This window comes from Vibrio sp. RM-41-2B (assembly GCF_024744415.1).
Classification (GTDB): Bacteria; Pseudomonadota; Gammaproteobacteria; order Enterobacterales; family Vibrionaceae; genus Vibrio; species Vibrio diabolicus.
This window is the reverse complement of record NZ_JAMQWD010000047.1, coordinates 173,015-230,685: the sequence shown is the minus strand read 5'-3', so window position 1 is coordinate 230,685 and position 57,671 is coordinate 173,015. Positions and strand designations below refer to the sequence as shown.

Below are 57,671 nucleotides of genomic sequence, written 5' to 3'. Positions count from 1 at the left end.
CGAGCAGCACCCACTTGATACTGAGCGGCGGCTAAGTTGCGGTCTTGGCGATTGCCAGTGAACAGGGGAATGTCCATTGTTAGATACGCGCTCACCAAATCCGATGCAGGTTCGCCTTTCATATTGTTGGCTTGACGATAGGCGTACATCACTTCCACACCGAATTGAGGCGTGTAAGCTTGCTCTGCGATGTCCACTTGAGTTTCATTGGCAGAAATACTTACGTCTGCCATTTTCACCATCGGGTGCTCACTCAACTGTTGGTAGTGCTTGGTCGTTTCGTTATTTGCAGACAACTTTTGGTTTAATGACGCCCAAGTCAGTGTGTTGCTGGCTTGAAGTGTTGAGCGTCCGTTTTGGGTATAGGTATTGAGCCAGTCCGAGCCCAACCATTCTGAGAGTTGCGAGACCAAACGGCGCTGCATTTGTGCGTTGGCTTGCAGCTTTTCATCCAACTTACTCACTTGAAGCTGTGCATTCAGTAAATCTTGCGCTTCGCTTTTGCCGATTGAGTAATTGGTTTGAATGAAGTTTTCCATTTCCGTCATGAGCCGACGGTTTTCTAGCAAAATTTGCTCTGCTTTCTGCTGATAGCCCAGCTCCAACCAAAGCTGAGTCATGCTGTTTGCCACTTCAAGCTCCCGTGCGTGAACTTGCAACGACAAACCATCGGCTTGTTGATTGGCTTTCTTTTGTTGAAGATTGAGCGTCGAGCCACGTTCGAACTGTTGCATCAAACCGACGGAGATATTGGTCATCGGATCCTCGTCAAATTTGAAGCTATCGACAGGCAAACCACCAAAACCGACTTTCAATTTCGGGTCCATCAAGGTTGCGCTGGCTACGCCTGTTTCACGCATTGCTTCCGATTGAGCATAGAACTGCTTACGGTTGCCATCGTTACTCAACGCAACGCTAATGAGGTTTGCTAGCTCATTGGTTGACTGAGCTTGGATTGATTGAGCTTGCGCTTCTTGTTGTGCTTTCGTATTGGCTGGCGATTGTGCCACCACATTGAAAGCAGGTAGGGCAACCAGAGCCAGTGAGCATACTGGTGCCACTAAGCGATTTGGGTTGAATTCCATAATTTACATCCAAATTGATACCAAGCTCTTTTGCGTTTCGGGATCGATTGAACCGAGCGGGAGAGCGTTGGTATTTGCCAAACGGATGACGCACTTTTTTATCGCTAAATAGCAGGTAACAAATGGAGTTACGAGCGAATAGCTGAGGTGAGCACGCTATCAGTTGGGCGCAAAGAAACTGCCTGCAAAGCGATGCAGGGTCGAATGCTTTGTATGGATTAAACTATCGGAGGCCGATACAAATCATGGGTGACTTGTACCACTGGTGCGGTAATTTCTGAGGCAATGGATGCGCGACAAGCCAATGGGGAGAGCTGGTTGTCAGTGGCTGGTAATGGGACAAAAACGAATGAGCAAGATGCTGTACAGCAATTGTGGATCATACCGGAGCCATCAACACAGCTCATGGTCATCTCTGCAGAGTCGGAGCTCAACGATGAGGCCATCTCCATGCTCATACTCGGGGAGCCGCAGTGATCGTTCTCGCTTGCCATTTCCGCCATGTGAACAGACATCATGGCATCACTCGACATCATTTTTAGGCTCATTAAAGGCGCACTATTTACCACGCTAGATACCAGCAGTATCAGCGTTGTACATAACGTTAGCCAAATTGTATGCAATGATTTCAGACGCATACGGTTTCCAGTCAAAATGAGCTTATATATCAAGTAACCACTAAATAATAAAGGTTACCCTAGGGGTAAAGTCAAGGATTATACCGACCCCCTTCGAGATAATGAGTTCTACATCTTAAAGTCAATTGGACATATTAATCGCTAAGAAATATCTCGCTAGTGAGTTTTTTGTCACACGAACTTTCCATGGTAGGGTTTATCCTTATAGAATGTAAGGTTTAGTGTGCCTGCTTCGGGGGTTGTATGATAGAAATTGTCATCGATGGAAAATATAGAATTGTAGAAGAGGGGCTAACCCTTCTGGAAGCAGCCAAAGTGTGCGGGGTCGAAATCCCTTCACTGTGCGGAATGAACAAAAGTAACGAGAAAATTCCGTGTGATTTGTGTGTGGTCGAAGTGGAAAGTGGCGGAACTAAGCGCGCCTGTGATCTCAAAGTGTACCGCGGTCTCAATGTCGTCACACAATCAGAACAACTTAGTGAGCACCGCAGAAAAGCGCTCAACCGAATCATGACGGACCACTACGCCGACTGTGAAGCTCCATGCAAAACAGCGTGTCCTGCTGGGGTAGACATCCAATCTTATCTCTACCATATCTCGCAAAACGATCATCAAAAAGCGATTGAAGTTATTAAACGCACACTGCCAATGCCGTTGTCGATTGGGCGCGTGTGTCCGGCATTCTGCGAAAGTGAGTGTCGCCGTTCTTTGGTGGATGAGCCGATTGCCATTCGCCAACTCAAACGTCATGCCGCAGACGCAGATTTAGCGGCGCATGAAGCGTATGTCCCAGAGAAAAAACCAGCGAAGCATCGCAAGATCGCCGTTGTTGGTAGTGGCCCCGGGGGCTTAACGGCAGGTTATTACTTGTCGAATGAAGGTTATGACGTCACCGTATTTGAGTCCATGTCCAAAGCAGGCGGTTGGCTACGCTACGGCATTCCTGAATATCGCCTACCTAAAGACATTCTAGACAAAGAAATCGAACTGATGTGCCGCAACGGCATGCAAGTTGAAACCAACAAAAAGCTTGGTGTTGATTTCATCCTGTCTCAATTGAGTGAAGACTACGATGCTGTCTGTTTGGCAGTGGGGGCGTCTCAAGCGGTAGAAATGAATTACCCTGGTAGCGAGTTGGACGGTTGCTACCTCGGTGTTGATTACCTGAAAGATTACGTTACAGAACAAAACTACGTTACGGGCAAAAAAGTTGCCGTGATTGGTGGTGGTAACACTGCGATCGACTGTGCGCGTACGGCGCGTCGTGCGGGTGCCGATACCACTTTGATCTATCGTCGAACTCGCGACGAAATGCCAGCCGAAGACTACGAAATCGTCGAAGCTGAACATGAGGGCGTGAAGTTCCATTTCTTAACGAATCCGGCGGAAAACATCGCGGATGAAAACGGCCGCGTGAAGGCAATTCGATTAGAACGAATGGCGTTAGGTGAGCCAGATGCGTCTGGTCGTCGTAGTCCGAAACCAACGGGTGAGTTCTTTACTGAAGCATTTGATACCGTGATTGCAGCGGTATCGCAAAAGCCGGATCTCAGCTTCTTAGAAAACGATGATTTGTCTATTCCACTAACGCGTTGGAACACATCTGAGTCCGACTCGCAAACCATGCACACGGGTACGGGCAATATCTTCAGTATCGGTGATTTTCGTCGTGGTCCTGCGACAGCGGTTGAAGCAGTGGGAGATGGGCGAGTTGCGGCAAAAGCGATTGATCTGTTCCTCAATGGCGATATGGCGGATATGCCGAAACCTGCGTTCAACTCTCGTAAAGAGAAAAAACTGGCGCAGGTTGACCCACTTCATTTCGAAAATATCCAAAAAGTTGCTCGTTCAATCATGCCGGAGTTGACTCCAGCGCAGCGTGAGCAGAGTTTTGATGAAGTGGAGCTGGGCTTTGATAACGAAGAAGCCATGAAAGAAGCGGCGCGCTGCTTAGAGTGTGGTTGCCAAGCGAATACCGACTGTGCCTTGCGAGATTACTCAACGGAATATCATGCCGAGCAACATTTCGATGTTTCCGTGGACGTTTCCTCTGCTAGCGTGATTGGTCATCAAGATTGGCTCGATTTGCGAGCGAAAGATCTTCGTCACAAATACGAAGTAGACCGCAGTTCTGAGTTCATTGAATTTGATGCTAACCGCTGCATTAGTTGTGGTCAGTGTATTCAAGCATGCCGTGAGCAAGCGGTACATGGTGTGTTGAGTTTTGTGTCCGATAAAAATGGCCGACCAGCTTTACGACCAGATGATCGTCCACGATTCCGCTCCGATGAAAAAGGCGCAAGTTGCAACGGTTTGACGCTCATGGGCGATTCAAAATGCGTGCAATGTGGGGCGTGTGTTCAGGCATGTCCAACGGGCGCGATGGTGGACAGCCGTGACCGCTCTCAAGGCAGAACCGAACATCTAAAAGCCGTCGATACCATTTGTACCTACTGCGGTGTGGGTTGTAAGTTGACCATGTTTGTCGATGAGCAACAAAACAAAATCCGCTATGTAAAAGGGGCGGATTCGCCGGTTAACCAAGGTATGCTGTGCGTAAAAGGTCGTTTTGGTTTTGATTTCATTAGCAGCGAAGAGCGTTTAACGACACCACTGATTCGTAGAGATGGTTGGTTTCAGCCAGCGAGTTGGGATGAAGCGATTCAGCTAGTGGCTTCGAAGCTTTCGACCATCAAGCAAGATTTTGGTAGCAACGCATTGGCCGGATTCTCTTCAGCGAAAACCACTAACGAAGATAACTACGCGTTTCAAAAATTCATCCGTCGTGAACTTGGTACGAACAACGTTGATCACTGCGCACGTTTGTGTCACGCATCAAGTGTGACAGGGCTTGAAGCATCGTTGGGGAGTGGTGCGATGACCAACGACATTCCGAGCATTAAGCATTCCGATGTGATCTTTATTATCGGTTCTGACACCACATCTGCGCACCCGATCATCGCTTCGCACATCAAACAGGCGATTCGTCATCACGGGGCGCGCTTGATTGTGGCAGACCCGAAACGAGTGGACATGGCTGAACATGCAGAGCTGTACTTAGCGCATCGACCGGGTACGGATGTTATGTTGCTCAATGGCGTGATGCAGCAAATCATCAAAAATGGTTGGTACGATCAAGAATACATCGAAGAGCGCGTCGACGGCTTTGATACCTTGCTTCAAGAGGTGATGTCGCCAGCGTACAATCTCGACAACGTTGAGTTAGTGACGGGCGTAAAAGCGGACGATATTTTCGCGATGGCGCGAATGATTGGTACGGCAAAACGCACTGCGGTGTATTACTCAATGGGTATTACCCAGCATACAACAGGGCACGACAACGTTCGTTCGATTGCAAACCTGCAATTGTTGTGTGGCAACATCGGTATTGAGGGTGGTGGTATTAACCCACTGCGCGGTCAATCAAACGTACAAGGTGCGTGTGATATGGGCGCTTTGCCGAACTGTTATCCGGGATATCAAAAAGTGTATAACCCGATTGTTCGTCAGAAATTCGCGATTGAGTGGGATGCGCCGAACTTACCTTCTGAGCAAGGGCTTACCCTAACGGAAATCATCGATGCGGCGTGCAAACGAGAAGTTCGCGGGATGTACATCATGGGCGAAAACCCAGTACTGAGCGATCCAAACCAAGCACACGTGATTGAAGGGTTAGAAGCACTCGACTTCTTGGTCGTGCAAGACATCTTCCTCACCGAGACGGCGCAGTACGCCGATGTGGTATTGCCTTCTTGTTCATTTGCGGAAAAATCCGGTCACTTCACCAATACTGAGCGACGCGTGCAGCGCGTTAATGCGGCAGTGAAAGCGCCGGGTGAGGCGAAAGAAGATTGGTGGATCATTCAAGCGATCGCAAACGCGATGGGCAGCGATTGGCATTACCAGTGTGTTTCTGAAATCACTAGCGAAATCGCGCGTGTAACGCCGCAATATGCAGGGTTGCGTTGGGACGCGATCACGCCGAACGGTGTTCAATGGCCAAGTAACAAGAACAATCCAAACGGTACTCGTATTATGCACCAAACCCAATTTACCCGAGGGAAAGGGCAAATGGTGGGCGTGCCGTTCCGCTATGCAGCTGAGTTGCCTGATGAAGAGTATCCTTTGGTGCTTACAACAGGGCGTGTGCTAGAACAGTTCCACACCGGTACGATGACGCGCAAAACGAAAGGGTTGGATAACCTTGCTGGGCCAAGAGCGATGATCAGTGTTGAAGATGCTGAAGCAATTGGTATCCATAATGGTCAGCGCCTAAAAGTGTCGACTCGTCGTGGCAGCATCGAAATTGATGCGTTTGTGACCAAGCGAATGCAAAAAGGCGTCGTGTTTATTCCTTTCCATTTCGTTGAGTCGCCAGTCAACCGCTTGACGACTACGGCAACGGACCCGCATGCGAAAATTCCTGAATTCAAAGTCGCAGCGGTTAAGATTGAAATCAGTGAAACGGCCGCTCAACCAGAGCCTGTCGAGGAGGCGGTACACCACGTCTAACATCAACGCTTCACGCACTGGCGAGTTGAGAAATTGCATTTAAGCTTATGATATGTAATAGCGAAACGAGCAGTGCGTGTGTCGAGCGTTTTTAAGTGGATCATATTGCTTCTACCCGCTCTTATTTGGCTGGCGGTCAGGCAAATTGAACATATTTGGTGGGCGGAGAATCTTACCTCGATTCCCGCCCTCATTGTGTTCACTTACGTTATTTTAGCCTCGGCGTTTTTTATCGCTCGCAGATGGTTGCAAAGTGCATTTTCTGCCTTTGTCGCTATTTTGTTTGTCTCGTTACTTGTTCCGCCGCAGCGCAGCCATGTGGCATCTTGCTCGCAGTCTTTGAGCGTCATTCAATTCAATCTTTTTTACGAAAACTCAGACATCAATCAGTTCATCAACTATCTGTTGAGGCATCCTGCTGATCTGGTTGTAATGCAAGAACTGACGCCGCGTGTTGGCAGCCTTTTGCACATGTTGGATGATGTCTATCCGCATTATTATGGTGGCCAACGTGACGTGGGATACCCTTCAAATTTGATGATTCTTAGCCGATACCCCATCACGGAAGTTTCGGTTTATCGTGCGCCAAATGGACAAGAAGTCATCAGAGCGGTTTGGTTGCCTAAAGGTCAAGCACCGATCACTTTGTTTGCGGCTCATCCACCGTCACCAAGAACCAGCGAGCTTTGGCATCAAAGAAATACGCTGGTGCGAACCATAGAAATGCTGACCGCGCTTTATCCCGAGCCAGAGGTGTTGGTTGTGGGGGATTTCAATCTCTCCTCGGTTAGCCCTCGTTTTTCTGCGCTGTTCCCGAGTTTCCAAACCGCGCCAGTGACGAGCTGGCCAACTAACATCAAAGGCATCAACGTGCCAGAGCCGATGATGATAGGTATTGATCATTTGTGGCTAAAATCTGAGCAAGGACAGCGAATCATCTGCGCTCGTGAATCCTCTGCTTTTCCTCAAGGCTCAGATCACCGCATGGTGACAACCCAGATCGGTGTGTATATCCCATAGTTCAAGCCCTTAGAATTTATCGTGTTTCATAAGTAAAACCGGTACTGAGCTTGTCATAGAATTGACTGTCTCTGACGATCCTCTGTTATTTGAGCAAGTTCTATAACCTAAACTTTGCTCGCTTCCTATACTGAATTAACGAAGCAGAGTTTTTATAACAACAAGAGGCAGCTTGCATGACAAGAACAACCTCATTTGCACTCGTTCTATTACTGATGTGCTCATACTTTGGTTACAACCGTTATTACGTGTATCCGCAGCAGTTGGAAACACAGGCCAAATCCATGTTGATACAAATGGCAAATCGCGAAGAGTGGATGGATGTGTTTGAGATGATGAATCGCGTAGAGGCGCACAAAGGGCATTTAGAGCTCGTGGCCGATGTTACGTCTTCTGATGGCAAACGTGCTTACAGTGAAGGCTTTATTACCTATACTGATCGTGAAGGTGTCGTCTGTAAACAGGTGGTGTTTAACTTTAAAATCAACTCTTTGAAAAACTACAGTATTTCAGACTTACGAGACTGCTCGTACGGCGAATATTATTAACGTGAGTTGCTTAGTTAAGCCCGGTAAAACTACATTTGAATATCCAAACAAAAATAGCCTCATTGTCGAGGCTATTTTTGTTTCTGCAGAAGAGAAAAAATTGGCAAGTTTAATCGAGTGATTTCTTAAACCTCAGTGACGCGACGACCAATCCAAATACGGTAAACCCGAGCAACCAAAGGGTATCTCGCCATAAGTCCATTAGATCTGCGCCTCGCAACACTATGCCTCGAATCATGCGCATAAAGTGAGTGGCGGGCAGGGCTTCTGAAATCCACTGTGCTGCGACAGGCATGCCCTCGTAAGGGAACATAAACCCAGATAGCAGAATCGAAGGCAGAAGAATGAACACCGTCATTTGCATCGCTTGAAGCTGTGTTGTGGCGATAGTGGATATGACCAATCCTAAGGTTAGGCTAGCGGCGATAAACAACAAGGTTCCAAACAGAATTTGGCTGATTGCACCGTTAATCGGTACGCCGAAAATCCAATGTCCCAACCCTAGAATGATGAAAACCTGAATTAAGCCGACAAAGATATACGGCACGATTTTCGCCACCATTAGCTCTATCGAGTGGATGGGCGTGGTGATCAATAGCTCCAAATTTCCCCGTTCACGTTCTCGTACAATCGCGGCACTGGTGAACAAAATCATCGTCATTGTGAGAATCACACCGAGTAAGCCGGGTACGATGTTGACCGCAGAACGCCGACTTGGGTTGTAGTAGAGTGCGACTTCGAATGTTTTGCTTGGCGCTGGGTGAATCTCGAAATCAAAATCGGTCAATGGCATGGTTTGCAACGACAATATTGCCGAGCTGATCATGGTATCTGATCCATCCACAATCCATTGCCCAAGCTCTCGACCTTGCATCATGCGTTGTGTGAGATCGCTTGGCAAAATCAGCACGGCGCGCACAATACCATCTTGAATCGCTTGTTCAGCCTCTTGCGCGGTGGCATAGGTTTCTTTGATATCCACCACTTGAGTGACTTTGACGGACTGGGTAATGATCCGCCCGGCGGTGCTGCCACTTTGGTCGACAACACCTACCGGAATGTTGCGAATGTCCGTATTGATTGCAAAGCCGAACAACAAAAGCTGGATAAGCGGGATCATCACCACCATGCCAAATGTGATTCGGTCACGGGAAAGTTGGCGAATCTCTTTGATCATGACGGCTTTCATGCGAGCGATAGGTTTCATCATTGGCGGCCTTTCCCTGTCACGCTGACAAAAACATCTTCTAAGCTTGGGCGAGCGTGGTTCATTTCAGCGTTTTGAAGTTCGGGAAACATCTGCTTTAACCATTCAATCGGCTGCTCGACATGCTGGTGGATAAGGATGCGTAAACGAATCCCCAACTGCGCCGCAGAGCGAACTTCGTCACGTTGAATCAGCTTTTCTTTGAGTTCACGAAGTTTGTCGGCTTTCACCTCAATGATATTAACGCCCATCTGTTCCATTAACTGTTCGGGCTCGCCATCGGCACGAATTTCGCCTGATTCCATGATCGCCAGACGGTGGCAGCGTTCCGCTTCGTCCATGTAATGCGTGGTGACCAAAATCGTCGTACCTTGATCGCACAAGTCGAACAACTGCTCCCAAAAATCGCGTCGATTTTCGGGGTCAACAGCGGATGTTGGCTCATCCAAAAATAGTAGTTCGGGTTTGTGCATGGTCGCCGCGGCGAGTGAAAGGCGCTGCTTTTGACCGCCACTCATGCCGCTTACGCGCTGTTTGCGCAATTGATCCAACCCGTAAGTGGTGAGCTGCTCTTCTATCCGCTCTTTCAGCGACTTGCTGCTTAAACCAAAAATTTGCCCAATAAATTCAAGGTTCTCTTGAACGGATAGGTCGTCGTACAACGAGAACTTTTGTGTCATGTAGCCAATTTTGAGCCGCAGTTGTTCGGATTGTTTTGGGATGTCTAACCCAAGCACATCCACACTGCCTTCGCTTGGGCTGAGAAGGCCGGTGAGCACACGAATGGTGGTCGACTTACCGCAACCATTTGGCCCCAAAAATCCGTAAATGCTGCCTTTGGGCACGTTGAGAGTGATGTTATTGATAGCAGTAAAGTCGCCGAACTTTTTGACCACATTTTGAGCTTGAATTGCATACTCGGTCATTGGCTTACTCCACCAAATCTACTTGGGCAGGCACACCGGACGGCAACGTTTTTGCAGACTCAGGTAAATCAACTTCTGCTAGATACATCAATCGTGAACGTTCTTCTTCGGTTAGTGCGAAGTAGGGCGTGAATGACGGCTCACTAGCCACCCAACGAACGGTGCCTTGTAATGGACTCTCAAGGCCATCGACATTTACCGTCACGGTTTTCCCAGGAATAAACCCGATTCGATAATCGGCAGGAACATACACTCGCGCATACGGCACGCGGTTGGCTTGAATCACGGCAACCACACCGTTCACTGGTACGCGTTCGCCAAGATTGTAAGGCAAATTATCGAGCGTACCGTCACGCGTGGCCGTGATGGTGAGTTCTGCCAGTTTTTGCTCTTGCAACGCCACTTCGGCTTTTGCCGCCATTAAAGCGGCTTTAGCTTGTTCGATGTCTTCGAGGCGAGAACCTGCGGTGAGCTTACTGAACTCTTCTTTTGCTGAGTCTAATTCGGCTCTCGCCGAGTCCCTTGCCGCAAGAGCGGAATCTTTTTCGGATTGGCTGATGAGTTTTTTACGCACCAGTTCTGCTTTGCGTTGATAGTTTTTCTGCGCTTCGGTGAGCTGCGCTTCCGCTCGGGCTACGCGAGCCGATGCAGCAGCAATGTCTTCTGGGCGTTCACCATTGGTCAATTTAAGCAAATACGCTCCCGCTTTGGCTTGCTCTGCAACGGCGTGTGCAAGAACTGCTTGTTGATTCTTAGTATCGAGCTGAACCAACACTTCCCCCTCATTGACCAAGCTGCCTTCTTTGACAGGAAGGGCTCTAATTATCTCATTAGATGTGGCGGTAAACGTTACGCGGTCACGCTCTAAGGTGCCAAGCGCTTGGTGCGTGTTATCTTTTGAACAGGCGCTTAAAAGGGCAATAATCAATGTGCCAAAAATGATTCGCTTCATAGTGCGGTGCTTCCTTTGAAGAAGTAATGCATGAATAGATAACTTGCGAACGGGAGCGTGTTGATTGAGCCCGCCAACCCGTCGCTAACCGCCATCCATAACGATTTCTTTTTAGAGCTTAGCATTTTATCTACAAGCGATTCTTTTTAAATAGAGAGGCTTAGCGTTGGAAGAGGGCTATGAAGGTCTCAATTTAAAGAACCTTGACCAAGCTCCGGTTTTTATCGGCAAATGACATTAAAAAAGCCCAGCGATCATCGCTGGGCTTGAATAGATAAGAATGACGTGAGTGACTATGCAGTTTTGAATTGGCCGACGATCTCTTGTAGACCTACCGCCAGCTCACTTAAATCGCGACATGCAATTGCGGTTTGGCGTGAACCTGTCGCCACTTCGCTAGAGAACTGGTTGATGTGTTCCACGTTACGATGCAGCTCTTCTGTTACCGAGCTTTGCTCGCTGCAAGCACTCGCAATTTGAATGCTCATTTCAGCAATGTTATCTGCGCCTTTTTCGATTTGGTCGATGGTTGCACCGGCTTTTTGTGCTTGCTCAACGCACTCTTGAATCAAATCGCTGCTGTTGTTCGTTGCTGAAACGGCACTCTTCGAACAATTTTGCAGTTTAGAGATGATTGTGATGATCTCTTCGGTTGAAGCTTGAGTGCGGCTTGCTAGCGTTCTCACTTCATCCGCTACGACGGCAAAACCACGGCCTTGTTCACCAGCGCGCGCAGCTTCAATGGCAGCGTTAAGCGCAAGCAAGTTGGTTTGTTCCGCGATGTCTTGGATAACGTCAACCACAACGCTAATGTTAGATGCGTCTTGTTCCAGTTCTGTCACCATGTTGCCAACAGATTGAATCGCCAATGACGCTTCGTGGATTTGGTTAATACATTCTTGAACGACACCGCGGCCTTCTTTCGCATCGTGAGAAGCACTGTTTGCCGTTTCTGACGCTGCTTCGGTGTTGCTGGCGACTTCATTTACTGTCGCTTGCATCTCGTTCATTGCTGTTGCGATAAGGTTTAGCTGAACTTGTTGTTCATCCATGCCGGTTGAAGTCTGTTCGGAAATCGCGCTCACTTCTTCAATGGCGGTGCCTACTTGAGCTGTGGTTGACGAGATACTGTCGACCAAAGTAAGCAACTTCGCTTGCATATCAACGCAGGCATCTGCCAAGGTGCCAAGCTCATCATGACCAATTTTGTTACGTGGAAGCTGGTAAGTTAGGTCGCCCGACGCGATTTTCGACGCCATGTTTACCACATAATTTAGTGGTGTGCAGATCTGTTTGGTTAGGAATAGGCCTAGCGTAAAACTCAGTGCCAATAGCGCGACGATAGCAATAATGCTGTAGGTGATTGCGCTGCGCACTGCTTCATGAGCGCTAGCAATATCTTCTTGTACGTAGGTTTGGTTTAGTTCCACTAAATCACGAATCGCATCGGATAATTGTGTGAATGTAGAAAATCCGTTTAACAATGTTTCATTTGCTTCGTCGATTTTATTATTCAATAGCAATTTCGCGTATTCATTGTTAAACGCACTGTATTTAACCCAGGCACTTTTTACTTTATTGAAAGCGTCTCGGTCGCGTTGATCCCACAGTCCTTTCTCATATTGGTCTAGATATTTATCAATTTTCTGTTCAGATTTTTCTAATCCGGCCACCCATTCCATGAATTGAGGGTGATTCACATTGGTTAATAAAGAGAATTCATCCTTTCTTAAAATTCCGAGTTCAATTTCGGTATTTTTTACGAGCAATACGCTAGGTACGGTGGTTTCAGAAAATACGGTAAGCTTTCCTTCTATCATCTTGATTTCAGATGTAAAGAAAACGGAGAGAGCGATAACAGATAACGAAATGATCAAAATCAGCGCACTGATTTTATACTTGATACTTAAATTAGAAAGTTTCATAGACTCACTGATAATGGGGGTTTGAAAGGCTCGGAGTCTATTACTGAGATTTGAAATATAGTGTGATTGATGTCTCAAATAAATTTATCGTGAATAAAATTAAGTCGTAATCTAAATGTTCATAATTAAAATAAATCCTTGTTATTTATAAAATTAATTATAATTTTATAAATAAATGGAAATTAATAATGTGTTTCAATTTAGTGTTTATAGGAAAATTAACTGTTACATGATTATTATCTATTTTATCCCGGTTTTTGTTTCTTATTATAGCGTTTGCTAATGAAACTTAGATCTTGAACATAAAATACATTCTTCGTCTTTAATATAACACTTGAAAGTAACCGTAAGTCGAGGCTTTCATACTCAAGGCTGACATACTGTTTAAAACGCTAAACCACTTTAACTGCAAACGGCGATGTCGTTGCGGTTTTAAATGAGCAATTGCTTCACATTTTAAGTGGCTGATTCGTAAAATGGATTGCGGTCTGCCATGACAATAGGCAAGGTGTTGAATAATACGAATTACTCATATAAGGCCATCCATGATAACAACTGGTCACGTGCATTTTTATATTGGCACTTACACCAACCCACCGAGTACGAGCACGGGCATCGCGCGTGTAGCGCTGAACACTGAAACGGGTGAACTGACTCGGCTTGACGATGTTGTAGTTCAACGTAATCCGTCCTATCTCACGACCACCGAACACGGGCTGTATACGTTTAGCGAAATGGATAGAAATGAAGGTGCAGAGCTCGCGTTTTTTCGCGGTAGTGAATCCGTCTCTTTGCCGATTAATGGCGATTATCCGTGTCATTTGGATATCAAAGAACCGTTTTTGGCGGTGGCTAATTATGGCTCTGGAAATGTTAGCGTATTTCAATTGGATCGCGATGGTAAACCGCTTGGTTTGTTGACGGATTTATACGTTGATGGTTGCGGGCCGAATTTAGAGCGCCAAACTTCTCCTCACGCTCATCAAGTCACGTTTTTAAAGCGCAGTGATCAATTGGTTGTCGTAGACTTAGGCAGTGATAGCGTCCTTATTTATGATTACGAGGCTCAACAGTCGGATTTTTCACTGTCGCAAGTGATTCATTTACCCGCAGGTTCGGGACCGCGCCATGTGGTGTTTAACCAACAAGAGTCGATAGCTTATGTGGTTTGCGAACTGTCAGAAACCTTGATTGTTCTAGTTAAGCACCAAGATAAATGGCTAATCTCGAATCAAACAGAATTATTAGAAGGGGAAGAGAATCAGCAAGCGGCGGCGGCGATTCGTCTTTCGCAAGATGAAAAGTTCTTGTATGTCTCTTGTCGAGCTCAGAACAAAGTCAGTGTGTTTGATGTGTCTGGCGATACGCCCAAAAGACGAGCAGCCATTCACTGTGAAGGGGCTTTTCCACGAGATTTTGTGTTGTCTCGTGATCAAAAGTGGTTGTTGGTTGCCAATCAACATTCCAACAATGTGGTGAGCTTTCGTCGAAATCCTCAAACAGGGGAAATTACTGCAACGGGTTATGACTGTGAGATAGGCTCTCCAGTGTGTATTGTCGAACAACCTTTGTAACGATTAACGCTGAAACAACAGGAAATAGAAAAGCCTAGCGGGCGGCTAGGCTCTCAAGGATAAAAACAGTTAACGCCAATCTTCAACGCACACTTAGACGTAAATTTTGCCTTTCATATACAACACACCATCACCAGATACTTTGACGCAATCCTCTTTGACTTCGCAGTACAGAACGCCACCACGCGCTGATGCTTGATACGCCACTAAAGATGCTTTGCCGAGCTCTTGCGCCCAATATGGTGCTAAGCCTGCGTGGATTGATCCTGTGACAGGGTCTTCATCTCCGCCGTTCGCTGGCCAAAAGTAGCGAGATACAAAGTCGTATTGACTGCCTTTTGATGTGACGACGACATCGTAAGGGGCGAGTTGTTTCAGTTGGTCGGAGCGATATTGAACATCAAAAACGGTTTGCTCATCTTCCACGATGACGAAGTAAGCTTGTGGGTTAAGCAGTACGTGTGTTACTTCGCAGTTGAATCCCTCAATCAATTGCGTAGGAATGGCGTTGACGGGGTGTGGCGCTCTTGTCGGAAATGTCATTTCAATCTTGCCAAGTGCGTTCTTAATTACGGTTAAGGTGCCTACTTTTAATGTGTGAAACTCAATACTTCCTGTAACGCTGAGTTGATCGAACAACACCATGGAAGCGGCGAGCGTTGCGTGTCCACAAAAGTCGATTTCTGTGAGTGGCGAAAACCAGCGTACTTCATATTGATTCGTACCAATCGCTTTAACAAACGCGGTTTCAGAGAGGTTGTTTTCCGCTGCAATGTTTTGCATTAGATCTGGTTCTAACCACTCTTGCAAGGGTACAACTGCGGCTGAGTTGCCTTTAAATTGCGTGTCTGTAAATGCGTCAACGACGAAGATATCCAGTTCCATTTTGTCTTCCTTGTTCTATAAGTGGTTAGTTAGCATAAACCAGATGCAACTCAGAAAATAAGAAATTTATGTTAGAATCTTAAAGTTTCAAAATAGACGATGATTTTATGTTTTATGATACTTATTGGTGTGCCCTGGCTTGGGTTGATGAATAGACTTGAATTGAACTCATTGAAAGGAAGAAACACATGAAAGCGATTCACAAGTCTGTTTTGGCCCTTAGCGTTTTGGTTATCGGCTCTGCCCATGCTTTTGAACTAACGAGCAAAGATATTCAAGAAGGTCATCCAATGGCGAAGACATTTGAATATTCAGGTTGGGGATGTGATGGTGCGAACCAGTCTCCACAACTGATGTGGAAAGACGTTCCAAAGGGTACAAAAAGTTTTGCGATTACCGCGTACGATCCTGATGCACCAACAGGCAGTGGTTTTTGGCATTGGATAGCGTTTGATATTCCAGCCTCAGTTAACGAGCTGCCTCGTGGCGTTGATATCAGTAAGCTGGGCGGTAAGGAGTCTCGTATCGATTACGGTACTACTGGTTTTGGCGGCGCATGTCCGCCAGAAAAAGATGGTATGCACCGCTACCAGTTTACGGTTTGGGCGCTGCCGAGTGATAAGTTGAACTTGGATGAGAACATGCCAGCGGCGGTTGTAGGATTTACGTTGAATAGTGTTGCATTGGACAACGCGAAGTTAACCGCGACTTACACGCGATAATTAAATACTTAAGGGGAGAAGATGGGGCATCAATATCAAGTGACGCTGTTTCGTGCGGAGCAGCAGCAAAAGCTGCGTAACGTCAGGATTCACTCCCCGAGTATTATCCAGATCATTAAAGGGAGTAAGCGTCTGTTTTGGAAAGACGAAGCGTTTGATATTCTTCATCCTAACATCATGCTTTGTGAAGCAAACGCTTCGCTGAATTTTGAAAACCTTCCTCAACAAGGGCGTTTTCTTTCACGAATGTTCAGTTTTCACTGCGTACCTAGCGATGAAATGTTAGAGCTGAGTATGAGTAATGCATTGGGAAATTACGTCCCAGCGGTGGAGACAGACAAAGCACTGCAAGCGACATTAAATGCCTTGTTTTCTTTTGAACGGGAAAGTTTAAGTGAAGCGACGCAACGTTATTGGATGATGGGGTTGTATCAGCAGTTAGCAGAGCGAGGACTATTGCATCGGCTTTTCTCGAGTTCCAATACCTCGTTCAGTCAGAAACTCAGCCGCTATCTGTCACGCTCTCCGGGCGATGACCACCCTTTGGAATTTGTTGCTGAGCGCTTTGCTATGAGCCGAGCAACGTTGATACGCAAACTCAAGCAAGAGGGCACTCAGTATCGCGAAGTGCTGGCAGAAGTGCGCTTAAATCACGCACTCTACCTGATGCAAAATGGTTCATACAACGTTGCGTTACTTGCGCAGTTGTGTGGCTATCAATCGGAAGGCCGTTTTAGCCAACGATTTAAAGGCAAGTTTGGTTTAACGCCCAGCGAGTACATAAAAACTGTCGTCAGTTAGTACTTAATATTGCTGTTTGGCTCGATCTTTATGTTTCCAATTTTAGCTCTGGTATTTGGTTTTCATCCTCAGTGCGACGTTAACCAAAGCAATCAGAACAGGAACCTCGATTAGCGGACCAATCACCCCAGCGAATGCTTGATCGGAGTTCAGGCCAAATACAGCAATGGAAACCGCGATCGCCAGCTCGAAGTTGTTGCCCGTCGCCGTAAAAGCGATGGAGGCATTTTTATCGTAGGGGATGCCCATTCTCTTCCCGATAAAGAAGCTGGTAAAAAACATCAATACGAAGTAGATCGCTAGTGGGACTGCCACGCGGAACACATCCATTGGCAGTTGTAAAATCATCTCTCCTTTGAGGCTGAACATCAGCACGATGGTGGCGAGCAAAGCGATCAAAGTAATGGGTGAAATTCGAGGAATAAACACATCGTTGTACCACTTCTCACCCTTTGCAGCGACTAACCATTTACGACTGAGAAAACCAGCGAGGAACGGAATACCTAAGTAAATCAATACGCTTTCCGCAATGTCTCCCATGGAAATATCAACCACAAAACCTTCATAGCCAAAGAACGGTGGAAGTACGGTGATGAATAGCCAAGCCATAACGCTGTAAGTCAGAATTTGAAATGCGCTATTTAATGCCACCAAGGCCGCGCCATATTCTTTTTTGCCGCCGCCAATATCATTCCACACTAAAACCATAGCGATGCAGCGTGCAAGGCCAATCAAAATAATACCGACCATGTAACCTGGATGATCACCAAGAAAGGTTAAAGCAAGAACGAACATAAGGATTGGGCCGATGATCCAGTTCATAACCAGAGACAGCGTGATGGCTTTTTTATCTCTCGTTACCGTTCCCAATAGACCGTAGTTTACCTTGGCGAGTGGTGGGTACATCATCAAAATCAAACCAATGGCGAGTGGTACGTTCGTACTACCAACGGACATTGTTTCGTTCCATTCTGCTACTTGCGGGTAGGCTGCGCCTATCCCCACGCCGATGGCCATTGCGACAAAGATCCAAACCGTTAAGTAGCGGTCAAGAAAGCTCATTTTTTCGCTGGCACTATTTAAAACTTCAGTCGTCATAGTGGTCTCTATTCGTTTATCGTCGAAAGGCGATATATAAGGTTATAGTTTATCTTTGCGCGCATGGAAAGCGCGCAACGTGTCTTAGCTAAATAAACCGGAAAATTGAGCGTTAAACGCGTTCAGTTTTTCACGTTGAATGCGGTAACAAACCTTTGGCGGGTTAGGTTCTGCACTGATAAACCCTGCCTGTTTTAGAATACGTAAGTGTTCTGATACGGTCGATTGCGCTAAACCTAACTCAGAGACTAAATCGCTATTTAAGCAGCCGCCCATGGTGTCTAAAGTGTGAAGAATATGCAGAATGCGTAAGCGAGCAGGATGAGACAGCGCTTTTGCTTGAGCGGCGAGTGCTTGCTCTTTATCCAGTTGTTTTTGTGTGGCTTCAAAAGCAAATTCGCATGTTTCGCTGCATTTGTTGCTCATGAGCAGACCTTTATAGTTAATCGTCGAATTACGATTAAGTGTACGTGTGCTTTTTCTAAGGCGCAACTGTTGGCAGTAAAAAAGCAGAACTTAAAGATACGACGAATTGGGGGTGTGGTATCAGGAGCTAAGTTCTGCTTGGGGGTTAGGTCATGAGCAATTCTCTATATTTCCTGCTCGCTAAATCAGTATGGTGAAAAAAGGGGAGGCGAAAAAGAGAGTAGATTTCTTCGCTTTATTCCTGATAAAACCGAATTGGTGGGGTTTTCCTACAATATAGACACGAAATGTTAGTAAAAGGGGAACAAAGTGTTTGGAAGTTTTCTTATTTTATTGCCGCCAAGTTCAGTAAAATACGCCTATTCAATGGCCTCCTAGAGTTAAGGTACGTACGGTGTCTGATCTCAACTTATTTCGTTATTACCAACGCTTGCTCTCTTTTGGTGTTGGTAATGAAGCAAAAACCACGCTGCAAGAAATCGCCGATTTGTTGTTTACTTCGCCTCGTCATGCGCGCAGTTTGCTGGCGCAGATGCAAGAGATAGCGTGGTTAAGTTGGCGACCAAAACCGGGACGGAACCAACGTTCAACATTGTTGTTAAATGTTGAACTCAGCGCGCTAAAAGAAAGCCTTGCACTAGAGCGGATCAAGCTTGGTAAGTACGAGAAAGCGCTGTCGATTCTGGATGAAGATGAAGCTGCATTTGGGCGACTCCTCAAAACAACGTCGGGCGCATCGGTAAAAGAGGGGCGGCTCAATATTCAGCTGACCTACAAACGCATGTTCGAGCGTGTGGTTCCGCATCAACTGCAGCGAAGTAGTGAACGTTTTTTGCTTCGCCAAATTTATTGTTGTTTGGTTTCAAGCGATTACAACGGGCAGGTGCAGCCAGAGCTGGCTCATCATTGGCGTTATGATGACAGCTTGTACGAATGGACATTTTATCTTCGTCCGGGTCTGACTTTTCATAATGGCAACCCAATTGATGCTGAAACGGTTGTCAGTTTGTTCGCCAAATTAAGCTCTTTGGAATACTACGAAAAAGAGCTGGCGCATGTTGCCAACATTACGGCACTTAATCCATTGAAGGTTGTTTTTAAGCTTAACCGACCTGACTTGGGTTTTGCTGGACTTATTTCTGGCGTGAAATATGGCATTCAGCCCGTGAGTCAGGTGAACGTTGCTAACAACAAGTTGGTGGTGGGGAGTGGTCCATTTTCCGTCGTTGAGCACAGTGAAAACCGTTTGAAACTGCAGGCGTTTGATGGCTATTACGCGTGTCGAGTATTAACGGATTTTGTGACGATATGGATCGTCAACGATGAACAGATGGAAAATCCATCGCTTGCCGCAAACACATTGCAACCAGAACCTGATTCTGCTGATGACATGTGCAGCCACTATATGTCGACGCCAAACAGTGAAGTATCACCAGCGAGTAAACGCAGTCGAACGGAAGACGGTTGTTTGTTCGCACTGTTTAACCATCATGCAAAGCACGCTTTGTCTCAGGCCCAGCGCCGATACATCAGTGAATTGATTCAACCTGAACTGCTAGCTGACGTGATGCGTAATGAAAACATTATATTTGGGAGCATACCTGCTTATAACTTATTGCCTAACTGGAAACCGGTGTTGCGCCCGTTTGGAGATGCGGTCAAGTTGCCAAAGCTGATCACCATCGCAGGGTACAATTACACGGCACTACGCCGGTGTGCACGAGCGATTTCTTCGCGTCTAAAACATGCGGGCAGCCGAGTCGAGATCGTTATGTACTCCTACCGTGAACTGAGCGAGAAAGCCAAAAACGGTACGCTTGATGAGACTCTGGTTGTCACCAATATTAACTTGGACGATAACCGTCATGCGTCTGCGTTTAGCAACTTCTTTAGCAATGCCGTGCTTTACCACACCTTAGGGGCGCAAAATGCGGCGTGGTTGGATGCTCAAATGGAAAATGTCCGCGCATTCTCACCGCTTGAAGATTACCTGAGCGCGTTAGAGCCGATTGCGTCCACATTGATTAGCGAATATTGGATTGCACCGATGTTTCACCATACTCAGACGCTACGTTTTCAAGGGGTCTTGGAAGATGTCGCACTCACAAACTGGGGATGGCCAGACATAAGATCCGTTTGGTCTGCGGACTGATCAAAACCGCCTGAATGGCGGTTTTTTTTGTGTCTGCAATTTGGTGAAAGCCAGTGACGTTTTTATTTTTTCTAGCCAACAAGTGTGATGCTTATCTACGTTTGAGCGCGAGTGATCAAGAAATGGCCCGAAATGAACTTTGAAATTAATCACGAATTATATCGAGTCAATAGGTCTAATGTGATCTGATTTAAATAATGTAACTTTAAGAATATTTTCGAGAAGGTGATTGTATTCAAAATTCGTCTATTGACTTGTTGCTCAAATAAAATTTGTAGATTTTTTACGTGTGGGATTTTTGAGCTCTGTCCATTTAAACAAATTGACAGGCTTTAAAGTGTGACTCGAAGCGCAAAAGTAGCTTGGTTGCGCGGTTGGGACTCTGTTATTGATAATTAACCCATCAGATGACGAACTGTTGATAGGGTTAAATATGTTGTACGAGTTAATCGACCACGAACTAGTAGATGTAATTAATGATCGCGCTTACCAATGGCAAGATGCGGTTAAAAAGACCACTCAATACCTAGAAAATAAAGGTTACGTCTCCCAGCATTATGCTGATGCGATCATCCGTTCAACGGAAGAAAACGGTCCTTACTATGTGTTATGCCCTGGATTGGCAATGCCTCATGCCCGACCTGAAACTGGTGTTTTAAAAACAGGCTTAGGCATTCATATTTTCCCATCACCTGTTGATTTTGGATCGGATCTTGGTCCTGCCAATATTCTTATTACCTTAGCTGCGAAAGACTCTGATACCCACATTGAGGTGATTCAAGCGTTGAGCGAGATGTTTGTGGATGAAGAGAACATTGCAAAACTGGCACAAGCTTCTTCCAAAGAACAAGTGCTAGACATAATAAAAGCATACTAAAAGGAACATAACGTGAAAGCAAACATGCGAGCCAATGTGCAAGCCTTCGGAGGTCATTTGACCGCCATGGTGCTGCCAAATATCGGAGCCTTTATCGCTTGGGGCTTTATTACTGCACTCTTTATTCCTACGGGCTGGATGCCAAACGAAGCCTTTGGCGAACTCGTGGGGCCAATGATCACTTACTTGCTGCCACTTTTGATTGGTTACACCGGTGGTCAGATTGTTGGTGAAAAACGCGGCGCGGTAGCGGGGGCTATCGGTACGATGGGCGTGATTGTCGGGGCAGATATACCAATGTTTGTTGGCGCAATGATCATGGGCCCACTGAGCGCTTGGGTTGTGGTGCAAGTGGATAAACGTATTCAACACCGCATCCCTTCTGGTTTTGAGATGGTGGTCAACAACTTCTCGCTGGGTATCGTCGGTATGTTGTTGTGTTTGTTCGCCTACGAGATTGTTGGCCCTTCGGTCACCGCAGCAAACTTGTTTGTGAAATCAGGCATCGAAGCGTTGGTTGCAACGGGTTTCCTGCCTTTATTAGCGATCATTAACGAACCAGCAAAAGTGCTGTTCCTCAACAATGCCATTGACCAAGGCATATACTACCCACTAGGCCTGCAAGCGGCCGCAGAAACGGGCAAGTCCATCTTCTTTATGGTGGCGTCTAACCCAGGCCCTGGTCTTGGTATGCTGCTGGCCTACGCGAAGTTTGGCCAGGGTTTGTCTAAACGTTCTGCGCCAAGTGCCATCATCATTCACTTCTTTGGTGGTATTCATGAGTTGTACTTCCCATATGTACTCATGAAACCAATCATGATTGTGGCAATGATTGCTGGTGCGGCGACAGGTATCGCAACCTTCAACCTATTCGATGCTGGTTTGGTCGCGGGGCCAAGTCCAGGCTCTATCTTCTCTTACCTTGCTCTTACTCCGAAAGGTAGCTTCATTGCGACCATCGCAGGTGTGACAAGTGCAACGATTGTCTCTTTCTTGGTAGCAAGTGCGATTCTGAAAGTGAGCAAATCAGAAGAAAAAGAAAGCGAGTTTGAGAAATCAGTTTCTGACATGAAAGAGATGAAAGCGGAAGGCGCAGTTAAGCCAGTTGCAGCTGCGACGACGCAAGAACTAAGCAAACCAATTTCATTTGTCGCATTCGCATGTGATGCGGGTATGGGCTCTAGTGCAATGGGCGCATCGACCTTCAAACGCAAGCTAGTACAAGCTGGGATAGAGATTGAAGTGAAGAACTTCGCCATCGAGAAAGTCCCGAGTGAAGCCGATATCGTCGTGACACATGAGAGCTTAGAAAGCCGCGCAGTCAACGCGACAGGTTTACCAGTCGTAACGATCAAGAACTTCCTCAACGATCCAGCGCTTGACGAGCTGATGGACAAGATTAAGCAACAAGCGGTCGCGACTGAGCAACCAGCCTAACAATGCAGTTTGGGGCGGCAGGTATCGCCCCAATTAGGAGAGAAATCATGGTACAAACAACGGCAGCGGTTATCTGTGGTGAGAAAAACGTTCAATTAAGAACCTTTGATTTACCAAACATTTCAGCCGACGAACTTCTGGTTAAAAACATTTCAAACAGCATTTGTCTATCCACTTACAAAGCAGCATTGTTAGGTAGCAAACACAAACGCGTTCCTGAAAACATTGACGAAGTGCCAGTAATGACAGGTCATGAATACGCAGGTGTGATTGTTGAAGTCGGTGAGAATCTAAAAGATCAATTCAAAGCTGGTGACTACTTTGTTTTGCAACCTGCCATGGGCTTGCCAACAGGCTACTCGGCGGGCTACAGCTATGAGACATTTGGCGGTAACGCGACGTATTCCATTATTCCTAAAATCGCTATCGACCTAGGCTGCGTGCTGCCTTACCACGGCGATTACTTTGCTGATGCGTCGCTGGCTGAGCCAATGTCTTGCATTATCGGTGCGTACCATGCGAGCTACCACACCACGCAATACGTGTACGAGCACGATATGGGCATTAAAGAAGGTGGTGCGTTAGCGCTTTTGGCGTGTGCTGGCCCAATGGGCATTGGTGCGATTGACTATGCGATCAACGGCCCTGTAAAGCCAAAACTGATCGTGGTGACGGACATCGACGCCGCGCGTTTAGACCGAGCTGAAAGCCTCATTCCCATTGCAAAAGCCAAAGAGCAGGGCGTAGAACTGCACTACGTGAATACCGCTAAAATCGACGATCCGGTCGCGTATCTCAAAGCACTCAACGGTGGCAATGGTTATGACGATGTAATGGTCTACGCGGCTGTTGCTCAAGTGCTAGAACAAGCCGATGAGCTACTTGGCAATGATGGCTGCCTCAACTTCTTTGCTGGCCCAACGGATAAGAATTTCAAAGTGCCGTTTAACTTCTACAACGTGCATTACGAATCAACCCATATTGTAGGGACGTCCGGTGGTTCAAAGGGTGACATGGTGGAATCTATTGAGCTTTCCTCACAAGGCAAGATCAACCCATCTTTCATGATAACCCATGTTGGTGGCTTACAAGCTGCACCCCATACGATTCTGAATCAGTTGGATATTCCGGGCGGTAAGAAGTTGATTTACCCACATATTGACCTGCAATTGACGGCGATTGATGACTTTTTATCGCTGGCAGATCAAGACCCGTTCTTTGCGGAACTCGATGCGATTTTGTGCGCGAACAACTATGTGTGGAACGCGCATGCAGAAAAAGCGTTACTTGAGTTTTATGACGTGAGCTTAACGGTTTAGTTGCAACGAATTTGTGTGGTAGCCTTTGCGCTGCCACATAATGGAGAGGTCATAATACGTTGTCACGTGAAGATGAATTACTGGAGAAACTGGACGAGTGTGAAAATGCCACTGCGTTTCTTCAGGTTTCTAACAAAATAATTAACCTCAAGTTAAAAGCATTACTTCCGAGCGTGTTCGTCCAAGACGATCTAGTGAAGGAGTATGCTGTGGATCCTCTATTGAAAGAAGATGGTCCGTTGGTGACGACCGATGTGGTATCGAAGCTGATGTTTGCGATGGGCAAAATCTCTTTGGAAACTTACGCCGATATCGGATTGTACGATCAGGTCTTGGAGTACGCGATTAGCCAACCGGAGAAAGTCGAATTTGCGGATGACGTGATTTACGACTTCATCAAAAACCAAGCGGTACTCTCTTCTCAGCAAGACAGCTTTTATCTTGAGTCGATCAATCAGCTTAAGTTCTCTTCGTTTGAGTCCTTTTCGCAAATGAGATACGAATCTCTCATCAAAACAGTGTTGAAGCTGTCATGTGAAATGTTGATAGAAAGAATCGAAGGGGAGATCAATCAATAAGGGTTCACCATGAAAGTGAATTTAAACGTCAGTGGTTTTGAAACCGAAGCTACCTTTCCTGATGCCGACGTAAAGCGAATCCATCAACCTCTTATCGAAAAATTTACCCGTCTTTATCATGAGAAGCAGGAACGCATTGTGGTGTTCTTGTGTGCCCCTCCGGGTAGCGGTAAGTCAACCCTTGCTGCGTTCTGGGAACATCTCTCTGAACATGATGAAAGCCAAGAGCCTTTACAAGTGCTGCCGTTTGATGGTTTCCACTATCCAAATGAGATCCTCGACAACAATACGATTGAACGAGATGGCGAGCTCGTGCCTCTGCGCAGTATTAAGGGGTCCTATCAAACATTTAATCTGACGGAGCTTATCGACAAGCTCAAACAGCTCAAAATGAAAGATACAAAATGGCCATACTACGACCGCAATTTGCATGATCCAGTCGACGACGCCATTTTGGTAAATCGGAATGTGGTTGTCGTTGAGGGGAATTGGTTACTGCTTAATGAACCGGTGTGGAATGAACTGCATCGTTTGGCCGATTTTACCGTCTTTGTAGATACACAGCCTGAGTTTCTACAAGAGCGTTTAGTCAATCGTAAGATTCGTGGTGGTACAGAGCCAGAAGCTGCATTGGAGTTTTATTTGAACTCAGATGCCGTAAATGTAGATAAGGTTTTAAATCACTCGATTCCAGCGGATCTCACGCTGTTTCTGAATCAAAACGGTTCGTTCGAAATTCGATAATTCGTCCACAACTTAGGAGGTCACCATGGATATCGTCGTTGATAGCCACACCCATACTATTGCCAGTGGACATGCCTACAGCACCATTTTAGAGAACGCATTGGCAGCGAAGAATAAGGGGCTAAAACTTCTTTGTACCACCGATCATGCTCCCGAAATGCCAGGAGCCCCTCACTACTGGCATTTCAATAATCAAAGAATTTTGCCCCGCTTTTTACACGATGTAGGTATTCTCCGTGGTGTCGAAGCCAACACGCTGAATGTGAAAGGGGAGATAGACTTACCATCGTCTTCTGACCAACATCTTGACTGGGTGATTGCGAGTTTCCATGAACCCGTATTCAAGCCCGCAACCGAAGCTGAGCATACTGCCGCTCTAATAAATGCGATTAAAAGCGGCAGAGTGGATGTTCTTGGTCACTTAGGTAACCCAAATTACCCATTCGATATGGAACAGGTGCTGCGCTGCGCGAAAGAGCACAATGTTGCGGTTGAAGTTAACAATACATCTTTGACAGGCAAAAGCCGTAAGGGTAGTGATTCCCGTTGTGATCGCATTGTCGAGCTGGGCAAAGAGATTGGCGTTTACTTCAGTACCGGATCTGATGCGCACTTCTGTGAAGAGATCTCTAAGTTAGATTTGGCGATTGCTTTGCTGGAAAAACACGGTGTAGAAGAAGAGAAGATACTCACTACGTCGACGAGCCGATTCTTGAACTTCTTATTGCTGAGAGGTAAGGCGAGGATTTCAGAGTTTAAGGATTTTTACTAAGTAAAATCCCAAACACATTAAATGAAGTATTTTCTTATACAGCCCTAAAACCCGCCAAGCTGCGGGTTTTATTCGTTTTGGGGAGGCGTAGAACAAACAACGCGACTGTGATTTAAAGCGTGAAAAGAAGAATCAATGAAAAAGGGAACGAAGGCCATAATTCGAGAATATTATAGGACGAGCGGGAATTTTATTGCTCTTAATCAGTCATAAGGTTATGAGCCGCTTTTTGTGTTCCGCTGTTCAATAACGAGCGATAACAGGCGAACAAGTAGGGACTGAGCTTCAGGAGACAGCAAGCGTGCAACGGCCATTAGATCATCCGCTTTTACGTGTTGAACGCCTCTTATATCCAATGCGATGTCGAGATCGGTCAAATGCAGAGAGCGTAGTATGGAGCGATATTGGGAAAGTTTCAGGTCGGATTCTCCACGCTCTATCCGTTGATACGTTTTCACGCTCATCCCTGCGATGTTTGCCATTTGTTCACGGGAGAGGCCACTCGCTTTTCTTCTCGCAATCAGTGCTTCAATAATAGGGTCGACCTGCATGTGCTCTCCTGAAAGGACAGTTTTGACCTAAATAAAGCAAGAAGTGGACCAGTTTAACCATCTCATATTTACCTGTTTTGCAATCAGTATAAGAATAGCTACCTAATAAAAATGTACATATTTTAGTCAGTTATAAACTCAATGGAAAAGTATCAATCATACAAATCAATCGAGACGAAATCCTCAATTCGCAAAATGCAACGCATTTTAGATCAATTATTTAGCGAGCTTGATGAGCAGCATCGTGTCACTAAAGAAAATGTTGTCGCTCTGACTCGACAGTCTCAACAGAGGTTGATGAACTACAAAGAGCTTTATCTTCATAAAGAATCGATAGGTGAGGTAGAGTTGCAGATTGCGTATGAAAATATGAGTGTGACTGAGAAACAGGTCGCGGATATGGGCGTTTCAGCATTAACTTATATCATCGGAGCGTTAGATAAAGCCTATTAATAGAATGGGCAAGCTAGCTTAGATTTAGACAGTTTGGATAACACCAAAAAGAAAGGATGCAAATGCTGGGGAACCACACCCAGCATTCGGACACTCATTTACCTATAGTTTCGAACCGTAAATCAGTGTTTAGAGGTATGTGAACCGAACAGTGTCGGTACGCAGCGAATAATAACGATATTGTCCGATCTAGGCTACGCCCCTGGAATCTAACACCTGCACTTGAACTGTAAACTAATTTGTACACCTATCCAGAATTGAGCGGTTGAGCACGTTCTTACTCTCATTAGGCGATAAAAGACTGATTAGTGATGAAAATAACGACACATCTTAGGTGAATGAGGAGAGTTGTTAAAATATATCGCTATAAGATTGACCTTTTGCTTTTCAATCGTCCTGCTTATGCCTTACAATCTTTTCGAACCAAATCCATTCATAACGAATGGCGTTGATGAATTAAGATGAACAATTTTGCTTCGAACCCAAAGTTGTGCGCATTTCATCAACGATGACATCGCCCAAAACGACTCTCAAGTGTTCATGTGCAATTGAATTAACCACCTTTTGCTGCATGCTTTCTTAGCCATACAGGGCTCTTGTAACATAGAGTTCTTGTAACCAAATTTTGGCTGAGTAGAGCGTTTTGTTGGGTGTGCTTTGGATGTAGCACAACTGGCGAGAAATAAACGGATTGAATTTAGAGGTATTAACCGTGAACCTAAAACTTGTCGGCAGCTCCCTGATTGTTGCAGGTACTGCTCTTGGCGCTGGTATGCTTGCTATACCAATGGTGCTTGCTCAATTTGGCCTCCTTTGGGGCACTCTTCTTATGTTATTCATCTGGGCTGGGACGACTTACGCTGCGCTGCTCCTTCTTGAGGCCAGTTGCAAAGTAGGCGGCGGCGTGAGCATGAATGCAATTGCTCGCGAAACGCTAGGTAAAGGTGGCCAGTTGGTAACCAACAGCTTGCTTTACGCCCTGTTAGTTTGTCTATTGATGGCTTATATCATTGGTGCGGGTGATCTCGTACAAAAAGTAACAGCCTCAATTGGGCTGCCACCATCTACGATCGCAAGCCAAGTCGGTTTTACTCTTTTAGTCGGTATCATTGTTTCGGCAGGCACAGGGGTTGTAGATAAGCTTAATCGCGGTTTGTTCCTAGGCATGATCGTGGCGCTGATTCTGACACTTTTTGCGCTTGCACCAAGCGTCTCGTTTGAGGGACTTGATGAAGTCGTGAGTGACGATAAGATGGCGCTAATTAAGACAAGCTCGGTGCTTTTCACCAGTTTCGGTTTTATGGTCGTGATCCCATCGCTTGTAACTTACAACAAAGAAGCGAGCAAAACTCAACTGCGTAATATGATTATCGTGGGTTCAACTATTCCGCTTGTTTGTTACTTATTATGGTTGTTAGCAGTTGTCGGTAACCTACCACCTCATGAGCTTGTTCAATACTCCAACGTAACGGAGTTGATCTCGGTATTAGGTCAGCAATACGAGGGTTTGGAGTTTGTCCTATCCATGTTCACTGGGTTAGCACTGCTAACGTCGTTCTTAGGTGTGGCAATGGCGCTATACGATCAAAATGCAGACCTACTGAAAGCAAGTAAGCCAGTGATTTTTGTTACTACTTTTGTGCTACCACTACTAGGTGCTGTATTTGCGCCAGAACACTTCTTGGCTATTCTTAGCTACGCGGGGATTATTCTTGTGTTTCTCGCGGTCTTTGTCCCATTATCAATGACAATGAAAGTGCGTCGAGTGCCAGTAGAAGATGACAGTATTTATGAAGCTGGTGGCGGCGTAATGGGAATGAGCATGATCTTCCTATTCGGCTGTTTCTTGCTGTTTGCCCAAGCAGTATAAAATCACGCTAGCTTATTTAAAAACTGAGCCGCCCGTTGTATAAGGGGCGGCTTTTTTGTGTTTATAACCCAAACACAGAGGACTTAAAAAGTTATCAATATCAGTGATACTTTACCTTTCTCTGATAATCACGATAAGCTTTGACCTTGTAGTAAAACTCCTTGGCGAAAGGCTGACATGTACAGTGATTCACCCTTCTATTATATCGATGTTGATATGAATAAGAGGCTCTGTTGTGTCAAAGCAATTATCTTTTGCCATGGTTGGCGTTATATTGTCTTTAGGTGTGTTCAGTACAGAAGTGATGGCTGACCCGAAACATAGGCATGGTCATCGATATGATCACCATCATGAGCATCACCATCATCATAAACGCAAGCACAAGCATAAACATAAGTATAAACATCGTGACGTTATTTATGTGGAGTCTCGACGACCAAGACGCAGTTACTACTACCACGACCGAATTCCTCGTAATAGTACCTACATAAAGATTGGAGATTTCACCTATTTAAAAGTGGATGATCGTTATTATCGTCGCTCCAATGACCGCTATATCCATGTTGAATTCAATTAGAGTGGGAAAGGCAGCATAGCAAGCGTGATAACAGTTTTGAGCCGAGTGGCGACAACACTAAAAACTAGGCGCTCCAAGTCTAGATACCACTGCGATAGAGGTCTAAAAACAAAAACAGCGAGCATTGGCTCGCTGTTTTTGTTTAGGCGAAGACTAGACTGTAAATCGGTTTAATATTTGATCTTGTTTATGCACATCTTCTTGTTGTGCCTGCATAGCATCGTTAGTTCGATTTGCAGATTCGGCGACTTGAGTCGATAGGTCTTTAATATTCACCGTATTGTTGTTGATCTCCTCCGCAACTAAGCTTTGTTCTTCCGCCGCTGAGGCGATTTGTAAGTTCATATCAGAAATACGCTGAATCGCATCACGAATACGTTGTAGCGCGTTGTTTGCCAAGTCTGCTTTTTCTACGGCTTCTACAGCGCTACCCTTGCTTTGATGCATAGCATTTGCCACAGATGATGCGCCAGATTGCAGCTGCTCAATCATAGTACGAATTTCTGTTGTTGATTCTTGAGTTCGTTGCGCCAGTGTACGAACTTCATCAGCAACGACGGCGAAGCCTCGGCCAGATTCTCCCGCACGTGCAGCCTCAATCGCGGCATTCAACGCGAGTAAGTTCGTTTGGTCCGCAATATCGTTGATGACTTTTAGAATCGTTTCGATGTTAGCTGTCGCAGATTCAAGCACTTGCACTTCTTCGACAGCAAGGTCAATGCTATCGGAAAGCATGTTGATCGTTTGTGTCGATTCACCGACCACAGAAGAGCCCTCAACCGTTGCTTGATCAGCTTCTTTGGCTGCACTTGCTGCGCCTTGCGCATTATTGGCAACTTCAGTCGCGGTAACAGACATTTCGTGCATCGCGGTGGCTAATTGTTCTAGCTCTTGTAGCTGAGTTTGAATAGCACCAGCCGAATCTTTTGCACCCTCAGCGGTGATTTGAGTGCCATTCAAAATTTGATCAGAAATACTCTTCGACTCAATAATTTGCTGTTGCAAGTTTTCCATGAACGTATTGAAGTTTGTAGCAAGCTCTGAGAATTCTTGGTCAGTATCCGTTTCAAGGCGCTGTGTAAGATCGCCTTTCCCTGACGCAACACCTTTAATCGCGTTGTTTAAAGTGTCCAGCGGACGCATGAGTGTGCGAATGAGCAGAGTCAGTGCAATAATAGAAGCAATCACGGCAATGATTGAATAAATAATAGCGCTGTTGCGAAGCTCTCCTACGGCAGAGTAGGCGATAGCTTCATCAATAACTGAACCCACGTACCAGTTCTCGCCCGGGATGTGAGTCAAGTTAATCATATAACGATCGCCATCGATCTCAATGTGTTGCGTTGATTGTGTAAGATCAACTTGTGGTAGGTAGCTACCAACTTTTTCACCGTTGTATTTGCTTTGAGGGTGAGCAATGGTTGTTCCATCAGCGGTGACCAAAAATAAGTAACCAGCGTCAAACAGATTCACTTGGTTGACGAGGTCAGAAAGGGTAGTTAGCTCAAGGTCATAAAACATACCAGCTAAGAACTGGCCGTTTTCTTTTACTGGTGTGCCAACAGAGATGATGACGTTTTTTGAAGACGCATCGACGTATGGGTCTGTTACGACCAAATCGCCTTTGTTTTTAGCTGCGATGAACCAAGGACGTTGACGCGGATCGTAGTCTGGTCCTGCTTCCCAGCCGTCGTCATTTTCAATCACGAAGCCATTGCTTTCATAACCAAAGCCAATCGCAAGAAAGCTGGCTTTTGGTGTTGGTCGCTCAAGAATGTTCTGAACGTAGTTGTGTGAACTTGGATTAAGTTCGATAACTTCAGTAATAGAACGAGCGAGATCCTTTTTAGCATTCATTTCTGATTGCACGGTATTGCCAACACTGGTCAATATCTCGTTCACACTCGAGTCAATGTGCTCCTGCGTTTGGGAGCGGATCGTCATAACTTGTTGCGTCGACAGTAGTGACACGGTAATTAGCAGCAAAAATGACGAGGCAGTGACAACCTTATGTCTAAATTTCATGAGCTTTCCTCTGATTCTCCCGGTTGGCTTCACTATGCTTTCACCTCTTTTTAAACGGGCGAATTCGGCATCAAGAGAAACCTATTGTGTTTGGTTATCTTTTTTATCGACATCGTTGTCAAAAACATGAGTCTATTTGTTGTCCTTTTTAACCAAATTTAAACAAAACGGTAAGTTACGACAAAAACCGTGAGTTTGATCAGATTTGTGCGCTCTGTTAATGAAAGCGTCATAATGAAAATAATTGCGTAAAGCATAGTGTTTCAGGTTGGCGTTATTGGTGAGATGAGAGCGACTTAACTGTCGTAAAAGGGGGCGTGATTGGAGCTGTTCGTTGTAAGTTATGAGCGTTTGCTAATTAAGTGATCTGAATAGAGCTGTAGATAGAGTTTTAGACATAAAAAAGGCCCCGACAATGCGGAGCCTTTGTTGATTGATGCTTTGATTTTAGAAAATCAGATGAGCAACACCAGCAATCACAGGTAATGTGATTAGCGTACGCAGAATGAAAATAACGAACAGTTCTACAATGTTTACTGGAATTTTGCTGCCTAGTAGTAGGGCGCCAACTTCTGACATGTAGATAAGCTGAGTTACTGACATTGCTGCAATAACAAAACGTGTCATTTCATTATCAATTGATGCCGCTAAAATTGCCGGGATAAACATATCCGCAAAGCCAACAACAATAGTCTGTGATGCGGCGACAGCTTCTGGAATTTGCAGTAGCTCTAGGTATGGAATGAATGGCTGACCTAGAATTTCAAATACAGGAGTGTACTCTGCAATCACTAATGCCACGGTACCCAGACCCATAACCACAGGCAGTACACCAAACACCATGTCGATTGCGTTATGTACGCCTTCTTTAAATACCGACTGAACAGATGTTACCTGACCCGCACGCTTAAGTGCTAGATCCATACCCCATGAGAATGTGGTGTGGCCTTCTGGTACGGCGTCAGCATCTTTATCTGGGTTGCTGCCATCAATGTAGCGATCTTTCTTCAGGCTTAGCGGCGGTAAGCGAGGAATGATAACCGCAGCGACAATACCTGCTAAACAGATTGCGCCGTAGAAAGGTAGGAACAGATGCTCTAACTGTACCTGAGCGATAACCACTAAGCTAAACGTGATCGATACTGCTGAGAACGTTGTCCCGACAACAGCGGCTTCACGCTGAGTATAGAACTTATTTTCGTACTGTTTGCTGGTTAGCAAGATACCAACACTGCCGTCGCCTAACCAAGACGCCATACAGTCAATTGCGCTACGTCCAGGCAGGTTGAATACCGGGCGCATTATTTTACTCAGTAATGCGCCAAACAGCTCAAGAAGACCAAAGTTCAGAAGAAGCGGAAGGAGTAGGCCCGCAAAAATGAACACCGCAAACAAAGTTGGTAGAAGACCGGTAAGAACAAGGCCACCTGTGTTTTCTTCCCAAATCGCTTTTGGACCCACTTGGAAGAATGTCATTAATACGGCTGCACCGCCGATTAAGCGAACAACAAGCCAAAGTGGCGATGGATTGAAAAGACCGTTTAAAAATCCATTACGTAAAATCGCTGCAGGCTTGAAAATTTTGCAAAGAACAGAAGCGACTGCCATGAAAGCGATGATACTGGTGACGATAGCGATCAAGGTATCGCCTAATACTGCTGGGATGACTTTTGCCATAACCGCAACAGGGATAGTTAGGCCGCCATCGTATGAGATCGGAGCCATAAAGAGTAGAAGACCGATAAGGGAAGGGATGAAAAACATCCAAAAGTTGCCCTTAGGAGCTTCAGTAGCATTAGTGGTATTATGCATAGTTGTCTCGTGTTACTACTAGTCAATACTTGCCATTTCCATGACATAAATATTCACTAAACATCCGTATTTAATCACAGTTTTGCGGAGGGTACCCGCAAACTGCATCCATTGCAATACTATTCATTAAATACATCTAGTTATTCAGCCGATTTATCGGGTAATTGGTCAAATAACGTATAAGTGTATACGAATATGTTGCTTGTGTTAGAAAATTGTAGCACGGAGCGCGGGCAGCGCAGAGAATTATGGGGCGCATTGTGACTGGAATAATAAAACGGTAAACAAATGTGACTTTGATCTAACTAACTTTTTGCCGGAAGCCCTGTTAGCCCTAGCTGTTATAAGGTTTTTTAGCTGCGTTACAACACGATAAAACGTTTATTATGAAGTGCAGCGGTGAGAGAGTTGAGCTACAACCGATTGAAGCATTCGGCCTCAATCGGTTCGAAATTTTATGCTTTTTGTTGGCGACTAAGCACGTAAAGGTAACTCCAGTAGATCAGAGCCGTAGCGAAAGCCAATATTGCAGGGAAAACGAGCGTATATAATCCATACACCACGAATAGTGCGGCTCCTGCGACACCGCCAAGCAAGAATCCGAAGAAAATGAATAGGAATAGCTTTGCTTTACGTCGATCAAATTGACGACCTCTTAAGCTTTCTCCAATCATAATCCCCAGATCGGTGATGATCCCAGTCATATGTGTGGTTCTGACTACTGCGCCGCTGAATGTAGTGATCATTGCGTTTTGTAATCCACACGCTGCTGACGCTAGATATTGGCCGTACAAATCCCCTTGCACCAAAAAGCCCAAACTGAGTAGGAGCAAGCTCCCTTCTATGCACAGTGCAACACCATATCTTCGCCCTAGTTTTAACGCACTGCTCTCAATAAAAAAGCCGCTAAAGGCAGCACCGATCAAAAAGCTAAATACGATGAAGAGCAGGTGAATGGAGCTATCCACACCTGTTAGCAAGCTGTTCCCTAGCTGAGTTACGGTTCCCGAAAGATGTGTTATCGCTTGATGTTGAAAGCCGAGAAGACCAACGGCATTGACGCAGCCCGCGAGAAGGGCAAGTAGAAACGCGCCATATTCCACCCAACGAGGAAGTCTGGAAATCACAATAAAACCCCACCAAATGTTAGGAGCCGATTATAACGCTCACACCGCGTTACGAAACCCCTTACAGTAAAACTCGGTTGATCATTCTCAAAAAAATCTCATTTATAGAGCTTTTGCGTTGACCGTGATAACGACATAGAGGGGGATTTCCCCTACCTGATGTGTTCCATTGTACATTCGAAACTCACCCATCCATGTTTCCTCTGCTCATAGATGGAAACCGTTGGTTGGTGGAACTCTTTATCAGTAAAAAGACCGACGGGAATGATCATGATTTCAGGAAATGTAGAGACCAATAAGCGCATTGTCGTGCCGCAAGAAGGGCAAAACTCATACTGAACCTCGCTGCCATCATCCCCCATTCGGGTATAGCAGGTGACTTCACCGTTTAAGGTTACGTGCTCTTTATCAAAGCGAGCCTGTACCCCAAACACACTGCCTGTCCGCTTTTGGCATTCAAAACAATGGCAGACAGATGTACGGATGGGTTCTCCCTTACAACGGAGCTCAACTAAACCGTAAGCGCATTCGCATGTATGAATGGTTGTTGTCATCGTGATTACCTATTCTTCCCAATACACCAATGAATTTGGAACACTGAGAGCAGTGTCAGTGGCAAGTTATGAACTCTGGGCTTGAAAATCATTTGGATACAGTCAGTTTAGTTTAATTTTGAAACACTGAAGGGATGAAATCATTTGGGTATACAATGCTATACTCGCTTTTTCATTTATACCTTTAAACAAGGAAGTCTTCATGGCTCACAAAAGAATCCTGCCGATACCACTTATTCTTCTTATTCCGATCGTATTATTGGTCGTGGTTGTGATCGCGGGTGTTTATCGCTTTAGTTTGTCTGATGAAGAGATCATGGCTAAGTTTCCTCAAACGGAAGTAGAAACCAATGTTATTGTGCAAGAGACGCTGGGAATTACTTCACGCAACCCATGGACGATTCAAGTACCAGAGCAGGGAGCGGTCACTTTTCTTGATGAGTGGGATAAAGAAAACGGCTATTTGATAGGCGATTATGATGCAGGTGCGACAAAAGGTCAGGTACTTGTTCCAACTGCGTTTATTAGTCAGCGTGAAATTGAGGGTGTTTCATGGATTACTGCACCGATGATTGTAACGACACAAGGTAGCGGTTCGTTTAACTATGTTGGCTTGTTTAAGTTTGACCCCGTGCCGAGCCGAGTTGTCCTTTTAGACAGTATTTTTGTCGGTGACCGCGTTAAATTTACCCAAATTACATGGGAAAGTGATGCCATTATCGCGCTTTCATATTTAGCGCATGGTGACGATCAAGCAATGGCAGATACGCCAAATCAATTAAATTCATCCACATTAAAGCGTGTAGGGAATAACTTACATATGCAACAGTGATGAATTTTTTTTGAGTTCTGTAAAAATTCAGTGTTTTCTGCGCTAGATCTCGAAATTTCATAGTGATTTCTTATACGGGAATGCATAAGCTATGAGCCTTGTTTGAAAGGAGATAGTAATTCCCGTGTCTACAAATGAAATTACAAGACGGTTGCCGAATCTGACAAGTCGTAGAGCGCTGCTGTTATACTCCTTGCCAGTTTTAGTTGCGATTGGTGTTTCTCACTCTCTCAAAGAGTCATCTTTAACCAAAACCATCGCATTGAACCTGCCTGAATCTCAGGTCGTTGAAAAAATTCTTGATGCGACAACTGCCGAAGTTGTCACTCCCCCGAACTTCGAATATCAAATCCAAGCAGGTGACAACCTAAGCACTATTTTTAGCCAGCTCGGTTTCGGTTACAGCTCGTTAATGAAAGTAATGGAAACGGATTTGAACTACCTTGCACTTGATACACTAAAGCCGGGCAACACGCTCCGCTTTTGGCGTGATGATGCGACAGGCGAGTTAGAGAAAATGGAACTGCAATTTTCTATTGCAGATAAAGTGGTCTACCAACTAAATAGTGATGGTAGCTATGACTTTACCGATATCTCGATTCCTGGCGTGTGGCGCCAAGAACCATTGGTTGGTGTTATTCAAGGCAGTTTCTCTTCTTCTGCAAGTCGATTAGGTCTAACGTCGGCAGAAGTGAGTCAAGTTGTGAGCTTACTCAAAGAGCAGCTCAACTTTGGGCGTGATCTTCGTGCAGGTGATCGATTTGAAGTCGTTCGTCGTTCGCAAAGCATCAATGGTATACCAACGGGCAAGAACGAAATTGAGGCGATTAAGATTTACAATCGCGGACGTGAAATCACAGCTTACCTTCATACCGATGGTCAATTCTACAATGCTAAAGGCGAGAGCTTGCAGCGCGCATTCCAGCGTTATCCTGTAAGTAGCCGTTGGCGTATCAGTTCTGGCTTCAATCCTAATCGTTTACATCCAGTAACGGGGCGTGTCGCGCCGCACAACGGTACTGACTTTGCCGTACCAACCGGTACTCCAGTCGTTTCTACTGGTGATGGTACAGTAATCATGACTCGTAAACACCCTTATGCGGGTAACTACGTGGTTGTTGAGCACGGCAGCAAATACAAAACCCGTTACTTACACCTAAGTAAGATTCTGGTGAAGAAAGGGCAAAAGGTTTCTCGAGGCCAGCGTATCGGTCTTTCCGGCAAAACAGGTCGAGTGACAGGGCCACACCTTCACTATGAATTGATTGAATACGGCCGTCCAGTTAACGCTATGCGAGCAAACATCCCAATGGCGAGCTCTGTTCCTAAGAAAGAGATGGCAACCTTTGTCGCGAACAGAGATGAAATGGATAAGCTATTACGCGATAAAGAGAAAGCAGTGCTGTAACAAAGTACTTCGCTCAAAAAATAAAAAGAGACTAAGCATAGCTTGGTCTCTTTTACTTTGTGCATTAACTAGATTTACATTCCATGACCATCGCTTGTTTAGAGCTCTTAGGCGCTCCGCACTTCACGTTCATTTATCAGGTGTACGATTTCATCAACACTGTGTGGGCGAGAGTAGAAATAGCCTTGAATGTAGTGGCAGCCCATTTCAATTAATTTTTGTAATGCTCTATCGTCTTCTACGCCTTCGGCAATCAAATCCACATCAAGCAGTTCTGCTAATTGCGCTATCAAAAACACCACTTGTTCAGAGGTTGTATTTGAGAGCATGTTTTGAACGAAGGTTGCATCGATTTTAATGCTATCAATCGGATAATTGTGTATATAGTTCAGGCTTGAGTAGCCCGTACCAAAATCATCCAACGCGACCTTAAAACCTAAGTACCGCAATGAGTTAAGTACCATTTGTTCACGGCCACTTTGCGAGAGTAAAACGGTCTCGGTGAGCTCTATAACAAAGTCTTTTGCTTCATGCTGATACTTTTCAACCATGTTAGTTAGGTGGTTAATATAGCGGTTAGAGTCGACCAGCTCATACGCAGAGCAATTGATAGAGAGTTTGACTTTGTATCCTAAGTTGGCTTCTAGCTCTTGTTTTGCGATACATGCGAGTTCAATAATACGTTCACCCAACTCGATAATCAGGCCTGATTGTTCGGCAGCTTCAATGAATTCCGCAGGGGAGATGTTTCCGTAAACATTGCTGTTCCAGCGGGCTAGGATTTCAAAGTAATTCCAGCGATCGCTTGTGATATCTACGATTGGCTGAACAACGACATACAACTCTTCGCTATCATGCATGTCAGCGCTAAGTTGAATGCGCATAGCTTCAATAAGCTGCGTTCTACGGTGATAAAGGGCGCTAAGGTGTGTGTCGTAATGCTGAATTCGTGTATCGCGATGTTTTTTACAGTCTTTGAGAGCGAGACTGGCATTCAAAATTAGCTCATCGCTGTTCAACATATGTACTGGTGCGCGCGCGATACCAATACTAACAGTGAAAGAAATTCGGTTAGATTTGTCGCTGTAGCCGCTTTCAATTTTGTCGAGTACTTCCTGACACACGGCGACAGGATCTTCGTCGTAAGTAATGAAAGCGAATTCATCTCCAGCGACACGAAAAGCGTTGTTTGGCGATGACAAGCTCTGTTGAATGGCGTTTGCCGTAAACTTAATAATTTGGTCGCCGATATAGTTTCCGTTGATATCATTGATCGATTTGAAGTTATCGATGTCTAGATAAGCCAAACTGAATGGACGAGTGGCCTGTTGCGTTAATGTCTCCAAGGTATCAGCTAAACAGCTACGGTTGAGCAGTCCAGTTAGATTATCATGCGATACTTCATAGCTAAGCTGATTAAGAAGCTTATCTGAACGTTCACTAACCCACTTTTCACGTAAGCTGTGAATAATGACATTGGCATAAAAGCGGTGGAAGTCGAGGATATCTTGCGCTTCCTTAGCGTGGATGCTTCGGGTAAAGGTAGACAATAAAATTCCCAGAACCTCGCCATTTTGTGTCTTCAATGGCAGGCCAATGTAAGCTTGAATGCCATCCTCTTGAAACATCTGATCTTCTGGAAAGCGTTTGTAAACCTGGTCCTGATAGAAAATATGTTCGCCAATGTCTTTTGCCACTTTTTCACAGGGTGTGCCTGAAAGGTGGTAGCTTAGATTGTCTGTAATTTTTCCATTGCTAGCGAAGGAGATGGTATGAGCCGAATGCTGAAGATGCGCAACTTCTACAACGCAAGTGCAATGGCTCTGCAATTGTTGATGAATATCTAACGTGACTCGGTTTAGCTGAGCCGTGCCATTTAGCTTCAATATTTCATCAAGTTTGTGGAAACTGATTTGTACCTGACCCATTGAGCATTTCACCTAGCGTTGTGATTACCATATCGTGTGAGACACGAAGAATTATTATTTGATATGCATCAAATAAACTATCGGTTACTAAGGCGAATTTTTCAAATTTTGTGAACGAACAAATCATTATTTTCATGTTTTTATGCTTGAACCTCATCGATATATAGCGCTAGAAATTCAAGCTAAGCACGCTTCTCCTCTTCTAATCGCGATTTGAGATAATCGAGGAACAGCTTAGTTCGGGTATGCTGATAATCCAGCTTTGGATAGTAGGCATATACAATGGCTTTATCCGCTGTGATATCGGGCAAGATAGGCACTAACGCGCCGGATTTGAGATCATCTTTGATCATGACGTTATTCGTCATCAGAATACCCATGCCTCTTTTGGCACCATGAAACAGCGCTTCTGGGTTGGTCGTGGCAAAGTTACCGGACAAGCTGATACGTTTACCTCGATTGGTTTTGATTTCTCGTGAGGGCTTTTCACCCCAAATCAGGACATTATGCTCTGTCAGATCCTCAACGCATTGTGGGGTGCCGTATTTTTTTAGGTAACTAGGCGCAGCGTAAAACTGGGCTTTATGTTCGAAAAGCGCAGTGGCTTTGAAACTCAGAGAGTTCAGTTGCTCTAATTCCCGGCTAATAAACAGGTCTAAGCTTAGCTCTGGCAATTGGCCTGGCAGCGTTGTCGTTAATTGAAGCGTGATGTCTGGATATTTCTCAAGAAAATCATCTAGGTAATGCACCAAAAACTTAGAACCAACCGCCAGTGTCGCGCCAATTTTCAATAACCCCGCTGGTGATTGATTGACTGAGCGAGTTTCATCTAATACTGATTGCCATGAATCCAACTGATTTTTTGCTCGTTGATAAAACAGCGCACCAGCTTCGGTTTGGCTAATAGAGCGGGTCGTGCGTTTAAGTAGCTGAACGCCAATTTTATCTTCTAGCCATTGAACTCGCTTACTGATAGCTGAGCTGGTGGTATTGAGTTTTCGCGCTGCGGCATTAAAGCTACCTTCTTCGACCACACGAATATAACTCTTCACGCTTTGAATCCAGTCCATTGTGTCTCCTTGGGAATTAATTCCTTTCCAACTTAGCTGATTATCATCTTTGAGTATCAAATATACACTGTTTGCCATCAATCTGTCACAAAGTAGGAGGAACGTTTGCGTAAAACACCATTGTTATTAGCGATGATGATCATTGCCACAGGCCAAGTTGGCGTTAGTATTTATCTTCCTTCTTTGCCATTGATTGGTCATGACTTGAATTTGCCGCAACATTCGATTCAGAATCTCGTCACACTATTTCTCGTTGGCTTCGGTATCTCTCAGCTGTTTTATGGCCCATTGTCTGATGCGATTGGTCGTCGACCAGTATTTATTCTGGGCCAAAGTGTGTACCTAGTTGGTACGGTTATGTGTATCGCGTTTTCGGACAACATTATCGCTCTTGAAGCGGGGCGGTTACTTCAAGGTTTGGGAGCGGGCAGTGCCTCGGTGCTTGGTCGCTCCGTATTGCGTGACAGTTATGACGGTATGCAATTAACCAAAGCGCTATCTTATATTTCAGTCACGGCATCTGTGATGCCAATTATTGCTCCGCTGTTTGGTGGTTGGATTGCTTTTCACCTGAGTTGGCATGCTGTCTTCGTGTTTGTGCTGATTTACTTAATGGCAATTTTTACACTTGGTTTATTGGTGTTGCCAGAAACGCTGCCTTACCCGAAGCGAAAATTTAAAGTAGGCCAGGTGAGTGCAAATTATTTGCGTCTGTTAACGAATACACAAGTGATTGGTAGTGCGAGCTACAACTGGCTTAGTTATTTATCGGCTCTGGTTACGCTCTCCTTGTATCCATTTTTAATGCAACAAGAGTTAGGATTAACGGCGGCAGATTACGGTTCTTTGATGATCATACCGTCAGTTGGTTTGCTGACGGGTAGCTTGGTGCTTAATTTGATCAACGCTCGTTACAAAGCTCAGCAAATCTTGCTGATGAGTTTCGCGATTGTTGCTATTGCGGGTTTCATGTTGTTGGTTACACCCTTCAGTGTATTTTCATTACTAGTGGCATTTACGTGTTTAAGTTTTGCCCAAGGTATGTCGTTTCCGGTATCAATTAGTTTGTTGCTGTCGCCACATAAGCAACAGGCTGGAGCGGTTTCTGCATTGTCTGGCTCAATTCAAATGTGTTTAGCCGGGTTGTTTGGCGGATACTTGATAGATTCTTGGGTCACGAATCAAAACCAGCTTGGGGTGTTTTATTTGTTTATTGCGTTACTTTCTTGCTGTGTGCTTGCATTGAGTCAATTTCGTAAAGTACCCAAAGGGACGATTCAAGCAGAAACTTCCACCTGAATATACTTGCAACGAAAGAGGCAGCTTTCTAAAATGCGCTGCTAAATTAAGTCAGGATCATTGTGTATATTGAATGACTCAGTTTGAGAGGAAGAGGGCAATGCCTGATGCTCCTCTCAAGCTTGGGGATACATTTCTGCCCAAATTGACTATCCGATCTCTAATCGTTAGGTGAAAGAATGCAACAAAACGAATTTGAAACACTGGTAAAAGAAATTACTCAGCAAGAAAGCATGCCAAAGGCACTCGAAGTCTTGAAGGCGTGTGAGGAAGAAGAAGTTGCACAAGCGGCACAATCCCTAACGGGTCAGTTTGGTCTTGCAGAAGTTGATGGCGAGAAACGTATTTACCATATTACCACTCAAGAAGACGAGTCCGGAGAAGAGCAAGAATACGTGGAGCACGTCATGAATGAAGGCGATCACTTGATCAAATTTGCTGCGTGGTTCTTTGAAACATTCTTTGAAATCAAACAAAAAGATACGTACGTCGCAGCGGGTAAAACATACCAGCAACCTAAGCGATAGGCACCCGTTTCGAAAAAGTAATCAGAACCAATCTGAAAGTTAACTACAAAATAAATGTGACATCAGTCTTGTTTTTATCCAATTGTGGTGTAAAATTACAACATAGTTAAGTCAATACATTCAGGAGAAGGTCATGGGTAACGAACTTGGTGGTGCTTATATTGGCCAGATGATTGCAAAAGACGCGATGCACAAAGCGCTTTACGGTAAAGCGAAGAAGAAAAAAGCTTCTGTTTTTGCTCGTGTTATGAAAAAACTGGCGAAATAATTTAAAAGGCCCTGATTGAAGAATCAGGGCTTTTTGCTTTTATCTGTCTTGTTTTTAGTAGCAGCCTACATATTGCACAACATTGGTAAACCACTACTCAAAGACGGGTGGCATTTGAATCAAACGCTAAGCGGATTGGCTTGGTATTGCCACGACATTGTTAGGCACTTTATCTAGCCCCTTTGCTGCTAACCACTTTTCTAAATCGTCAGCGCCTCCAACATACTTTCCATCCAACCAGATCTGCGGCACTGTTACCGGCGTTTTTTCTCCAATGATGGCCTTTACTTCGGGGATCATGCGATACAAAGCGGCGCTGTCTTTAACCACGTCATGATACTCGTATTGAACACCAGCATCGTCAAGTAGTTGTTTCGCTTTGACACAGTAAGGGCAGGTGGCTTTACCATAAACAATGTTGCCTTTTAGCTCATCGCGTTTGACCCATTCAGCGATAACTGATTGCACAAGCACGCCCCGATTTAGCGCTTCCCCTTGGCTGACCACTTTTCCTTCGACAAGAAGAATCGGAGCATGCCAGGCCCCTGCTTTTAATGGTTCCCACCAATGTGATAACCAATCTTTTACTTCCAGTTCAACGGGAACATCAGCGAGTTCGTTTTTAAAAGTATCCGTCAAAATATCTTTAGTTAACGTACATTCACCGCAAGGAATATTGACTTTGAATGGACCCCAACTACCAGCCCAGCGGTACAGTGTAATTTTGATTGGTTGACTCATATGGTGTTCCTCATTTCCTTTCCTGAAAATATAGAACCTTGAAATTAGACTTTTCTTTCAACTAGCTTTGTCTTTTTCGCTTCCCAGTGCGTAATAAACGCAATGGAGGCAATAATAATCGCGGCGCCTAGCCATAAACGACCAGGTGGTACCCAGCCAAACACCAACCAGCCAGCAACGACATTCAAAGGCAGTTTTGCGTGATCAAATGGTTGCACAAACGAGGCGTCTGCTACTGCATATGCTTTAACGATAGCCCATTGAGCGAGTGCAGTAAGCGCGCCTGCGGCTAAAAGTACGCCCCATATCGTCCAGGTATTTGGCATCGTAAATGTCGGTATTGCCAATAAGATATTAAACGGCGTTATCAGCAGTAATAAATAGACAACCATGGTTGAGGGCGGATCGTTGACCGACATTTTCTTTACCATCAGAGAATACGCTGCCCAGAAAAATGCGGCGCCAACAGGAAGCAGGGTCGCCCATGTAAATGAATCTGCCCACGGCTCAAGAATGATCATAGCACCAACAAACCCTGTTAATGTTGCTAACCAGCGTGCAGTACCTACTTTCTCTTTGAGTAACAAGCCAGATCCAACCGTTGCAAATAATGGAGAGGTCATCAGCAGCGCAATGCCTTGCCAAATCGGAACTGGATAAGCGAGTGCCCAAAGCCAAAGCTGAATCCCGATAACAGAGAGAAAAATACGGAAGGCATGCCAACCCAAGTGTTGGGTTCTTAGTGAGCGTCTAATTCCAAGTGTACGCAGATAGGGCAGAATGACAAATAAGGCAATAGCGTATTGGAATAACGCGAATGTGGTGGAAGAGACACCAAAGTTGATGCTAGCAATTTGGGCGAAGCTGTTCACTATGGCGAATGCCAAGCCAGCTGTTAGCATCCAGGACGCACCTTGAACAGGATGATGATTCAATTGAAAAATTCCAGTTTGATAGAGGTGGCGGGATCATACGTCCTATTGTTTTTCGCGCCAATAAAAAAATGCCTCCCAGAGGGAGGCGACATTACCAATTCAAAGGACGTGCCTGTTATAACAGGTACAAAGAACGAGAAGCACAAACGCTGCCATGCATTTGCATAATTAGTATTGCAGAACGCGTGCCAATTTTTATTTATTTGATTTTAATGGGATTTTTGTTTTAGTTCGGTTGGCTATTAGGAGAAATGCACTAACTTAGTGACAAATCGCATTAAAAGAGGGCAGAAGTATGAGTCGCTACGCTCCTTTTTCATTGCTGAGCGATGCTTGGATCGTGTGAATACTTATTGAGTTATCTTGGGTTACACAAAAAATGGCCAGCAAAGGTGCTGGCCAAGTGGACTCGCTCTTAGGACAAGAGTGAATTAGAAATCGTAACGTACGCCTAGGCGCAGTGTATCTTCGCCTTCTGTTACTAGACCTGTTGTTGCATCTTTTGCTTCGTCAAGTTGGTTGATGTAGTAAGACAGGTAAGTACGGAAGTTGCTGTTTAGTTTGTAGTAACCAACAAGCTCGATACCTTCAACGGTGTCGTATTTTGAACCGTTGTCTGGATCATTTTCTTGAGCTGTGTATAGAGCAGCAAGTGTCACTTTGCTCGCTACTTTGTAGCTTGCTACTAACTCGTAAGCCGTAAAGTCTTCAGCGTCAGTCAATGAACCTTGAGAGTAAGTACCTGCTAGGTATAGGTTATCCATCGAGTAGGCGATACCACCTAGAATTTGATCTTCAGAGTTGTCTTTATCTACGTCGCCACCAGAATATGCAAGACCGAGGTCTAGGCCCATTGGCAGTGAGTACATTCCAGAGATGCCGTATTTATCTTCGTTATCACTAGAGTTTGCTTGGTAGGTTGCTTGCAGTTGTAGTGCATCAAACGTACCACGGTATGCGAAAACGCTGTCTTGCTTATCAGACGACGAATCGATAACTTGCTGAACACCAGAGAACTCAGTGATATCCGTCATGTCAGAGATGATGACTGCAGCCATGTCTTGACGACCTACAGAGAAAGCACCGATATCAGAGTCGACACCTGCATACATGTAGCGGTTTTTGAATTCACTCTTGCCCGTTTTTTGCTCGGCTTCGTAAACACCGAATGCAGAAAGGCCATTGCCGATGTCCGTTTTACCTTTTAGATTAAGACGAGCGCGGCTTTTATCTTCCATTGAGCCTTCAACTTCAGCACCACCTGAACCGATGAAGTCACCACGGAACTCAACGCGGCCGCCAACTTTTAATTCAGTACCGTCGTTTTTGTATACTGTTGCTGCGAATGATGGTGCTGATACCAATGCTGTAAGAATTGCAGTAGTTAGTGCTGCCTTTTTCATTTTCTTATTACCCTAGTTGTAATCGATGGGCTTTCTTGCCCGATGTGTTGATGACGCTAAGGTAAACGCTGAAAATGAAAGATAGATTTCTGTTAAGTTATGATTTGATTGCACTTTTATTGCTGGCGAGAATAAGTGTCCCTTCTTATATCTCTTATAAAAAGAAAGGTTTTATCTTTTTTGAGGTTTTTCTGTCTTCTATTGGAGACCGTGCTTTTTTCAAAAAGTTCCTGAACCTATTTTTGTTCCAAAATGTAAGTAAATATTTCATTTTGACGGGAAAGTTATTTTCAAAAGTTGTGGATCATCAAGTATTTGTGAGCTCTATCTCGTTAAAGCATTTCTTTTTGTAAGGTTTTTACGCCTGGATTTTTTTCGGATAAGTAAACGTTTGCTTTTTAGTTTTTTGCTGAGAATTTTTCACTCGGTTATCAGGAACTAATCAAATAAAGTGTCGGCAGTTGTTACACAAAGGTAAATCCATTCTGGCGGAAAAGATGCCCCAGAGGGCCTTTGTATTCCTTTCTGTGTTCATCATTTCGTTTTACGAAAGTGAATCAGAGCTGGGTCTAAAACTGACTAACCAACTAATAAGTAATGGATTTAGAAATGAATAAAAAATTATTAGCAGCGGCAATCGCAGCAGCAACTTTCGGCACTCAAGCAGTGGCAGTGGAGCTTTATAATAACGATGGCACAACATTTTCGATGGGCGGCCACGTTTCTGTTAACTTAAATGGTTCAGAGCAAGGTGACACGGATGTTGGTACTAACTCTCCTCGTATCAATATCTCTGCGACACAAGATTTAGGCAATGGCTTCACCGCAGACGCACGTGGTGAATGGGCTCTAAACTACTTAGATGGCGGTGAAGAGTCGTTTAAAACTCGTCTAGGTTACTTAGGTTTAACACATGAGGTTTACGGTCGTGCAGTAGGTGGTACGCAATGGTCACCTTACTATGATGTAGCAGGCATCGCGGATATGCCAATTGCGTTTGCGAATGACTTCATTTACGACGATCACGGAAACCTAGGCACAGGTCGTGCGGATAAAATGCTGTCTTATCGCAATGGCTTTGATTTAGGCGAAGCAGGTGCGATTAACGTTGGTCTTGGATGGAAAGGCGCAAATGATGAATACACGCGTAACGACGCAGGTACTATCACTGGTGGTCTTAAATACGATGACCGCATGCAAGTTGCGCTTTCTTACGCAATCATGGGCGCGAAAATTGGCTACTCATACAACGGTGGTGACTTCCAACACCCTGCTTACACAGGTAAACACACCGCGGAATCACATGTTGTGTCTGCATCTTACGGCGCTTACGGCCAAGGTCTGTTCCTTGCCGCGGTATATGGTTCAAATGAAAATATGAACTTCAGTGTAAATGGCGACCGTTTGGCGGAAAGTGATGCGTACGAAGCGATCATCGCATACGCTCTAGCGAACAGCTTAAACTTGAGCGTTAACTACGAGATGGTTGAAGGTAAAGAGTTCAAAAACTCTAAAACAGAAACCGCTCGTGAGGAAATGGCACTGCAGGCAGAGTACAACTTCACGCCTAAATTTGTTGGTTACGCGGGTTACCAGTTTGACCTAAATGATGACCATGATCGTGAAACTGATGACAAATGGGCGATAGGTGCTCGTTACTACCTATAATAGGATTTAGCGAAAACAATCATTCACCCTTATTGATTTAAAGCCAGCCTCGTGCTGGCTTTTTTGTCTATTTGTTTTGTAAATACCGTGATGTTTCAATTAGATGATACAAAACTCAAAACGGGGTGAATGTCTTATTTTTCACACTAGAGGATGGGATTTAGTGTCGTTAAGTCAATAGGTTAGATTATGGTGAGGTTTTTGTTTTGCAGGGAAGAGCGATGAGCGTTATTCAAGTTGAAGAAAAGAAAGTAGAAGTGGGTAAAGTGCTTTGTGTTGGGCGAAATTACGTTGAACATATTCATGAGCTTGATAATGCGATACCTGAGCAAATGGTGGTATTTAATAAACCCGCGACTTCCGTATCGACGACTCTGCGTTCATTTCATCAAGAGCCTCTTCATTACGAGGCTGAAATCTGTTTTCTGATCAAAGATGGACGCTATTCAGCGGTCGGTTTGGGATTGGATCTGACCAAGCGCGGTTTGCAGTCTTCACTTAAACAACAAGGGTTGCCCTGGGAGCGTGCTAAGGCATTTGATGGCTCCGCAGTGTTTAGTCGATTTGTCTCTTTGGATAACATTGATATTAATGATCTTAACCTAGAGCTCTTGATTAACTGCGTTCGTGTACAAAAAGGTCACGTTAACCAGATGCTCTATCCGCCGCTAACCATTTTGGATGAATTAACGAGTTACACAACACTTCAAGATGGCGATGTGGTAATGACCGGCACACCAAAAGGAGTTGGTGAGGTGCATCAAGGTGACATCTTCCTTGGACGATTAAAGTGTGGTGATGTCACCTTGTTGGAGATTGAGTGGGTGGCGGATTAAAGCCAAATTCGCAGAACGAGAAATACCACCATGCTGATCACCGTCGTTAAAAGAACATTTTTAGTAAAGTACGCGATTAACGCAGCCAGCAAGGCAGCCAATAAAAATGGGTTGTGCGCATTCACGCTGAGCGCTCCATCGGGAATGAAAACTATAGGCGCCCAGATCGCAGTGAGTACCGCAGGGCTGGCGTAGTTGAGCACTTTTTGTGTACGTGTCCCTAATCGCAGTGGTAGCTTGGGTTCTAAAAACAAGTAGCGGCTGGTGAAAACAAGTCCCGTCATCGGTAAAATAGACAACATGATCATTAGTGTTTCTCCTGTACTTGTTCCACAAAGTAGCCTGTAAGCATGGCTAAAATGCTCGAAATCATCAAACTTCCTTCCACTTGGTAATAGGTTAGGGCGACCGAGTTCACTAATGCCACGACAACACTCGCGAGCACCGCCATATTTTTAATAGTCGGAACTACAATTGCGATAAAAGTCGCGGCCACAGCAAATTCCAATCCCATTTCGTTCAGTTCAGGGATCAAGCTTCCCGCAATAATGCCCGTCAATGTCGCGATATTCCAAAACAGGTAAAAACTCAGACCAGCCCCAAGCGCATACCAGCGATTAAATTTTTTATCGGAATGATGACCTACAATCGCAAACAGCTCATCAGTGAGTAAGAATCCGAGTGATAACCGCCATTTAAGAGGAAGTGGTGCAATTTTACTGCGCATCGATACACTGTAGAGGAAGTGTCGAGAGGTGATAAAAAACGTTGTTAGTAACATGGTTACTAAACCTGCCCCCGATTTAATCATCCCCATCGCGACGAGCTGCGCGGAACCTGCGAACAGAATGGCGGATAGTGCTTGTCCTTCCAAAGGGTGAAGCCCAGTATCAATCGCGAATGAGCCTGCGAGCAAACCCCAAGGTAACACCGCGATACTCAGTGGCATCATAGCAAGTGTGCCTTGCCAAAATAACGCAGCTTTTGATTCTTCTTTTAGCGGCAAAGTGTGGTCCATAGTTTATTCTTAGTTGTTCCAAAATCAGGCTATCAAGGTAACGTGGTAGCGGCATAACGCCTTGTACAATATTGCTCTTTAGCTGTGACGAATGTATTGACCGGGCGTGACGCCCATGGCTTTTTTAAAGTGTCGATGCAGGTGGCTTTGATCATGGAAGCCACACTCTTGCGCTACATCTGAAATTTTTTGTCCGAGTTTGAGCAACTTCTTTGCCATTCGTAAACGTTGTTGAATTTGATAAGCATGGGGAGGGAAGCCAAACTGTTTTTGAAACTCTCTTAGCAAATGAAAAGGGCTTAACCCAGCCAGTTTTGCGAGCTCTTCTAGCGAGACGTCCGTTTGCGGGAAGTCTTCCAAAAACTCTTTGACCAGCTGTATTTGTCGCTGAGCTCTGGTTGATTCTTTGAGCGGTGCCCGGTGGGTGCTGTGTTTGCTGGCTAGTTTGATCAACGTGCCGTAAATCAAAGTTTCTCGTAGTAGTCGGTTGTCTGATTTTTCTAGCGTTTCAAACACCAATCGCAACTGATTTGCTAGTTCAGGATCATAAACCACAGGTTGAGGGAAATAGGGCAGCGCTACATTTTGTGAACCAAGCTCTTGCCCCAAGGTCTGAAACTGCTGTGGTACGGGGTACATTGCTTTGTATTCCCAACCGCCTTCTGAGGCCGAATGCCCGTTGTGTACTTCATCGGCATTAACAAGGATGATGCTGTCCTGTGGCGCGATATGATTTCCGCCTGTTCGAAAGAACTGCTGTGCTCCCTTCTCGATGACGCCAATAGTGTAACCCTCGTGACTATGGCGTGAGAAATTCTGCTTCTCATACTTTGCATCGAGAAGTTCTAAACCGCCGAGCTCTTGAGCTATCTTGAAGGTAGCGATTTCCTTATTCTTTTCTTTCATCTTTATCCGGTCTGCTCAAGAAAGTCATCTTAGAAGTGTAACGGATCCATCGTGCTTATTTTTGTACAAAATTGCTATTCGATTTTGATAAACAGGCGAATTGATTGCTATTTTGCAATCTAGCGAACTATGATTTTTATTTTCTGAATCATCTTGGTGATTTTGGGCTGGCTGTTGTTATTTTGTTGGTATAACATTCGCCGCTTTGTTGTAGAAAAAGCGGTTCCATCATGATTGATTTATCTGTACTTCCTGTTTATCTCACCGCAGTAGTGGCTTTGTTGCTGTTACCAGGGCCCGATATGTTGCTTATCGCGAGCTCTAGTATGAGTTACGGTAAGAAGGTCGGTCTGTTTGCTAGCTTAGGCAATGCGACGTCTGGTGTTATTCTTACTTTGCTTGCTGCAATGGGAGTATCAACCTTGATCGCAATGAGCCCAATCGCCCTTAAAGTCCTTCATCTATTAGGTGGCGCTTACTTGCTAAAAATGGGTTGGGACTGCTTACGAGCTGAGGCATCTTCGGCTCCAGAGCTTGATGGTCAAAACAAAATGGCATCGACTTATTATCAACGAGCCTTGATGAGTAATTTGCTTAACCCTAAAGCGTTGGTATTTTTTGTGATGTTTTTGCCGCAGTTTGTCTCAAGCAATATCACAGCGTCTTCTGGTGAGCAGATGCTAGCACTAGGGTTACTGTTGAACGTTCTTGGCTTATCATTCAATTTATTACTTGTTGGGCTGGCAGGCACATTGGGTAAGGGGCTGCTCGAGAACGAAAAATTCCGCACGTATCAACATAAATTAATGGGTTTAGTGTTCGTTATTCTCGCGTTGTGGATGCTGAGCAGTTTCGCCTTGTAAAGTTATCATATTCCACCAGAAAGCCAGCAATTGCTGGCTTTTTGTTTTAGGATATTGGAGTTTCCTAAGGAGAGGATGTATGAAGCTTGAATTTTGTTTAAATCCAGATCAAACAGACCTTGATTTTGTTCGTGAAGGTATTCGATCTTATAACCGACTGCATTTACCTGAAGGGGAAGTGCATGCTGTAGGTTGTTTCGCAAAAGATGAGAATGGCAAGATCATGGGTGGCTTGACTGGCGAAATGTTTAAAAACACGGTGTTTGTTGAGTTTTTGTGGGTAGATGCTGAAAGTCGGACATCTGGTCTCGGGAGCCAGTTAATGTCAATGTTAGAAGAAAAAGTAAAGCCTCACGGGGTTACCCATGTTTATTTGGATACCTACAGCTTCCAAGCTCTCGAATTCTATCTCAAATTGGGTTTTGAAAAAGTAGGGCAGTACTCAGGCTATCCTGCAGAGGGCATCCACAAGTACTTTCTACAAAAGGAAATTGTAAGCTAGGGAAAAGCACTGGTTAGCTTGACTTGTTCTAGTCAAAATCAAAAAAGAGGCGCGAATTTGCGCCTCTTATCGTATCAGGTGTCTCTGCTTCTCTTTGACTTACAAACTTGTCTGATGCGCGTCGATAAGTTCGTTCATCTTCGCCTCTGCCGCTTGCTGTGCTTGTGCATAGCTCATATCCGCAGGGAAAAGGTTGATGACTTCGTAGTAACATTTTAGTTTTGGCTCAGTACCCGAAGGGCGAACAATCACACGAGACTGATCTTCTAGGTGATAAATCAATACGTCACTTGCTGGTAAGTCAATGGATTCTTCTGAGCCGTCATCAAACATGCGAACTGATGTTTTTAGATCTTCAGTTACTGCGACTTTTTTACCAGCAATCTCTGTTGGTGGATTTGCTCGGAGTTTGTCGCCGATTGGTGGAGAGTTCGGGTCGAGAGCGATGCTGCGTTGCGCGTTGAAGTAGAAACCGTGCTCGCGGTACAGCTCTTCCAGTTTATCCCACAGTGTTTTGCCTTGCGCTTTAAGCTTTCCTGTTAGCTGTGAAAACGCTACGATTGCAGATAAACCATCCTTATCCCACACCTTGTTACCTACGGTATAACCGAGCGCTTCCTCATAAGCAAACAAGAATGGGTTGGTTTCTGTCTCTTGTTCCATGGCAACGTTAGTGAGCCATTTGAAGCCTGTTAACGTTTGGTAGTATTGGGCGCCATGCGCTTTGGCAATGCTACTCAGCATTCTTGATGATACGATGGTGTTGCCAACCAGAGCGTTAGGTTGCTGTTCTAGCAAGTAATCGCCAAACAGTGAACCCACTTGGTCGCCGGTTAACATTTGGTATTCGCCATCTGGGCGTTTGACCGCCACTGCAAAACGGTCGGCATCTGGATCGTTAGCACAAGCGATATCAGCATCTACGGACTTACCTAACGCCATCACCATATCCATTGCTCCCGCTTCTTCAGGGTTTGGGAAGTTGACGGTTGGGAAGCTACCATCAGGTTCGCGCTGTTCCTTAACACTTGCCACTTTTTTGAAGCCAGCGTCTGCGAGGAGCGTTTCCGCCATATTCGCGCCAACGCCATGCATCGCAGTGTAAGCGATAGAAATATCGGTGTTGTTGTCACGAGTAAGCAGCGCGTTTTCGTTCATCGTTTTACGGTAAGTTTGGTAGTAGTCGTCTTCCAACCAAACTAACAAACCGCGCTGTTTTGCATCATCGAGAGACATTAAAGGTAATGGCTTTGTTGTTGCGGCATCAATTTTCGCTGCGATTCCAGAGTCGTGTGGAGGAATGATTTGTGCGCCATTCTCCCAATATACTTTAAAGCCATTGTACTCTGGTGGATTGTGGCTGGCGGTAACGACAACTGCGGCAGCAGCATTCAATGTACGGACACCAAACGCAACAATTGGGGTCGCTGCGACGTCGTACGTTAGGTAAACCTTGATGCCAAGGGCTGTCAGTACGGACGCGGTATCATGCGCGAATTGTTTCGAATCAGGACGACCGTCGTAGCCAATAACGACACCACGACTTGCGGCATCTTTGACTTGCTCTAGCAAATAGTTTCCTAAACCAGTGGCTGTCTCTTGAATCACCAAACGGTTCATTCGGTTTGGACCTGCGCCCACTTTGCCGCGTAACCCTGCTGTACCAAAGGCAAGGCGCGATCCAAAGCGATCAGTAAGCTCTTGTTCATTATTTGTATCGACGAGGTGTTGTAGCTCTTCGCGAGTCTTAGGATCAGGGTCTCGTTCTAGCCATTGAGTAATTAGTGCTGTCATATCAATCATTCCTTAGTAGGGGGCGCCTACTTTCTTGGACACTTCGTTTTGTAAGTATCTCAATGTTTTCTTTTAAATTAATGTAAATGGTTCTCAATTACATTTCAAAGAGGGCAATCGATAAACCGAATTAATTTTTCTTATCCGAACAAAATTTAATCATATTTAATTTCTTGAAGAACCTTGGAACTATAACTAGCCTTTTAACATAAATATAACAAACCGTGTCGAAATCGTAGTTTTTGTGATTTTTCGTAAAGTTGTTCGATATTTGCATCGGGACGCAAGGAAGCTCGCGCAAGCGTAGCGGCTGAGCAGAGGAGAGATCTTTTGAAAAGATTAACGACTACTCTAGCCTTATCACTGAATGTGATTTTAATCACATTCTCCTCTTTCAGTTGGTCAAAGGAAAGTGACTACAACATGACCAAAGGGGTCACAGCGATAAGTGGGCAAGTGTATGAATTACATATGCTGATTTTCTATATCTGCTGCGTAATTGCTTTGATTGTATTTGGTGTCATGTTCTATTCCATCTTTCGTCATCGCAAGTCAAAAGGAGCAGTTGCCGCACATTTCCACGAAAGTACAAAAGTGGAAATTATTTGGACAGTCATACCTATCATCATTCTTGTCGCCATGGCGATTCCCGCAACGAAAACTTTAGTCGCAATGGAAGACACAAGCCAATCAGATATCACGGTCAAGATCACAGGCTCGCAATGGAAATGGCATTACAGTTATTTTGGTGAAGATGTTGAGTTCTTCAGTTTGCTTGCTACCAGCCAAAAGCAAATTGATGGTATCGAGACAAAAGGCGCGCATTATCTGTTGGAAGTAGACAACCCTTTGGTGTTGCCTGTGAATCGCAAAGTGCGTTTTTTGATGACTTCTGATGATGTCATTCACTCATGGTGGGTGCCGAATTTTGCTGTCAAGAAAGACACCATCCCTGGTTTTATTAATGAAGCATGGACAAGAATTGATGAGCCAGGCGTATATCGCGGTCAATGTGCGGAGCTATGTGGTCGTGCACACGGGTTCATGCCGGTGGTGGTGCATGCGATGGAAGAAGAAAAGTTTGATGAATGGCTAGCGAGTAAGAAGGAAGAAATCGCACTTCAAAAAGCGGCGGCACAAGAGGCGCTCTCTCAAGACTTATCCATGGGTGAGTTGATGTCGCAGGGCGAATCTATATACACGGCGCGTTGTGCTGTGTGCCATCAGGCTAATGGTGAGGGGATTCCGGGTGCATTTCCCGCGATTAAGGGCAGCCCCATCGCAACAGGCCCAATTTCAGAGCACATTGATGTGATTGTGAATGGCCGTCCGGGCACTGCAATGCAGTCTTTTTCGAACCAGTTAAGTGACAAAGAAATTGCCGCTGTCATTACATATCAGCGAAACGCATGGGGCAACGACACTGGCGATACGGTGCAAGCATCCGATGTGAATGCCTTTAAGGCACAAGGCAGTGCTAAGGAGGAAATATGAGTAAGCCAATAGATAAGGCAGTGAAGTCTGCTCCAGCGGAAGCCAGTGCAAACAGTACCATTGCGATTGATGATGGCCATGATCATCATGCTCCCCAAGGTATTGCTCGTTGGCTGTATTCCACAAACCATAAAGACATTGGCACCCTGTACCTTTGGTTTAGTTTCGCGATGTTTCTGACTGGTGGTGCGATGGCGATGGTCATTCGTGCCGAACTATTCCAGCCTGGACTTCAGCTGGTTGATCCACAGTTTTTTAATCAAATGACTACGGTACACGGTTTGGTGATGGTGTTTGGTGCTGTGATGCCAGCATTTACGGGCCTTGCTAACTGGATGATTCCAATGATGATCGGTGCTCCAGATATGGCGCTACCTCGCATGAACAACTTGAGCTTTTGGATTCTACCTTTTGCATTTCTTATTTTATTGAGCTCGTTGTTTTTACCTGGCGGCGGCCCCGATTTTGGCTGGACGTTCTATGCTCCGCTGTCCACGACTTATGGCCCAGATAGCACCGCGCTGTTTGTATTCTCTGTTCACATCATGGGGATCAGCTCCATCATGGGCGCGATCAACGTTATCGTGACGATAGTAAATATGCGAGCTCCGGGAATGACTTGGTTCAAGTTACCAATGTTTGTTTGGACTTGGTTAATCACCGCTTTCTTGTTGATCGCGGTTATGCCGGTATTAGCAGGTGCGGTGACGATGGTTCTTACTGACAAATATTTCGGGACTAGCTTCTTTGATGCTGCTGGTGGCGGTGACCCGGTGATGTTCCAACACATCTTTTGGTTCTTTGGTCACCCAGAAGTGTACATCATGATTTTACCGTCGTTTGGCATCATTTCTGCCATCCTTCCTGCTTTCAGTGGCAAGAAGCTGTTTGGTTATCATTCGATGGTTTACGCGACGTGCAGCATTGCGTTGCTTTCTTTTCTTGTGTGGGCGCATCACATGTTTACAACGGGGATGCCAGTTTTTGCAGAGCTTTTCTTTATGTATTGCACCATGCTGATTGCTGTACCAACAGGGGTGAAAGTCTTTAACTGGGTCGCCACCATGTGGCGTGGGGCTCTGACATTTGAAACGCCAATGTTGTTTGCCATTGCCTTTATTGTGCTCTTTACGATTGGCGGTTTCTCAGGGTTGATGCTGGCGATTGTGCCGGCGGATTTCCAATATCATGACACTTACTTCGTGGTTGCGCATTTCCACTATGTGTTGGTATCTGGTGCTGTATTCTCGATTATGGCGGCAGCGTACTATTGGCTACCTAAGTGGACAGGAAATATGTACGACCACAAGCTGAGTTTGTGGCATTTCTGGTGCTCGATTATTTCAGTTAATGTTTTGTTTTTCCCGATGCACTTTCTAGGTTTAGCGGGTATGCCAAGACGTATCCCGGATTACGCTATTCAGTTTGCTGATGTCAATCAAATCGTCTCCATTGGTGGATTTGCGTTTGGGTTGTCACAATTGATCTTTTTATGGGTGGTGATTAAGTGTATTCGTGGCGGTGAAAAGGCCGCTGCAAAACCGTGGGAACGTGCGGAGGGCTTAGAATGGACAGTGCCAAGCCCGGCGCCCCATCATACGTTTACTACGCCGCCTAAAGTCGATTAGAAACGAATAGGGTGAGTGAGATGAAACCGAATCCATCAAACAAAAAGCTCACAGTGAAGTTGCTTTTAGCGACCCTTTTGATGTTCGGGTTTGGCTACGCACTTGTCCCATTGTATGACGTAATGTGCGACGCACTGGGTATCAATGGAAAAACAAGTGAAGTGGCCGCCATTCAACCAACTGGTATGCAGCCAGATATGAGCCGAACCATTCGCGTGGAGTTTATGGCGCATGTAAGCCCCGATATGCCTTGGGAGTTTAAACCCAAAGTGATTTCGATGGACGTTCATCCCGGCGAAGTCGTGCAAACCGAATACCTTGCATTTAATGAAAGCGGGCAGAAGTTGGTAGGGCAAGCCGTTCCCTCTGTTTCTCCCGGGAATGGTGCCGTTTATTTCAATAAGATTGAGTGCTTTTGTTTTAACCAACAGCCTTTGGATGGCAAGCAACATGCTCAAATGCCGTTGATTTTTTATATCGAACCGGACTTACCGGAGTCGATACACACGTTAACGCTGTCATACACACTCTATAAACTTCCCCCTCCTACAGGTTCTTAGCCACTCAAGGAGAGAGATACAGACCAAGGCTGGTCAGTAAGGAGAGAAATTATGAGTAACAAGCCAGGAACATATTATGTTCCCGCTCAAAGTAGCTGGCCGATCATCGGTGCGTTTGCTCTATTTTTAGTTGCCGTTGGTGCAGGAATGACCGTTCAGGGGACACAAAGTGAAGGGGCTGTGGGAACCATTGGTAGCATTGTGCTAGCGGTAGGCTTTCTGTTCTTGCTTTACATGTTGGCGGGCTGGTTTAGTAATGTGATTACTGAGTCACTGAGTGGAAAGTACAGCTCGCAAATTACTCGTTCTTTTCGCCAGGGGATGAGCTGGTTCATCTTCTCTGAAGTGATGTTTTTTGGTGCCTTTTTTGGTGCGTTATTTTACGCCAGGATGATTTCTGTGCCTTGGTTAGGTGGGGCAGATAACAACTTCATGACCAACGAGGTCTTGTGGCCAACCTTCGAAGCGATGTGGCCACTCACACTGACTCCGGGTGGAGAAACAACGCAAGCTATGCCGTGGCAGGGCATTCCCCTTACTAATACTATTTTGCTGTTATTGTCGTCGATTACACTGCATATGGCGCACATAAGCCTTGAAAAAGACAAAAGAACGGCACTGATTGTTTGGTTGGAAATCACCATCGTGCTTGCGGGCTTTTTCCTATATTACCAAGCGGTCGAGTATGCTCATGCTTATCAAGAAATGGGGCTCACGTTGCAATCTGGTATCTACGGAAACACCTTTTTTATGTTGACGGGTTTTCACGGTTTGCACGTTTGTCTTGGGACGATTTTCTTAATCGTATTATTGCTCCGAATCGC

52 protein-coding genes (2 of these 52 running past the window's edge) are annotated in these 57,671 nt (G+C 45.2%); 29 read left to right on the top strand and 23 right to left on the bottom strand.

What is annotated here, in order from left to right; genetic code table 11:
- Both NB463_RS19875 and NB463_RS19870 read right to left on the bottom strand, forming a co-directional pair.
- Nucleotides 1-1,085: the 5' portion of a TolC family protein gene (locus tag NB463_RS19875; RefSeq protein WP_006742106.1), read on the bottom strand. The gene continues 337 nt to the left of window position 1, outside the view; only the first 1,085 of its 1,422 coding nucleotides appear in the window; the start codon lies at nt 1,083-1,085; its stop codon lies beyond the left edge, outside the window.
- A 218-nt stretch (nt 1,086-1,303) separates the two neighbouring features.
- Entirely contained in the window at nt 1,304-1,723 is a 420-nt protein-coding gene (locus NB463_RS19870; RefSeq protein ID WP_104970175.1) for a hypothetical protein, read from the bottom strand.
- 243 nt (nt 1,724-1,966) lie between these two features.
- On the opposite strand from NB463_RS19870, the gene fdhF reads away from it, so the two are divergent.
- The 3 genes from fdhF (at nt 1,967) to NB463_RS19855 (ending at nt 7,803) form a co-directional block, all read left to right on the top strand.
- Nucleotides 1,967-6,235, top strand: a complete 4,269-nt coding sequence (gene fdhF, locus NB463_RS19865; protein ID WP_258431940.1) for a formate dehydrogenase subunit alpha — start codon at nt 1,967-1,969, stop codon at nt 6,233-6,235.
- A 72-nt stretch (nt 6,236-6,307) separates the two neighbouring features.
- The gene (locus NB463_RS19860; RefSeq protein ID WP_405054835.1) at nt 6,308-7,255 is read left to right on the top strand and encodes an endonuclease/exonuclease/phosphatase family protein; all 948 of its coding nucleotides are present in this window, start codon (nt 6,308-6,310) and stop codon (nt 7,253-7,255) included.
- A 176-nt stretch (nt 7,256-7,431) separates the two neighbouring features.
- Complete coding sequence (locus NB463_RS19855; RefSeq protein WP_258431938.1) at nt 7,432-7,803, top strand: hypothetical protein; 372 nt, start codon at nt 7,432-7,434, stop codon at nt 7,801-7,803.
- Nucleotides 7,804-7,912: 109 nt separating this feature from the next.
- Here NB463_RS19855 and NB463_RS19850 read toward each other — a convergent pair whose 3' ends face one another.
- The 4 genes from NB463_RS19850 to NB463_RS19835 form a co-directional block, all read right to left on the bottom strand.
- Nucleotides 7,913-9,010, bottom strand: coding sequence for an ABC transporter permease (locus NB463_RS19850; protein WP_180772699.1), 1,098 nt, complete (start codon nt 9,008-9,010; stop codon nt 7,913-7,915).
- Nucleotides 9,010-9,936 carry an ABC transporter ATP-binding protein gene (locus tag NB463_RS19845; RefSeq protein ID WP_258431937.1) on the bottom strand — a complete coding sequence of 309 codons (927 nt, stop codon included), beginning with the start codon at nt 9,934-9,936 and terminating at the stop codon, nt 9,010-9,012. Before NB463_RS19845 ends, NB463_RS19850 begins: the two co-directional genes overlap by 1 nt.
- A gap of 4 nt (nt 9,937-9,940) precedes the next feature.
- Entirely contained in the window at nt 9,941-10,888 is a 948-nt protein-coding gene (locus NB463_RS19840; RefSeq protein ID WP_029809518.1) for an HlyD family secretion protein, read from the bottom strand.
- Nucleotides 10,889-11,181: 293 nt separating this feature from the next.
- A complete protein-coding gene (locus tag NB463_RS19835) occupies nt 11,182-12,813 on the bottom strand; it encodes a methyl-accepting chemotaxis protein (protein WP_015312995.1) in 1,632 nt (543 codons plus the stop codon).
- Between the two features lie 545 nt (nt 12,814-13,358).
- Here NB463_RS19835 and NB463_RS19830 point away from each other — a divergent pair.
- Nucleotides 13,359-14,387 (top strand): lactonase family protein, encoded by a 1,029-nt coding sequence (locus NB463_RS19830; protein ID WP_258432113.1) that lies wholly within the window; start codon nt 13,359-13,361, stop codon nt 14,385-14,387.
- A 93-nt stretch (nt 14,388-14,480) separates the two neighbouring features.
- On the opposite strand, the gene NB463_RS19825 is transcribed toward NB463_RS19830, so the two are convergent.
- Nucleotides 14,481-15,272, bottom strand: coding sequence for a PhzF family phenazine biosynthesis protein (locus tag NB463_RS19825; protein WP_258432112.1), 792 nt, complete (start codon nt 15,270-15,272; stop codon nt 14,481-14,483).
- 188 nt (nt 15,273-15,460) lie between these two features.
- On the opposite strand from NB463_RS19825, the gene NB463_RS19820 reads away from it, so the two are divergent.
- Nucleotides 15,461-15,994 (top strand): YbhB/YbcL family Raf kinase inhibitor-like protein, encoded by a 534-nt coding sequence (locus NB463_RS19820; protein ID WP_258432111.1) that lies wholly within the window; start codon nt 15,461-15,463, stop codon nt 15,992-15,994.
- A 21-nt stretch (nt 15,995-16,015) separates the two neighbouring features.
- A complete protein-coding gene (locus tag NB463_RS19815; RefSeq protein WP_046873725.1) occupies nt 16,016-16,795 on the top strand; it encodes a helix-turn-helix transcriptional regulator in 780 nt (259 codons plus the stop codon).
- 42 nt (nt 16,796-16,837) lie between these two features.
- Here the strand turns inward: NB463_RS19815 and arsB are convergent, their stop codons facing one another.
- A complete protein-coding gene (gene arsB, locus NB463_RS19810; RefSeq protein WP_258432110.1) occupies nt 16,838-17,893 on the bottom strand; it encodes an ACR3 family arsenite efflux transporter in 1,056 nt (351 codons plus the stop codon).
- A gap of 84 nt (nt 17,894-17,977) precedes the next feature.
- The gene (locus tag NB463_RS19805; protein ID WP_145472108.1) at nt 17,978-18,319 is read right to left on the bottom strand and encodes an ArsR/SmtB family transcription factor; all 342 of its coding nucleotides are present in this window, start codon (nt 18,317-18,319) and stop codon (nt 17,978-17,980) included.
- 394 nt (nt 18,320-18,713) lie between these two features.
- Here NB463_RS19805 and NB463_RS19800 point away from each other — a divergent pair, with 394 nt between their 5' ends.
- From NB463_RS19800 to NB463_RS19770, 7 genes are all read left to right on the top strand, one after another.
- The gene (locus NB463_RS19800; RefSeq protein ID WP_258432109.1) at nt 18,714-20,471 is read left to right on the top strand and encodes an SgrR family transcriptional regulator; all 1,758 of its coding nucleotides are present in this window, start codon (nt 18,714-18,716) and stop codon (nt 20,469-20,471) included.
- A 433-nt stretch (nt 20,472-20,904) separates the two neighbouring features.
- On the top strand, nt 20,905-21,348 hold the full coding sequence (locus NB463_RS19795) for a PTS sugar transporter subunit IIA (RefSeq protein ID WP_005391226.1): 444 nt from the start codon (nt 20,905-20,907) through the stop codon (nt 21,346-21,348).
- A 12-nt stretch (nt 21,349-21,360) separates the two neighbouring features.
- On the top strand, nt 21,361-22,785 hold the full coding sequence (locus NB463_RS19790) for a PTS mannitol transporter subunit IICB (protein ID WP_081442488.1): 1,425 nt from the start codon (nt 21,361-21,363) through the stop codon (nt 22,783-22,785).
- Nucleotides 22,786-22,832: 47 nt separating this feature from the next.
- A complete protein-coding gene (locus tag NB463_RS19785) occupies nt 22,833-24,104 on the top strand; it encodes a zinc-binding dehydrogenase (protein WP_164665786.1) in 1,272 nt (423 codons plus the stop codon).
- Between the two features lie 59 nt (nt 24,105-24,163).
- The gene (locus NB463_RS19780) at nt 24,164-24,682 is read left to right on the top strand and encodes an MltR family transcriptional regulator (RefSeq protein ID WP_048625273.1); all 519 of its coding nucleotides are present in this window, start codon (nt 24,164-24,166) and stop codon (nt 24,680-24,682) included.
- Nucleotides 24,683-24,691: 9 nt separating this feature from the next.
- Nucleotides 24,692-25,426, top strand: coding sequence for a nucleoside/nucleotide kinase family protein (locus NB463_RS19775; protein ID WP_182035784.1), 735 nt, complete (start codon nt 24,692-24,694; stop codon nt 25,424-25,426).
- Between the two features lie 25 nt (nt 25,427-25,451).
- Nucleotides 25,452-26,198 (top strand): phosphatase, encoded by a 747-nt coding sequence (locus NB463_RS19770; protein ID WP_065645765.1) that lies wholly within the window; start codon nt 25,452-25,454, stop codon nt 26,196-26,198.
- 215 nt (nt 26,199-26,413) lie between these two features.
- On the opposite strand, the gene NB463_RS19765 is transcribed toward NB463_RS19770, so the two are convergent.
- A complete protein-coding gene (locus tag NB463_RS19765; RefSeq protein ID WP_258432107.1) occupies nt 26,414-26,749 on the bottom strand; it encodes a helix-turn-helix transcriptional regulator in 336 nt (111 codons plus the stop codon).
- Between the two features lie 141 nt (nt 26,750-26,890).
- Here NB463_RS19765 and NB463_RS19760 point away from each other — a divergent pair, with 141 nt between their 5' ends.
- The 3 genes from NB463_RS19760 to NB463_RS19750 all read left to right on the top strand — a co-directional run bounded on the left by NB463_RS19760 (nt 26,891) and on the right by NB463_RS19750 (nt 29,649).
- Nucleotides 26,891-27,202 (top strand): hypothetical protein, encoded by a 312-nt coding sequence (locus NB463_RS19760; protein WP_048625269.1) that lies wholly within the window; start codon nt 26,891-26,893, stop codon nt 27,200-27,202.
- 712 nt (nt 27,203-27,914) lie between these two features.
- Nucleotides 27,915-29,072 carry an amino acid permease gene (locus NB463_RS19755; RefSeq protein WP_258432106.1) on the top strand — a complete coding sequence of 386 codons (1,158 nt, stop codon included), beginning with the start codon at nt 27,915-27,917 and terminating at the stop codon, nt 29,070-29,072.
- A 235-nt stretch (nt 29,073-29,307) separates the two neighbouring features.
- Nucleotides 29,308-29,649 (top strand): hypothetical protein, encoded by a 342-nt coding sequence (locus NB463_RS19750; RefSeq protein ID WP_081441257.1) that lies wholly within the window; start codon nt 29,308-29,310, stop codon nt 29,647-29,649.
- A gap of 153 nt (nt 29,650-29,802) precedes the next feature.
- On the opposite strand, the gene NB463_RS19745 is transcribed toward NB463_RS19750, so the two are convergent.
- From NB463_RS19745 to NB463_RS19730, 4 genes are all read right to left on the bottom strand, one after another.
- Entirely contained in the window at nt 29,803-31,674 is a 1,872-nt protein-coding gene (locus NB463_RS19745; protein ID WP_258432105.1) for a methyl-accepting chemotaxis protein, read from the bottom strand.
- 447 nt (nt 31,675-32,121) lie between these two features.
- A complete protein-coding gene (locus NB463_RS19740) occupies nt 32,122-33,486 on the bottom strand; it encodes a YjiH family protein (protein ID WP_041853121.1) in 1,365 nt (454 codons plus the stop codon).
- Nucleotides 33,487-33,941: 455 nt separating this feature from the next.
- On the bottom strand, nt 33,942-34,613 hold the full coding sequence (locus tag NB463_RS19735) for a YoaK family protein (protein ID WP_005391213.1): 672 nt from the start codon (nt 34,611-34,613) through the stop codon (nt 33,942-33,944).
- A 152-nt stretch (nt 34,614-34,765) separates the two neighbouring features.
- Nucleotides 34,766-35,167 carry a GFA family protein gene (locus NB463_RS19730; protein ID WP_258432104.1) on the bottom strand — a complete coding sequence of 134 codons (402 nt, stop codon included), beginning with the start codon at nt 35,165-35,167 and terminating at the stop codon, nt 34,766-34,768.
- Nucleotides 35,168-35,369: 202 nt separating this feature from the next.
- Between NB463_RS19730 and NB463_RS19725 the strand changes: the two genes are divergently transcribed.
- Both NB463_RS19725 and NB463_RS19720 read left to right on the top strand, forming a co-directional pair.
- Entirely contained in the window at nt 35,370-35,999 is a 630-nt protein-coding gene (locus tag NB463_RS19725) for a hypothetical protein (protein WP_258432103.1), read from the top strand.
- Nucleotides 36,000-36,123: 124 nt separating this feature from the next.
- Nucleotides 36,124-37,407 carry a peptidoglycan DD-metalloendopeptidase family protein gene (locus tag NB463_RS19720; protein ID WP_145472100.1) on the top strand — a complete coding sequence of 428 codons (1,284 nt, stop codon included), beginning with the start codon at nt 36,124-36,126 and terminating at the stop codon, nt 37,405-37,407.
- A gap of 107 nt (nt 37,408-37,514) precedes the next feature.
- Here NB463_RS19720 and NB463_RS19715 read toward each other — a convergent pair whose 3' ends face one another.
- Both NB463_RS19715 and NB463_RS19710 read right to left on the bottom strand, forming a co-directional pair.
- Nucleotides 37,515-39,335 carry a putative bifunctional diguanylate cyclase/phosphodiesterase gene (locus NB463_RS19715; protein WP_258432102.1) on the bottom strand — a complete coding sequence of 607 codons (1,821 nt, stop codon included), beginning with the start codon at nt 39,333-39,335 and terminating at the stop codon, nt 37,515-37,517.
- Between the two features lie 182 nt (nt 39,336-39,517).
- Nucleotides 39,518-40,405, bottom strand: coding sequence for a LysR family transcriptional regulator (locus tag NB463_RS19710; protein ID WP_137283110.1), 888 nt, complete (start codon nt 40,403-40,405; stop codon nt 39,518-39,520).
- Nucleotides 40,406-40,510: 105 nt separating this feature from the next.
- Here NB463_RS19710 and NB463_RS19705 point away from each other — a divergent pair, with 105 nt between their 5' ends.
- The 3 genes from NB463_RS19705 to NB463_RS19695 all read left to right on the top strand — a co-directional run bounded on the left by NB463_RS19705 (nt 40,511) and on the right by NB463_RS19695 (nt 42,499).
- A complete protein-coding gene (locus tag NB463_RS19705; RefSeq protein WP_258432100.1) occupies nt 40,511-41,704 on the top strand; it encodes a multidrug effflux MFS transporter in 1,194 nt (397 codons plus the stop codon).
- Between the two features lie 179 nt (nt 41,705-41,883).
- A complete protein-coding gene (locus NB463_RS19700; RefSeq protein ID WP_005391198.1) occupies nt 41,884-42,231 on the top strand; it encodes a hypothetical protein in 348 nt (115 codons plus the stop codon).
- Nucleotides 42,232-42,364: 133 nt separating this feature from the next.
- A complete protein-coding gene (locus tag NB463_RS19695; protein WP_005391196.1) occupies nt 42,365-42,499 on the top strand; it encodes a hypothetical protein in 135 nt (44 codons plus the stop codon).
- 126 nt (nt 42,500-42,625) lie between these two features.
- Here NB463_RS19695 and NB463_RS19690 read toward each other — a convergent pair whose 3' ends face one another.
- From NB463_RS19690 to NB463_RS19680, 3 genes are all read right to left on the bottom strand, one after another.
- Nucleotides 42,626-43,240 (bottom strand): glutaredoxin domain-containing protein, encoded by a 615-nt coding sequence (locus NB463_RS19690; RefSeq protein ID WP_145535494.1) that lies wholly within the window; start codon nt 43,238-43,240, stop codon nt 42,626-42,628.
- Between the two features lie 44 nt (nt 43,241-43,284).
- The gene (locus NB463_RS19685) at nt 43,285-44,142 is read right to left on the bottom strand and encodes a DMT family transporter (protein WP_258432097.1); all 858 of its coding nucleotides are present in this window, start codon (nt 44,140-44,142) and stop codon (nt 43,285-43,287) included.
- A 464-nt stretch (nt 44,143-44,606) separates the two neighbouring features.
- Nucleotides 44,607-45,578: a porin gene (locus tag NB463_RS19680; protein ID WP_145472098.1), complete on the bottom strand. Its 972-nt coding sequence runs from the start codon at nt 45,576-45,578 to the stop codon at nt 44,607-44,609.
- Nucleotides 45,579-46,187: 609 nt separating this feature from the next.
- Here NB463_RS19680 and NB463_RS19675 point away from each other — a divergent pair.
- Together NB463_RS19675 and NB463_RS19670 are read left to right on the top strand one after the other, a co-directional pair.
- Nucleotides 46,188-47,246: a porin gene (locus NB463_RS19675; RefSeq protein WP_258432096.1), complete on the top strand. Its 1,059-nt coding sequence runs from the start codon at nt 46,188-46,190 to the stop codon at nt 47,244-47,246.
- A 221-nt stretch (nt 47,247-47,467) separates the two neighbouring features.
- A complete protein-coding gene (locus NB463_RS19670) occupies nt 47,468-48,082 on the top strand; it encodes a fumarylacetoacetate hydrolase family protein (RefSeq protein ID WP_109169114.1) in 615 nt (204 codons plus the stop codon).
- Here the strand turns inward: NB463_RS19670 and NB463_RS19665 are convergent.
- The 3 genes from NB463_RS19665 to NB463_RS19655 all read right to left on the bottom strand — a co-directional run bounded on the left by NB463_RS19665 (nt 48,079) and on the right by NB463_RS19655 (nt 50,006).
- A complete protein-coding gene (locus tag NB463_RS19665) occupies nt 48,079-48,390 on the bottom strand; it encodes an AzlD domain-containing protein (RefSeq protein ID WP_258432095.1) in 312 nt (103 codons plus the stop codon). The two genes, NB463_RS19670 and NB463_RS19665, sit on opposite strands and share 4 nt — an antisense overlap.
- A complete protein-coding gene (locus NB463_RS19660) occupies nt 48,390-49,100 on the bottom strand; it encodes an AzlC family ABC transporter permease (protein ID WP_258432094.1) in 711 nt (236 codons plus the stop codon). The genes NB463_RS19665 and NB463_RS19660 overlap by 1 nt, the downstream gene beginning before the upstream one ends.
- 78 nt (nt 49,101-49,178) lie before the next feature.
- Nucleotides 49,179-50,006, bottom strand: coding sequence for an AraC family transcriptional regulator (locus NB463_RS19655; protein ID WP_005391184.1), 828 nt, complete (start codon nt 50,004-50,006; stop codon nt 49,179-49,181).
- A 230-nt stretch (nt 50,007-50,236) separates the two neighbouring features.
- Here NB463_RS19655 and NB463_RS19650 point away from each other — a divergent pair, with 230 nt between their 5' ends.
- Together NB463_RS19650 and NB463_RS19645 are read left to right on the top strand one after the other, a co-directional pair.
- On the top strand, nt 50,237-50,869 hold the full coding sequence (locus NB463_RS19650) for a LysE family translocator (RefSeq protein WP_005375522.1): 633 nt from the start codon (nt 50,237-50,239) through the stop codon (nt 50,867-50,869).
- Nucleotides 50,870-50,948: 79 nt separating this feature from the next.
- Nucleotides 50,949-51,371: a GNAT family N-acetyltransferase gene (locus NB463_RS19645; RefSeq protein WP_134645881.1), complete on the top strand. Its 423-nt coding sequence runs from the start codon at nt 50,949-50,951 to the stop codon at nt 51,369-51,371.
- Between the two features lie 99 nt (nt 51,372-51,470).
- On the opposite strand, the gene NB463_RS19640 is transcribed toward NB463_RS19645, so the two are convergent.
- Nucleotides 51,471-53,165 carry a phospho-sugar mutase gene (locus tag NB463_RS19640; protein WP_258432091.1) on the bottom strand — a complete coding sequence of 565 codons (1,695 nt, stop codon included), beginning with the start codon at nt 53,163-53,165 and terminating at the stop codon, nt 51,471-51,473.
- A 330-nt stretch (nt 53,166-53,495) separates the two neighbouring features.
- Here NB463_RS19640 and coxB point away from each other — a divergent pair, with 330 nt between their 5' ends.
- The 4 genes in view from coxB to NB463_RS19620 are tightly spaced (at most 51 nt apart) and all read left to right on the top strand, a layout consistent with a single transcriptional unit that may run on beyond the window.
- Nucleotides 53,496-54,659: a cytochrome c oxidase subunit II gene (coxB, locus tag NB463_RS19635; protein WP_258432090.1), complete on the top strand. Its 1,164-nt coding sequence runs from the start codon at nt 53,496-53,498 to the stop codon at nt 54,657-54,659.
- The gene (gene ctaD / locus NB463_RS19630; RefSeq protein ID WP_048625255.1) at nt 54,656-56,287 is read left to right on the top strand and encodes a cytochrome c oxidase subunit I; all 1,632 of its coding nucleotides are present in this window, start codon (nt 54,656-54,658) and stop codon (nt 56,285-56,287) included. The genes coxB and ctaD overlap by 4 nt, the downstream gene beginning before the upstream one ends.
- Before the next feature lie 20 nt (nt 56,288-56,307).
- Entirely contained in the window at nt 56,308-56,847 is a 540-nt protein-coding gene (locus NB463_RS19625) for a cytochrome c oxidase assembly protein (protein WP_258432089.1), read from the top strand.
- 51 nt (nt 56,848-56,898) lie between these two features.
- Nucleotides 56,899-57,671, top strand: partial view of a cytochrome c oxidase subunit 3 gene (locus NB463_RS19620; RefSeq protein WP_114322885.1) — the 5' portion only. It continues 112 nt past the right edge of the window; only the first 773 of its 885 coding nucleotides appear in the window; the start codon lies at nt 56,899-56,901; the stop codon falls past the right edge of the window.

What these genes read in the sequence shown, in the direction of transcription:
- NB463_RS19870 (WP_104970175.1), bottom strand. Translation starts at nt 1,723, where the DNA reads ATGCGTCTGAAATCATTGCATACAATTTGGCTAACGTTATGTACAACG.
- fdhF (WP_258431940.1), top strand. Translation starts at nt 1,967, where the DNA reads ATGATAGAAATTGTCATCGATGGAAAATATAGAATTGTAGAAGAGGGG.
- NB463_RS19855 (WP_258431938.1), top strand. Translation starts at nt 7,432, where the DNA reads ATGACAAGAACAACCTCATTTGCACTCGTTCTATTACTGATGTGCTCA.
- NB463_RS19850 (WP_180772699.1), bottom strand. Translation starts at nt 9,010, where the DNA reads ATGAAACCTATCGCTCGCATGAAAGCCGTCATGATCAAAGAGATTCGC.
- NB463_RS19845 (WP_258431937.1), bottom strand. Translation starts at nt 9,936, where the DNA reads ATGACCGAGTATGCAATTCAAGCTCAAAATGTGGTCAAAAAGTTCGGC.
- NB463_RS19840 (WP_029809518.1), bottom strand. Translation starts at nt 10,888, where the DNA reads ATGAAGCGAATCATTTTTGGCACATTGATTATTGCCCTTTTAAGCGCC.
- NB463_RS19835 (WP_015312995.1), bottom strand. Translation starts at nt 12,813, where the DNA reads ATGAAACTTTCTAATTTAAGTATCAAGTATAAAATCAGTGCGCTGATT.
- NB463_RS19830 (WP_258432113.1), top strand. Translation starts at nt 13,359, where the DNA reads ATGATAACAACTGGTCACGTGCATTTTTATATTGGCACTTACACCAAC.
- NB463_RS19825 (WP_258432112.1), bottom strand. Translation starts at nt 15,272, where the DNA reads ATGGAACTGGATATCTTCGTCGTTGACGCATTTACAGACACGCAATTT.
- NB463_RS19820 (WP_258432111.1), top strand. Translation starts at nt 15,461, where the DNA reads ATGAAAGCGATTCACAAGTCTGTTTTGGCCCTTAGCGTTTTGGTTATC.
- NB463_RS19815 (WP_046873725.1), top strand. Translation starts at nt 16,016, where the DNA reads ATGGGGCATCAATATCAAGTGACGCTGTTTCGTGCGGAGCAGCAGCAA.
- arsB (WP_258432110.1), bottom strand. Translation starts at nt 17,893, where the DNA reads ATGACGACTGAAGTTTTAAATAGTGCCAGCGAAAAAATGAGCTTTCTT.
- NB463_RS19805 (WP_145472108.1), bottom strand. Translation starts at nt 18,319, where the DNA reads ATGAGCAACAAATGCAGCGAAACATGCGAATTTGCTTTTGAAGCCACA.
- NB463_RS19795 (WP_005391226.1), top strand. Translation starts at nt 20,905, where the DNA reads ATGTTGTACGAGTTAATCGACCACGAACTAGTAGATGTAATTAATGAT.
- NB463_RS19785 (WP_164665786.1), top strand. Translation starts at nt 22,833, where the DNA reads ATGGTACAAACAACGGCAGCGGTTATCTGTGGTGAGAAAAACGTTCAA.
- NB463_RS19775 (WP_182035784.1), top strand. Translation starts at nt 24,692, where the DNA reads ATGAAAGTGAATTTAAACGTCAGTGGTTTTGAAACCGAAGCTACCTTT.
- NB463_RS19770 (WP_065645765.1), top strand. Translation starts at nt 25,452, where the DNA reads ATGGATATCGTCGTTGATAGCCACACCCATACTATTGCCAGTGGACAT.
- NB463_RS19765 (WP_258432107.1), bottom strand. Translation starts at nt 26,749, where the DNA reads ATGCAGGTCGACCCTATTATTGAAGCACTGATTGCGAGAAGAAAAGCG.
- NB463_RS19760 (WP_048625269.1), top strand. Translation starts at nt 26,891, where the DNA reads ATGGAAAAGTATCAATCATACAAATCAATCGAGACGAAATCCTCAATT.
- NB463_RS19745 (WP_258432105.1), bottom strand. Translation starts at nt 31,674, where the DNA reads ATGAAATTTAGACATAAGGTTGTCACTGCCTCGTCATTTTTGCTGCTA.
- NB463_RS19740 (WP_041853121.1), bottom strand. Translation starts at nt 33,486, where the DNA reads ATGCATAATACCACTAATGCTACTGAAGCTCCTAAGGGCAACTTTTGG.
- NB463_RS19730 (WP_258432104.1), bottom strand. Translation starts at nt 35,167, where the DNA reads ATGACAACAACCATTCATACATGCGAATGCGCTTACGGTTTAGTTGAG.
- NB463_RS19725 (WP_258432103.1), top strand. Translation starts at nt 35,370, where the DNA reads ATGGCTCACAAAAGAATCCTGCCGATACCACTTATTCTTCTTATTCCG.
- NB463_RS19715 (WP_258432102.1), bottom strand. Translation starts at nt 39,335, where the DNA reads ATGGGTCAGGTACAAATCAGTTTCCACAAACTTGATGAAATATTGAAG.
- NB463_RS19710 (WP_137283110.1), bottom strand. Translation starts at nt 40,405, where the DNA reads ATGGACTGGATTCAAAGCGTGAAGAGTTATATTCGTGTGGTCGAAGAA.
- NB463_RS19700 (WP_005391198.1), top strand. Translation starts at nt 41,884, where the DNA reads ATGCAACAAAACGAATTTGAAACACTGGTAAAAGAAATTACTCAGCAA.
- NB463_RS19695 (WP_005391196.1), top strand. Translation starts at nt 42,365, where the DNA reads ATGGGTAACGAACTTGGTGGTGCTTATATTGGCCAGATGATTGCAAAA.
- NB463_RS19690 (WP_145535494.1), bottom strand. Translation starts at nt 43,240, where the DNA reads ATGAGTCAACCAATCAAAATTACACTGTACCGCTGGGCTGGTAGTTGG.
- NB463_RS19685 (WP_258432097.1), bottom strand. Translation starts at nt 44,142, where the DNA reads ATGCTAACAGCTGGCTTGGCATTCGCCATAGTGAACAGCTTCGCCCAA.
- NB463_RS19680 (WP_145472098.1), bottom strand. Translation starts at nt 45,578, where the DNA reads ATGAAAAAGGCAGCACTAACTACTGCAATTCTTACAGCATTGGTATCA.
- NB463_RS19675 (WP_258432096.1), top strand. Translation starts at nt 46,188, where the DNA reads ATGAATAAAAAATTATTAGCAGCGGCAATCGCAGCAGCAACTTTCGGC.
- NB463_RS19670 (WP_109169114.1), top strand. Translation starts at nt 47,468, where the DNA reads ATGAGCGTTATTCAAGTTGAAGAAAAGAAAGTAGAAGTGGGTAAAGTG.
- NB463_RS19665 (WP_258432095.1), bottom strand. Translation starts at nt 48,390, where the DNA reads ATGATCATGTTGTCTATTTTACCGATGACGGGACTTGTTTTCACCAGC.
- NB463_RS19660 (WP_258432094.1), bottom strand. Translation starts at nt 49,100, where the DNA reads ATGGACCACACTTTGCCGCTAAAAGAAGAATCAAAAGCTGCGTTATTT.
- NB463_RS19655 (WP_005391184.1), bottom strand. Translation starts at nt 50,006, where the DNA reads ATGAAAGAAAAGAATAAGGAAATCGCTACCTTCAAGATAGCTCAAGAG.
- NB463_RS19650 (WP_005375522.1), top strand. Translation starts at nt 50,237, where the DNA reads ATGATTGATTTATCTGTACTTCCTGTTTATCTCACCGCAGTAGTGGCT.
- NB463_RS19645 (WP_134645881.1), top strand. Translation starts at nt 50,949, where the DNA reads ATGAAGCTTGAATTTTGTTTAAATCCAGATCAAACAGACCTTGATTTT.
- NB463_RS19640 (WP_258432091.1), bottom strand. Translation starts at nt 53,165, where the DNA reads ATGACAGCACTAATTACTCAATGGCTAGAACGAGACCCTGATCCTAAG.
- ctaD (WP_048625255.1), top strand. Translation starts at nt 54,656, where the DNA reads ATGAGTAAGCCAATAGATAAGGCAGTGAAGTCTGCTCCAGCGGAAGCC.
- NB463_RS19625 (WP_258432089.1), top strand. Translation starts at nt 56,308, where the DNA reads ATGAAACCGAATCCATCAAACAAAAAGCTCACAGTGAAGTTGCTTTTA.